Source organism: Staphylococcus pseudoxylosus (genome assembly GCF_003697915.1).
GTDB lineage: Bacteria > Bacillota > Bacilli > Staphylococcales > Staphylococcaceae > Staphylococcus > Staphylococcus pseudoxylosus.
On record NZ_RCVN01000004.1, the window covers coordinates 173,015 to 227,148 of the forward strand.

Consider the following 54,134-nt stretch of genomic DNA (forward strand, 5'->3'; position numbering starts at 1 on the left):
ATTGTTAACTTCATCTATAGTTCCCCTCCTTCGTTTTATAAAAATGATTTAATTATTAAATATATACCCATAATTAACATTACTGTACGCAATAATATGACAACGGTCTCTGATTTTACCGAGTGATTAATTTTCACACCGATCTTTGCACCAAAATAACTTGCAAACACTAGGACAATTGCATATAACCAGGCCACATGTCCTTGTGCAATATGGCCTACTGAACTCATAACACTAGAAAAGAATATCATCATCATACTTGTACCGACAGCCACATGTGGTGGGAATCTAAATACAATTAACATCAGTGGTGTCATTAATGCACCACCACCTATACCTAGTAATCCGGTTAATATACCAATAAATAATGTTGCAATGAAGGAAATTAAAGGTGGCACATGATAAAAATATTGCTTACCATAACCATCAATATAACTCCGTTCGTACTTTGCTTTAGCAAATATTTTTAATGGTTTTATTTTCTTTCGTATTACAAGCAAACTCGCTACTAATATTAAAAACAAACCAAAATACAAGTTAAAAGATGTTAATGTTAAGTAACGACTTATTACAGAGCCAATGAGCGCCCCTGGTAGCAAACCAAATAAAAATATCGAGCCATTTTTCACATCAACTTGTTTAGTTTTCAAATACCCCAACGTCGAAGACAATCCAGTTACTATTAATATAACTGATGAGGTACCTATAGCGATTTGAGGCGTCATACCTTCAAGTAAATCATGATCAACACCTAAATAAACTAGTGTAGGTACAATGATTATACCTCCACCAATACCAACTAATGATCCTAAAATTGCTGATAAACCACCAATTAAAATCAATAATATTACAGTTAACATCCAATCGCTCCTAAAATAATTTTAATTGTTGTGGCGCTAATCCCTGATAATCTATGCCCAATAAGCGTTGATAGGTTTTAGCATTTTGGGCTGCATGTCCACCAGAATTATTATTAAAAACGACGTAAATATCTTTTGCTTTATGTTCTAGTACTTTCACTTTATCAATTAATGCTTTTAATTCTTGTTCACTATAATCATATAAATACCTTACTTCTCTCCAAGCATCATCCGTCATATCTTTTTTAGTCCATCCATGTACATTTCTTCCATGGTACCGTACAAATGCGGTTTCATTTGTAATGCGGTTAACCATGGGTATAGAACCTTGACCAACTTGAGGTTCATCACAAACCGCATGTATGATATCTTGTTGTGTTAAGAACGATAACGTTTCTTCTTTAAAAGACTCGTTAAACCAAGATTGATGTCTAAATTCTACACATACAGGAAAAGCTTCCAATTGTGCTCGAATATAACGAATATACGTTATATTTTGAACAGTACAATCAAACCAAGGAGGAAATTGTACCAACACCATCGCAAGCTTATTTTCATCTTTTAATGGTTGAAGCATCATTTTGAACTGATCTACTAAAGTTTGTCTTGTCTCAGCAAAGTCATGGTAGTCTGCATGTAAAGTTAATGCTTGATGTATTTTCACTATAAATTTAAATCTTTCAGGTGTTTCTTTTATCCATTTTCTAATATTTCTCTCAGGTTGAATTGCATAATACGTTGCGTCCAATTCTACAATTGGAAAATGACTTGCATATGTAGCTAATTTATCCGTCTTACGCTGCAAGTCTTCATACAATGAATCATGGTCTCCCCAACCTGTTAACCCTATATTTATCATAGTATCACCAAGTTAATGATACCACATATGTTTTAATGGATTCACTTGATTAAATTCAATTTACTATAACTTAAAAAAGTAAATCTTGATACTTTATGATTTATCGAATGTATTTAAAAATCTGATAATGACGTGATCATTTTAGTCAGTGTTAATTTTCAATAATAAAAAAGAGAAATAGTATTGAAATCAAAAGTTTAAAGTTGATTTCAATACTACTCCTCATTGCTTAAAAACACTATTTTCAAATTTTTTTAGCTATGCTATAGCTTAATAAGCAATTTACATATTGTGCTTATCATATATTTATAGTTATTCACTGATTCAATAGTTGGTTTGCTTGTTGTACAATACGTTCCATCAATGCTGATGCCGACGAACATTGCGCCAATCTAGGACTTTGTCCACTCCATAAATGTGTCCACTGCGCATTACCTTCTCTAGCCGCTTCTTTACGAATTGCGCTAGTTAATTGATTTTGTATAGGGTAATCTGGGATATCTTCATTATATTCACCCATTTCATGGATAAACTCATTATCTATACCTCTCGCAGGTTTACCAGTAAAGACATTTGTAACTACAGTATCTGTTTCTTTACTATGTTGGATTGCATTTTTATAAAGTTGGCTTGCACCACTTTCCTCGGATGTTAAAAATGCCGTACCCATTTGTATGCCTTCAGCGCCTAAAACCATACTAGCGACCATACCTCTGCCATCCATAATACCACCTGCTGCAACGACAGGTATACTCACCTGGTCGACAATTTGAGGTATGAGTGACATCGTACCTATGAGAGGAGTGAGATTGCTGGATGTTTCTGTAAAAGCGCCCCTATGGCCACCTGCCTCACTGCCCTGGGCTATGATAGCATCCATACCTGCACTTTCATTAGCAATCGCTTCCTCCACACTTGTAGCCGTTCCTATGACTTTAATATTTCTTTCTTTTAATCTGGTAAGTATTGATTGTTCAGGAATGCCAAATGTAAACGAAACTACAGGCACGCCTTTTTCAATCACGATATCAATCGTATCTTCAAACTGCTGTTTCTCACTTATATTAACAATAGGTTCATCTATATTTAATGCTCTGCGATATGGTTTTAACCAAGCATTCATGTGCTCTACTTTTTCAGGAATAAATAACTTCTCACTAGGCACAAACAAGTTCACTGAATAAGGTAAATCAGTTAATTGTTGCACATTAGTGATTTCTTTTTCCAGTCGCTCTGCACTAAAATAGCCTGCGCCAATCGTTCCTAATCCACCACTATTACTCACTGTCGCAACTAATTCAGGCGTGGTCGATCCTGCCATGCCAGCTTGTATAATTGGATATTTAATATTTAATAATTTAGTAACTCTAGACGATAATTCCATTTAATCTGCCCCTTTGTCTTTTTAACAAAATAACATCATTAAATCATGATTAAAATCACATATTATTTTTATTGTACGCCTTCATTTGTTCCTCTAGTTTTTCATTTTCTTCTTCATCCATCTCATCTTCTATTTCCATACCTAACATTTCTTCAATTAGGTCTTCGTGAGAAACAATAGCTTCTGTACCACCATACTCATCTAATACAATGGCTAAATGTTTACGTGAAACTGTCATTTTCCTCAACACCCATTCAGCACGATTATGCTCATTCACAAATAAAGGCTCGGATGTATATTTTAAAATATCATTCTCAGGTTCACGGCTCCATGCTAATAAATATTTAGAATGAAAAATACCTATAACTTGATCAATATCTTTACCATATACAGGATAACGTGTATATGGATTAGAAACTACAGTATCATAAGCTTCTTCATACGATATATCTGAAGGAAATGCAGTAACATTTATGCGTGGCGTTGTATCAATGTCTGTAATCTTTAATTGCTCAAAATCCATAACCCCTTGAATACGATTACGCTCCATTTCATTAAATGCGCCTTCGCTACCTGCAATGGTAACCATCTGTCTAATCTCTTCTTTTGAATAACGTTGTTGCTCTTCCTGTCCTTTAGATAAAAATCGGTTAATTGCATCTGTCATACCATTAAGAATTTTAGTGATTGGTTTAAATATTAAGACGAAAAACGATATAGGTGTATACACTAAACGTGAAATTCTATCTGGATATGTAGCTGCAATTGACTTAGGAATTACTTCTGAAATAACAATGATGACTACCGTTGTTACTGCCGTTGCAATACCAACATTTAAACCCAAGTCTACTGCTAATATTGTAACTAACGTAGGTAAAATAATATTCGCGATATTATTTCCAATGAGTATCGCCGTGATAAATTCACTTGGTTTTGTTAATAATTTTGATAATTTCCCCGCTTTTTTATTTCCCTCTTGAGCATCTGTTTGTATTTTCATCCTGTTTGCAGCAGTTAATGCAGTTTCACTTCCCGAAAAGAAAAATGAAGCAAACAAAAGTATGATTATACCAATAACCATAAATTCATGACTCCTTTAATAAGCTTTATTAATAAATTCACTTTCATATTATTTCCCATTTTAATAACTTTATAAACGCATTGTTCTTGTAATTTAACATATCGTTTCCCAGTAAAAAGCACTCACATTTGATAGCTAATTGTTACAGGTAAATATGTTATGATAAGGAAAATAATACAGGATAGGAGTTGTTCATATGGCTAAGGTAACGCAGTGCCAAAGTTGTGGGATGCCTATAGATAAAAAAACGTCTGCAGGAACAGAAAGTGATGGTACAGCATCAGAAAAATACTGTCATCATTGTTATCAAAATGGTTCATTTACTTTGGATCTTGGATTTGATGATATGTACGAGTATAATCTAAAAAGATTTCAAGAATCAGACATGAATAAAATACAAAAATTCTTTTTAAACAAAATGTATACTAAAAAATTTATGGCCAAGTTAGATCGCTGGAAATAACACACGCTAGCAGCATGTTAAAAACACGTAATCAATCGAATTATTTAAGCCACTTTTAAACAATTCGACTTAAGTTTAAAAAAGTATGAGCATACACATAGTTGAGTCAGTCTTATTTAATATTATTTTTCTAAAATGCTCTTACTCATGGACCTGTTGTTTTAAACAGTCACAATGTAAATAACATTATATTCCAAAATATACAAAGGAGTGAACATATGAAATCATAACAGTTACCTTGATTTCATATGTTCACTCCTCTTTATAGCTGAATAATAGTCTTAATAAACATTTCCTTATATTGATAGCTCATGCATACATCAATCACAATCTAAGAATATACAATTTTCAATAACTTAAATCATAACTTTTTCAAATTTAAAAAACTCAAATTCTTTTTCTACTCCATTCACATCAAACATTTCTTTATAAAATCCTGTAATGTGAAAATTGCATTTATTTACGTAGAAATGGATATTACGCTTTTCAAAATAAGGTGTATGTAATTCCCAAACTTTAGTTTCTGGAAAATGATTTTCAATCGCTTTCCAAACTTTAGTTCCAATCCCTTTTCCGTGTACATTGTCATTAATATATAATGTATCGACATGGTTTCTGTTATTTTCTTTATCTATTTCAAAGATAGCACCACCAATATTCTCACCATTTAAATAAAAATAATAAATATGGGCGTTATCTGAATAAAAAGATTCATTATAATCTTGTTCTGATGGAACTGGTGCAAAATTTTCTGGATGTGCTTGTTCAGGGAATGTTTCTTTAAGCCCTTTCAAAAATGACAATGAAGATTGTTTTTTGAAAGCTTCGAATTCATCCTTTTTAACGCGTGCTAATTGTATTTCGCTAAGTCTCTGCTCTGTCACGTATATTACTCCCCTCAAAAAAGTAAAAGCTATGAGTTCATTAATATTTTGTTATTTTCAAAATAAAAAACACGAAATGATACGTAATTTTAACAACATTTAAAGATAAATGCTATCAATTTAGTATCACTTCGTGCTTTTAATATTATCCAACGGTGATTTCAATGGTTAAATTTAACCGATTGAACCTTCCATTTCAAATTTAATTAAACGGTTCATCTCTACCGCATATTCCATCGGTAATTCTTTTGTAAATGGTTCAATGAAGCCCATTACAATCATTTCAGTCGCTTCTTCTTCAGAAATACCACGACTCATCAAGTAGAATAATTGTTCTTCAGATACTTTTGAAACTTTCGCTTCATGTTCTAAAGAAATATTATCATTGAATACTTCGTTGTAAGGAATTGTATCTGAAGTAGATTCATTATCTAAGATTAAAGTATCACATTCGATGTTTGAACGTGCACCCTTAGCTTTACGTCCAAAGTGAACGATACCACGATAAACAACTTTACCGCCATCTTTAGAAATTGATTTAGAAACAATTGTTGAAGAAGTATTTGGCGCTTTATGAATCATCTTAGCACCAGCATCTTGTACTTGTCCTTTACCTGCAAATGCAATAGATAAAGTACTTCCTTTGGCACCTTCACCCATCAATACACAGTTAGGGTATTTCATCGTTAATTTAGAACCTAAGTTACCGTCAACCCATTCCATGTTACCATTCTCATGAACTAACGTACGTTTTGTAACTAAGTTATAAACGTTGTTTGCCCAGTTTTGGATTGTTGTGTAACGAACATGTGCGTCTTTATGAACGATGATTTCAACTACTGCTGAGTGAAGAGAGCTTGTTGAGTAAACAGGAGCTGTACAACCTTCAACATAGTTAACAGATGCGCCTTCATCAGCGATGATTAATGTACGTTCAAATTGTCCCATATTTTCAGAGTTAATACGGAAATATGCTTGTAATGGTGTATCTAATTTAATGTTTTTAGGTACATAAATAAATGAACCACCAGACCAAACAGCTGAGTTTAATGCTGAGAACTTGTTGTCAGCAGCAGGCACAACTGTTGAGAAATATTGTCTGAATAACTCTTCGTTTTCTCTTAATGCACTATCTGTATCTTTAAAGATAATTCCTTTATCTTCAAGTTCTTTTTCCATATTATGGTAAACAACTTCAGATTCATATTGTGCAGAAACACCAGCAAGGTATTTTTGTTCTGCTTCAGGAATACCTAATTTATCAAACGTACGTTTGATTTCTTCAGGTACTTCATCCCATGAACGTTCTGTATTTTCAGATGGTTTAACATAGTAAGTGATATCATCGAAGTCCAATTCAGATAAATCTCCACCCCATTGTGGCATCGGCATTTTGTAGAATTGTTTTAATGATTTCAATCTATAGTTAAGCATCCATTCTGGTTCATCTTTCATGCTTGAGATTTCACGGACAATATTTTCCGTCAAACCACGTTCTGATCTAAAAATGGAAACATCTTCATCATGGAAACCATATTGATAATCCCCAACATCAGGTGCTTTTTTAGCCATTTAAATCACTCCTTTTATATATTAAAAACGACTTACGTGCAAAATCATTTGTGTATTACTTTTTATATGCTGTTAAATAGGCAATGTATTAAACCTTTAACTACATTAGATATCATGTTGTAATCCCTAGTTTGAATGGAATTTTACACATTGTCAATGCATCAACTTCAGTTTAATCCTACTCTTCAGTATTGCCTTCTTTTTCAACTGTACCCTTTTCGAGTGCTTTCCATGCTAATGTGGCACATTTAATACGCGCAGGGAATTGAGCGACGCCTTGTAGGGCTTCAATATCGCCCATATCTTCGCTAATTTCATAATCTTCACCAAGCATCATTTTGGAAAATTCTTGACTCATTTTCATAGCATCTGCTAATGAATGACCTTTTACCGCTTCAGTCATCATTGAAGCGCTAGACATGGAAATGGAACAGCCTTCCCCATCAAATTTAGCATCTTTTATGAAACCATCTTCAATATCAAACGTAAGATGAATGCGGTCCCCACACGTTGGATTGTTCATGTCGACGGTCATGGAACCATTATCTAAAGTGCCTTTATTTCTTGGGCTTTTATAATGGTCCATAATCACTGAGCGATACAATTGATTTAAATTATTAAAATTCATATGAGAAAAACTCCTTCGTCTGTTTCAACGCTTCGACGAGTTGGTCAATATCTTCTTGCGTGTTATAAATATAAAAACTTGCGCGTGCTGTAGAAGATTGATTCAACCACTTCATAAGTGGTTGTGCACAGTGATGTCCGGCTCTTACGGCCACACCTTCAGTATCTACCGCAGTTGCTACATCATGCGCATGAACATCAGTCATATTGAATGTAATAACACCAGCGCGTCTTTCTTTCGCAGGTCCATAAATTTCAATACCATCTATCTCTGACATCTTGTCGTAAGCGTACTGTGTTAATGCTGTTTCATGTTGTTGGATCTCTTCGAAACCTAAGTTTTCAATATATCTTACGGCTTCAGCTAAGCCAATTGCTTGAGCTATTAATGGTGTACCAGCTTCAAATTTAGTAGGTAAGTCAGCCCATGAAGCTTCATATTTACCTACAAAATCAATCATATCTCCGCCAAATTCAATTGGTTCCATTTTATTAAGTAACTCGCGTTTACCATATAAAACACCAATACCTGTTGGACCAAGCATTTTATGACCACTAAAGCTGTAAAAATCAACATCTAATTCTTGCATATCCAATGCCATGTGAGGCGCTGCTTGTGCACCATCCACGCTAATGATTGCGCCATGTTCATGTGCAACTTCTGTTATTGCTTTTATATCATTAATTGTGCCAAGTACGTTGGATACATGTGCTATAGCTACAATTTTTGTATTATCATTAATTGTAGCTTTCACATCTTCAATCGCTAACTCCCCATCTTCAGTCATTGGGATAAATTTTAATGATGCATTTTTACGCTTAGCCAATTGTTGCCATGGCACGATATTAGCATGATGTTCCATTTCAGTGACTACAATTTCATCACCTTCTGCAATGTTAGCATCACCATAACTGTGAGCGACAATATTTATCGATGCTGTTGTACCTCTAGTGAAAATGACTTCTTCAAAGTATTTTGCATTAATAAAACGTCTCACTGTCTCACGAGCACTTTCATAACCATCTGTCGCTAATGACCCTAATGTGTGTACACCACGATGTACGTTTGAATTATAACGTTTATAATAATCAGCCATTGCATCAATAACTTGCACGGGTGTCTGACTAGTAGCGGTTGTATCTAAATAAGCCAAGCGATTGCCATTAACTTGTTGATTGAGAATTGGAAAATCTTTTATAATTTCAGTAACATTTAAAGTATCAGTCAAATTACTCACAGGCCTTCCTTTATTAAAAATCAATATGCAGACCTTAGCAAAGGTTCAGTCACAATTGATAGATCGTTATACTATCTTTGTCGCTACGGTCAAAATTGGACTTCCCGCTTTAATTACTATTGTCTTAACTTCAATTTTAAGTCTATTTATTTACTTTTAATTCAATTACTTCACGTAATTGACGTTTAACATCTTCAATTGGTAGTTCACGAACTACTGGATCTAAGAAACCATGAATAACTAGGCGCTCTGCTTCTTGACGAGAAATACCACGACTCATTAAGTAGTATAATTGCTCTGGGTCAACGCGACCAACTGAAGCTGCGTGTCCTGCTTCTACATCATCTTCATCAATTAATAAAATTGGATTAGCATCCCCACGAGCATTTTCAGATAACATCAATACACGAGATTCTTGGTTAGCATTTGATTTAGCGCCACCATGTTTGATGTAACCAATACCATTAAATACTGTTGAGGCACCTTCAAGCATAACACCATGTTTTAAAATATAGCCATTTGTTTCTTTACCATATTGTACAATTTTTGATGTTAAATTAACTTTTTGGCTACCTGTACCAACAACAACAGATTTTAATTCACTTTCTGAACGGTCACCAATTAAATTAGTTGTATTATCAATAATCTGGCTACCTTCATTCATAAGTCCAAGTGCCCAATTAATTGTAGCATCTGCTTGAGTAACACCACGGCGGATAATATGACCAGTAAAGCCTTTATCTAAATAATCTACAGAACCATAAGTGATTTTTGAGTTTGCTCCTGCATTTACTTCTGAAATGATATTCAATTGGTTGCCTTCGCCACTAGCATTTGATAGATAGTTTTCAACATATGTCACTTCTGCACTTTCCTCTGTGCTAATAATGACATGATTGTAGAAACTTGCTTGTTCATCGTCATGTAAGACAACATACTGAATTGGGTGTTCTACAACTACATTTTTAGGCACATATACAAATACGCCACCGTTTAATAATGCTGTGTGTAATGCTGTTAATCTGTGTTCATCAACAGTAACAGTTTCATTCATGAAATATTGTTTTACTAAATCTGGATGATTAATTAATGCCTCAGATAAACCTTCAACAATAACGCCATCATTTTTTGCAGAATCAGAAACTTTAGTAAAAGCCAATGTATTATTATGTTGAATAACCAAATTCTCAGAGTTATCTATATCGATAATATCTTTTACTGCTTCTGGTAATTCTTCTAACGTATGGTATACGCTACCTGTTGTTTCGTGTTGCTTAAATGAGTCAAAATCCCATCTGTTAATTTTTGTTTTATCTGGTTTTGGCATTTCTAAAGTTTCAGTTAATTTTAACGCTTCTTTACGTAATTCTGTTAGCCAAGTAGGTTCATTATGGGCTTGTGAATATTCAACTAGTTGCGCTTCAGAAATGTTCAAAGTTTCAGTCGTCATACTTTTTTCCTCCCATTTGATGATTGTATGATTTAATTCATCGGTATAAATCAAGACCTTAAATCTTCATCTAAATTAATATGTTTAATATGAATTGAGACTTATTCTGTAGCACCATACTCTTCTTTAACCCATTCGTAACCTTCTTCTTCAAGACGCTTAGCTAATTCTGGACCACCAGAAGTAACTACTTTGCCGCCATACATAACGTGAACATGATCAGGCGTAATGTAATTTAATAGACGTTGATAGTGCGTGATAATTAATGAGCCAAATTCGTCTCCACGCATTTGGTTGATCCCTTTAGAAACAACTTTTAATGCATCAATATCTAAACCTGAGTCAATTTCATCTAAAATAGCGAATTTTGGTTCTAACATCATTAATTGAAGAATTTCATTACGTTTCTTCTCACCGCCAGAGAAACCTTCATTTAAGTAACGTTGTGCCATATCTTGATCGATATCTAAGTAATCCATTTCTTTATCAAGTTTTTTGATAAATTGCATTAAATTAATTTCTTCACCTTCTTCACGTTTAGCATTTATTGCTGAACGCATGAAGTCTGCATTTGTTACACCAGTGATTTCTGATGGATACTGCATTGCTAAGAAAAGACCAGCTTTTGCACGTTCGTCAACTTCTAATTCTAAGATATTAACGCCGTCTAAGATTACTTCCCCTTTTGTTACTTCAAAGCTTGGGTGACCCATGATTGCTGATGATAATGTTGATTTACCAGTACCATTTGGTCCCATAACTGCGTGTATTTCACCTGTGTTAATTGTTAAATTAACACCCTTTAGAATCTCTTTATCTTCTATAGACACATGTAGGTCTTTAATTTCTAATGTTGATGGCATACATATTCCCTCCGTATTATATGATATGTTTTTCCTATCTAGTTTATAATAATTTTAATCTGCAGTCAAAAGACTGAGCACTTGTTACATCATCTAATTATAACGTAGTTATATATGAATATAAACCTTTTCTAGTGCTAAATTAAAATCGTTATTAAAACACAATAATTTTCGATAATAATACTATGATTTCTGTAAATGATAAAAGCATCCTTAATGTTCTCAATACATTAAATACTCTTTTTCATATTAATTCGCATTATAAATATGGTATCTACATCATTTAGTTTCTTTGTGTTTATAATATTGTATTTCACTTTTTTATGCTAATATCATTACTACATTATTAAAAAAGGAGAAAGATATGTCAAAAATTAAATGGTCTAATTTACGGAAAGGTTTTGCAATGGGTACGACTGATTTAGTCCCCGGAGTAAGTGGCGGAACAATTGCACTGTTGCTAGGTATCTATGATGATTTCATACGTTCCGTTAGTGGGATTTTTTCAAAACGGTTTTGGGAAAGTCTGAAATTCTTAATTCCTATTGGTCTAGGTATGGTTATCGCAATTGGAGTATTAAGTAAACTCATTAATTACTTACTCAGTACACACACAGTACCAACAATGTTCTTTTTTGTTGGGCTTATCGGGGGAATTATTCCTTACCTATTGAAAACGTCTAAATTCAAGCAAACGTTTAGTATACAGCATTATATATTATTGTTATTAGGTATCGTTATTATTGTAGTTATTACATTACTCAATAACGGAGATAAGCACGCTGGTGAAACTTTAACATTAAATTCTTGTTTAATAATCAAATATTTTATAGCAGGTATGTGTGCTTCTAGTGCCATGTTATTACCTGGCATTTCAGGTTCATTCATGTTACTCGTCTTTGGCGTTTATGGCACAGTAATGTTTGCTATTTCAGAATTCATGTCTTTAAACTTTGCGGCAATACCTGTTTTATTAACTGTAGGTTTGGGTGTGATTTGCGGATTTTTATTCTCAAGTAAATTAATTCAGTATCTACTATCCTATTATACCTTTCTCACATACGCGCTTATTATAGGTTTTGTAGTTGGCTCACTTTACGCCGTGTTCCCAGGACTACCTGGTACATTTATAACTTGGATAATTTCAATCATCACACTTATATTAGGATTTGTTATTAGTTTTAAACTAGGAAAAATTACAGCAAATGACTAATGATTTTTAATTTGTATCCTATTTGACTACAAATTAAACTCATAGTCATTCAATTTATCGTTCAACTACGTTATTTCACATAAAGTAATTCTTTACACTAGCTATGAACTCGTACTTTTTATATAATAGAATACCAATCAGAAATGATTGAATAACAACATATCGGAGGAATTAATTAATTTTTGGGGACCTTTATTAGTTTAATTATATTTATTTTATTATTGGTGTTAACCGCATTCTTTGTGGCGACAGAATTCGCAATCGTTAAAGTTCGAACATCTAGGATTAACTCACTTGCGAATGGAAACAATAAAAAAGCAGTTGCCGCACAAAAAGTAGTTTCACACTTAGATGAATATTTAGCTGCTTGTCAACTTGGCATTACAATTACAGCTTTAGGTATTGGTATGGTCGGTGAATCTACCTTTGAGTTTTTATTACATCCTATTTTTAGTAGTTTAGGCCTTTCAGAAACAATGATTCACATATTCACATTAATTAGTGCGTTTGTAATTGCAACTTATTTACACGTGGTTGTCGGTGAAATGGCACCTAAAACAATTGCAATTCAAAAAGCTGAACAAATCACATTGCTAATCGCTAAGCCAATTATCATGTTTTACAAATTATTTTATCCATTTATTTACATTCTTAACGGCTCGGCAAGATTAATTTTAAAAATGTTTGGCATGCAACCTGCTAAAGAAAGTGAATTATATCATTCAGAAGAAGAATTAAAACTATTAATTAAAGAAAGTCATGAAGGTGGAGAAATTTCAGAAAATGAGTTAACACACATTAATCGTGCTTTCGCGTTTGATGAAATGAAAATTGCAGACGGATACTTGCCACTTGAAAAAGTCTCAGTTGTTGATATCAATAGTAATATTGACGAAACTAAAGCATATGTAAGTAATGCAAACTACACAAGATTTCCTGTAATTAAAGACAACTCTACACAAATTGTAGGTTATATACATGCAAAAGATCTATTAAGTAATGATATCAACTCGCTTAAGGATATTACTCATAAGATTCTTAAGATCAAATTAAATTCAAAATATCATCAAGTCTTAGAGCAAATGAAATCACACCAAATTCATATCGCTCTAGTGGAAGACGAACAACAAAACCCACTTGGCATAATCACAATGGAAAACATCTTAGAAAATATTGTCGGTGATATTAAAGACGAATACGATCAATCTTAATAATCAAAATAAGTACAAATGATTCCGAGGCATAAATGAATGTCTCGGTTTTTTTATGTATTTAACTATCAATTCTTGTTGTTAAAATTTCAAAAAGAAATACTAAAGTTACTGCTAAATATCTTTGTGACTATTAAATTTTTATACTGGAATTATTATTGTAAAAAATTGATTTCCGTAACTATAGCTCATGAGAATTTTTATTCAATTTTTATCAAGTGAAGTATCACAAATAAAACCCGACACATAACTTATATACGTTTTCACCTATGATTGAAATGAAAATGCATATAACATAATTGTCGGGTTTAATAATGATCAATATCAATAGCGAAAATGATATTTCATTCATATAATATATCCATAAATAGAGCTCTAAGAAGATTCCTGTCTCTAATTATTTTAAGCTCTCCCATTACAGTTAAAATTAACAATTTGAAACTAATAACATTAAATATTCAAAGTAACCGTATTATCTTTTGCATTTAACTTAGCAAATATATTAATTAAAACTTAATTGTATTTTACACCTTAGAATTGTTCAATTCAAACTTAACTGCTAGGAAATACTTTATTACGCTTTCTATTAGTATTAAATCTAAACACTAATTAGTTTCAACCTATTTTTTGAAATTCTTATCAAACCAAAGTAAATAGACGATAGCACCAACTGGTACACCGACCAATGGCGTTGTAACCAAACTTACAACAAACATACAGGCTATAATCGTTAATACATCATTAGTACGCCACTTTTTATTTAATAAGTAATTCCACATTTCTTTTAGACTCATTTAAATCCACTCCTTAATATTTAAAAGTCATTTATTAATCAGATGCGTTTTAATAAAATCACTCGTTTAACTTTAAAATTTTTATTTCAAGATATTTGTAGTTATCATTTAAAATTCAATACATTGATTCATTCATATTTTAATTTAGATAACTGTGCTAATTGTAAAATTAAGCTATTTTAAAAAATATCTATCATCCGAAAATAGCTCAAGTATCAAAACGGCATCAATTCAATATTGTTGATAATTTAATGATAACACGTAATAAAGTAGATAAAACTAACATTGTTGTCACTTTTTAAATAGTTTAATTAATTAGGAATATGACTTATACGCCTCTACTAAATACTCAAAATCTTAAAAAACACTAACTACCCAACCTAATGAATAGTTTGTGCTTTTTATTTTTATAGGTTCTTTAACAAAGTTAACACAATATTACTCTTTAGCCATTACGGTATAGAGGATAATAAATATTCCACTATTATTTAGTTGGAATAATTGAGTAGTTTATCAAGGAAGTTCATGAATAATCAAAACACTGTTAAATAGGTGATTATGAGGGGATTCTATAAATTTCATCTCATACCCTTGCCCTTATTATCAAAATCACACCCTTTTTTACCCCCCTGGAATTACCCATCTATTAATGTAGATGTGCTTTTGCGTATTCATATAAATTAACCTATAATGACATTAATACATTTTGTTGAAAGTTGAATTTGTAAAAGAGGTGCTTTATGAGATTTAAAAAGAGCTTAAAATATTCAATTGTTTTTTTCTTGATAATAACATTTTTAACAATTCTTTTTAGACCGACAGAAACTGGAATTAATCAATTTGTGAATGTCCCTTTTTTTAAAACAATAATTTTGATTTGTAGCGAATTTATAAAAACCTTAGCTATAAGCTTGCCACCAACAATCATAATATTTTTTGTTTATTACTTTTATATTTTAAAACCGAAAGAAGATTAATGCTTTAAAATAAACTCCACCTTAATTGGTGGAGTTTTTTCTACACAATATCTTCCCAATCAACAAAACCCCATAAAAGACAATTTAGACTTATACGATAAATACTCTAAGTGATTAATTCAGTCATTATTATCACTTAGATATAAAAATAACCACCCAGTGACTGTGTGAGCGGTTAGAATAGTCTTATAAAGTATTGCGTTTAATATCTTATTCCTTTTTTTCATCCATAAAATACAATGACAACAAAGCAAAGAAAGCACTAACAATCCATAATCCAGAAATATAAAATAAAATTGCTGCTAACCCAGAGAAAGTAATTTTTAAAATTTTCAAATCTTTTTTCTTCATTGCCTTCCACCTTCTTTTTATTCTAATCTCTCTGACAAACCATATTAACCCATTAATCAATTACTGTTTTTAATTACTTCTGTTATCCTTCATTTTCATGGACTTAACAACTAAATATATTGCATTGGCACCTATTATAAGAACATAAGGTATTAATATAAACAAATTATCTAGGCGCATAATGAATATAAGTCCAAGCATGAAGAATACATTTAGCACAGTTGATAAAATAAATCCTTGATCTAGTTCGTCATTATTTTTCAAAATACCCACACTCCTTTTATAATCAATTCACTTCAGTTTTATGCCCTTTTTCTAATTAAACTCAAACAAAAAGAACCCTAAAACCACCGTGGTTAAAGGGTTCTTTGCATAATATACTATTATTTAGCTGGTACTACGGCACCATCATATTTTTTATTGATTTCATCTTTAATTTCTTTAGATTGTAATACTTCCATTAATGCTTTTACTTTTTTATCATCTTTATGTCCTTCTTTAACAGCAATTAAATTGGCATAAGGATTGTCTTTAGCTTTCTCTAACACAATAGAATCATCTTTAGGACTTAATTTTTGATCGATTGCAAAATTAGAGTTGATAATGACAGCATCAGCATCTTCATTTTGATAAATTTTCGGTAAGTATTCTGCAGATTGTTTATTATTAAATTTGATATCTTTTTTGTTTTCTACGATATCATCAAATTTAGCATCTTCAATCTTCACGCCATCTTTTATTTTAATTAATCCTGCATCTTGGAAGAATTTTAAGAAACGGCCTTCTTCAGCTGGATTATTAGAAACATAAACTGTGGCACCTTTTGGTAAATCTTTTAGACTCTTATACTTTTTAGAATAAACAGCCATTGGTTCTAAATGAACATTACCTGCTGATTCTACTTTATATCCTTTATCTTTTTTCTCAGTTTTTAAGTAAGGTGTATGTTGGAAAAAGTTTGCGTCTAATTCACCTTTATCTAATAATTTATTCGGTGTTGTATAATCATTGATTGTTTTAATTTTCAAATCATAGCCTTTATCTTTTAATAATGGCTTGGCTTTTTCTAAAATTTCAGCATGAGGGGCTGGAGAAGCGCCTACTGTAATTTTTTTATCTTCACTACCTCCACTATTCCCACAGGCTGCTAAAACAAGCGCTAATACAAGTACAGAAGCTAAACTAAATAATTTTTTCATATAAAAAGTCCCCCTTTTTAAGATTATCTCTTATCAATTTTATTAGTAGCCCAATCACCAATAAATTGAATGATGAACACTATAATAAGGATTAAAATTGTTGAAACAAAAATAACGTCATTTTGATTTCTAGTGAAACCTGTTAAATAAGCTAGGTTACCTAAACCACCTGCACCAATAACACCAGCCACTGCAGTAGAACCTACTAAAGCAATCGCTGTAACAGTAATACCTGAAATTAACGCTGGCATCGCTTCAGGTAAAAGTACTTTTTTGACTACAGTCCAAGTAGTAGCACCCATTGACCAAGCCGCTTCAATAACACCTTTATCAATCTCTTTAAATGCAATTTCTACAAGTCTTGCATAGAATGGCGCCGCACTAATAATTAAAGCTGGCAATGCTCCAGTTGGACCACTAATTGTGCCTAAGACTAAACTTGTAAATGGAATTAACAATAAGATCAAAATAATAAATGGTATCGCTCTAAACAAGTTAACTATAAATGAAACAACCGTATAGAAAACCCTCGCTATAGGTGATTTACTTTTTGCTGATAAAAAGAGCAATACACCTAATATTAAGCCTAATACAAAGGCAAAAATTGTCGAAATAACTGTCATATAAATTGTTTCGTATGTCGCTAACCAAACTTCGTCCCAGCTGACGTTTGGCATTGTAAACATCTCGCGGAGGATGTCACTCAATGAATTACCCATGTCTTAACACCTCCACTGACACATGTTGCGCTTCTAAATCATTTTTGAACTTTTCGAATTTTTCTGAATTTACATCGCTCAATTGAATCACTAAAAATCCAAGCGAACCATCTTTTGTATGTTTAATATTAGCTTCTAATATGTTCACATCGATATTATGCGTTTTGGTTATGTATGACACGAGAGGTTGCGTGGCATTATTCCCTGTGAAATTCAAACGTACAACATAATCATCTTTATTAAGTGAGACTAAGTCACTAATAGATTCGTCAAAATCATCATTTAAATCATCTTTAACAAAACGTTTTGTAACTGCATGTTGTGGATTTTCAAAGACTGTGGAAACTTGACCTTGTTCAATCACACGACCGTTTTCCATAACAGCCACTTCATCACATATGCGTCTAATAACATGCATTTCATGCGTAATAATCACGATTGTTAAATTTCTTTCTTCTTTAATTTTCAATAATAATTCTAAAATTTCATCTGTTGTTTGAGGATCCAATGCACTTGTCGCTTCATCACAAAGCAATACAGTTGGTTCGTTTGCTAACGCTCGCGCAATGCCGACACGTTGTTTTTGACCACCTGATAGCTCTGAAGGATATGCACTTTCTCTACCTTTCAGTCCAACAAGTTCTACTAATTCTTTTGCCCGTTGTTTTGCTTCGCGGCGAGGCACGCCCGCTATTTCCAATGGAAATGTAATATTATTTAATACAGTACGAGACCATAGTAAATTAAAATGTTGAAATATCATGCTCACTTTTTGACGCTTTTTTCTTAACTGTGATTTTGATAGCTTACCAATTGTATCTCCATCGATAATGACGTCTCCTGAAGTCGGTTGTTCGAGGTTATTTAGAAGTCTAATTAAAGTACTTTTCCCCGCACCTGAAAAACCAACTACTCCAAAAATCGAGCCTGATTGAATACTTAAATCAACATGATCTACAGCCAGTACGTCCTGTTTTTTCGTTTTGTACTTTTTGACTATTTGATTTAACTCAATCATTCTGTTTCCTCCTTGTGTTGCTAATCCTTCAATTAAAAAATGCTTCCTCTATGTTCACCGAAGTATAGAGAAAGCAAAATCGCTTCTCTCATCTTCTAAAGTTTTAAAACTTTATGTGAATTGGCACCATTTCTTTTAAAGACGGTTGCCGGGCTTCATAGGGCACATCCCTCCACCTCTCGTGATAAGAGTTTCATTATTTAATTATTTTTAATCCTACCATTGCACTAATATTTCGTCAATAACTATTTTAAATTTTCTAACAAATAAGGCACCGATTGAAATGCATAAATCCTTTTTTGCTCTTCACCTTTTGACATTACTAACAAAACTGGTACAGATTGGATTTCATACGATTGGCTAAAATCAGGATGAAAATTTAAGTCCATTTTTATTGTAGGTAATTGCAAAATATCATTAGCAATATCTAGCATTCGTTCAGAAACCTTACATGTTCCACATGTCGGTGTGTATCCAAAGATAAGATACTTATCTTCATTTATATATTTATTGACGTCAACGCGTTGTTCACTTGTTACATTCATGTTAATAAACTTACCCTCTCAGCTATATAATCCAATCTTGCTTTCGCCACCTTTTCCTCATCCTTTACTATAAAACCATGTTTTTCTAGTACTCTAGATAAATATGGTTTAGGACAACGAGCAACTTCACAATATTGTTTATCTACTCTTATATGTCTACTTTCACTTAAATAGCGTTTGAACCATTTTCGTATTCTTTCACCTTCATCATCCGAATCCACAAGAATATACACTTGTTTGTCATATAAAGTATCGATCATTTCATCTAATTTATCTACACCCATTGTACCATTCGTGCAGATAATTTCTATAGGTTGATCAATCACTTGTTTGACACGCTTCTTGTCTGACTTTCCTTCGACAACAATTACTTGGTTCAGTATCGTCATGACATCCACCCTCTAAATGTTGATAGTAAATCTTTTCTACTTAGTTCTTCACAATCCGTGGTGACAATAAACATAATTTACATAGTTAAAATATTTCTTATTATTACAAACATAATTTATCATTTTTCAAAGTTGAGGTGAACTCGTTAGACTTATAAAATTACTAACGCTCCAATAGTCCTCAATGATACGAAAAAACTCCAAGATAGTTATATCATGGAGTTCAATGTTATATTATTCGCCAATCATTTCTGAATATTGCTCAGCAGTTAATAATTCATCTAATTGACTTTCGTCACTTAGTTCAACTTTAACCATCCAAGCTTTTTCGTATGGTGATTCATTTACGAATTCTGGGCTATCTTCTAACTCATCGTTAGATTCAACTACTTTACCTGATACAGGTGCATATAGTTCTGAAACTGTTTTTACGGATTCAACACTACCAAAAGTGTCGCCTTCATTAATTTCATCATCAACTTCTGGTAATTCAACGAATACGATATCGCCAAGTTCACCTTGAGCATATTCAGTGATACCAATTGTTACTGTATTACCTTCAACTTTTACCCATTCATGTTCTTTAGAATATTTTAATTCACTCGGTACTGCCACGAGAATCCCCTCCTAAATGATTTTACATATTAATGATGCCATATGCATACCATACAATCAACTATTTCTTAGCATATTAATATTATTATAATGTTTTCATAACAATAGATGAAGCGTTTACAAACACAACTTATCATTCCAACTTACAGAGATTGCTCTATTTCCATGAGAGGAATTAAGATAACCATGTTGCTTTATATTGATCTTCTTTAAAACCAACTGTAACTTTGTCCCCAGAAATAGCTAATGGTCTTTTGACCAACATACCATTTGTTGCTAATAAATCTAACTTTTCATCATCAGTAAGGTCACTCATTTTGTCTTTAAGACCTAATTCACGATATTTAGCGCCGTGTGTATTAAAGAGTTTATTTATATCGATATCTGTCGTCTCTAAAATTTCTTTAAACTCGTTTTTAGTGGGCGTATGCTGCACTATATCGATTGGTTCAAAGCTCACACCGTAGTCTTGTAAAAATTTCGCTGCTTTTTTACAAGTAGTACAATTAGGATATTGGTAAAATTTTATCATTATTCTGTACCTCCTATAACTAGTTAACATTAATATATCAAATTTATTGCCAAAACGCTCTAATAAATAAGCTGATTTTTTTTATAACTTTAAAATGTCCGTTATAATAAGCTTAATTATATTTTTAAAAAGGAGAAAATTATGAAACCTATTAATACAAATGATGCATTTAAAGAAACTGTACAAAGTGATAACCCTGTTATTGTAAAATTCGAAGCTGGCTGGTGCCCTGACTGTAAAGCAATGGATATGTGGATTGACCCTATCCAAGAAAAATACAATGATTACGACTGGTTTACAGTTAATCGTGACGAACTTGAGGACGTTGCAGCAGACAACGACGTGATGGGTATACCAAGTTTACTAGTATTTAAAAACGGAGAAAAATTAGCTCACTTACACTCAGCTAATGCGAAATCACCAGAACAAGTAGAATCATTTTTAGCTGAAACATTTAAATAATTGAGATTAATAAAATGAGATATTTCATCTCATTTTGAAGGGCTGGGACAAATGAATTGTCCCAGCCTTAATCATTGTAATGTAGCATTTTTAAAATACCTCTACTTTATAGTGCTACTTCTTTAAAGAGCCATTTCTTTAAAGAGCCATTTCTCAATTTATTGAGTTAGTGGCTCTTATGCATGAGCTTTAGCTCAGGTAAACAGTTTTAAGTTAGTGAGATTTATGCATGAACATCAACTTTAACTCAGAAAAGTCCTCCAATTAGCCTTAATCATCTTGCCAGGAAACACCAACGCAACTTTTTAATATTTGCGTATATCATGATAAAAATTAAGAATGAGCATTCGAAGTCAAATTTTACTTTTGATTTCGAACGCCCATTCTTAAAATCGCTTTAAAACTTTTCTATCACTTGATCCGTATGACGCTTTCTATGTGGCATTTCATCCTGTAAATCTGTGAGATACAAGAAACCTACAAGTTGTTCATCATCTTTCACATTAAATATTGATCTTATTTCAGGGGTGAATATATATGCCGGTGATTTCCAACATGTACCAATACCCGCTTCATGTAATAATAGCATTAAGTTTTGAGCGAAAGCCCCAAATGCCATATTATTCTCTAAATCCTCTCGTTGTCTTGGATCTCTTTTTAGAATTAAGGCAAGCATGCCACCAAGATTTGTAACAGTATTATAATGATTTTCTTGTTTTTTATCTAAGTTAGGGAACGCAACCTCTGAGAGTTGTTTACTCATAGGACCTAAGCGATCTTTAGCAATATGAACCACTCTCCACGGCTCTCTCATGCCATGATTAGGAGCATCTGTCGCTTGCTGTATCGCTTGATATAGAGCGTTATCATCTATAGTCATATTTCTTTTAAAAACTTTAATACTTCTACGATGTGCAATTGCATCTTGTAGTTCCATTGATTATCGCCCTTTCGTTAGTGATAATTATTTTCAATTATAAATCAGGCGACCACTATTTTCAAACTACTCGTATAATTTAATTTGTTGTTTTAATTTTTCAACATGAATTTGACCAGGTGCTTTTGGATCGTCTAGGCAGCCGTACGAAACCGAGCCTCCAAACAATCCCTGAGCAGTTCTTGAAATTAATCCAAGCTGAGACATCGCTATACCAACAACTTGTTGTGAAACTGTGTCTGCAGTCTCAGACATTGCATTTAATAAATTTAGAACATCTTGTTTATCATGAGGCATAACTGCTACTTTTAAATAATCCGGTTCAAGCTGATGCATTTTATAATATAAACGTTTTAATATTTCCAATTTAGGTGTTTTCTTAAAGTTATGTTGCGATAATACAACTTCTAAATTTTCACGATGAGCTGATGCTATCAAGGTTTGATATTTTTCTATAGGTGTCCCTTCTTCATATTCAATATCTATCATATCAACATAATCTAATGGGATTATTGTCTCTAGCACATTCAAGTAGTTATCATTTGCTAATCGACCTTCTCCACCTTGAGTCTTTGTTCGATAGGTTACTAACAATTTTTTATTTAAGTTTAGATTGTATATATCTTCAGCAATTTTTGCTACAGATGCTTCATCAAAATCTGACCACTGATCTATTCTTAGTTCTATAATATCTATGGCGTCTTGATATTGTTTTAAATCCTCAATTGTATGTTGTGCGAGTTCATGTTTAGGTGCAATTGTAACAGCTATATCAACTTTGGCCATGTTTAAACTTCCTTTTATTAGTAATATTTAAATTATTGTATAACAATTTCTAAAAATAATACAATTAAAAAACATATAAATTACTCTGTGAAATGATTTAAAACATTTTTCTTGGGTAAACATGAATTAGAAGTTTTTAAGGAGGTCATAAAATGGCAGTAAATTATGAAACGAAAGCAACAAATACAGGCGGACGTAATGGTCACGTTCAAACTGACGATAAAGCAATTAATGTAGCAGTTGTACCACCAGCTCAAGCTGATGCTGAAAAAGGTACAAACCCTGAGCAATTGTTTGCAGCAGGTTATGCTTCATGTTTTAATGGCGCATTTGATTTAATCTTAAAACAAAACAAAGTGAGAGGCGCTGAGCCAGAAGTTACTTTAACAGTACGTTTAGAAGATGACCCAGAAGCTGAAAGTCCTAAATTAAGTGTCTCAATTGACGCAAAAGTTAAAAATGTATTATCTCAAGAAGAAGCTGAGAAATATTTACAAGATGCACACGAATTTTGTCCATACTCAAAAGCTACACGCGGCAACATCGATGTTGACTTAAATGTAGCAGTTGTTGACTAATATACTCCCCCGAAAAATTCTTAATTGAAACTTTTCGGGGGGATTTTTTTGTCTTTTAATTCCTGGTGTGCAATCTAGATGTTTTAATACTTAATGAATGTTTAATTAATTGTTCCCTTCATCTTTACTGTGAAATAAGATGTAAACAACCAACACTGTAAAAGAAATCAGGATTAGCACTACCAGTGAAACTATAATAGTTATTAAAGCTCCCACAATTTATGCCTCCATTCACATTTATGCGTCTTACTATATTATACCATAATTATCATATCTCTATTATTTACTTAAAATATATATTAAGATGAATTTTAAAGTTTATAAAAATTCATTCTTTTACATACTGAATTGAAAATGTCCACATATTTTTGCAAAAAATTAAAGATGGTATTGCTCAAATAAATTATTTCCTTTAATATTATAATTAAATTGGTAAACGAGAACTATTCATCCATTATAAAAAATACTTTGCAGAGGTTAGGAGGCATTGAATGACGCAAATTCGCTATTTAACAACTGAAGATTTTTCTATTTATAAATCCTTGTTACTGCAAGGCATTAATAAAGAACTCGAAGTATTAGCCTGGAAATTACAAAATGAGAAATGCTTAAATGATACAGATTTACAAAAGGTACTATCCACAGACTCAACAGATTGTATCGTTCTTGGTGCTTTTGAACAGGATATACTTCTTGGCGCTGTTACACTAATTCATCATCAAACCTATAGCTTGTCTCATAAAGCAACCTTAGAAAATATGTGCATTAAAGATGTAGATCAAAATTCTAAAGAACAAATTTCAAAAATGCTTATGCGCCAGATATTTGAAATTTGTAACGAAAAAGAAATTGAAATATTGATGACTTCACTTATTTCAAATAACATTAGTGGTAAAGTTTTTTTTAGTAACTTAAATTTTGAAACACTTGTGCTAGAACAGCATGCTAGAAAATACGATGATTATTATGTAGATGAACACTGGCTTATTTATCGTTTCGACGGTAATGACAGTGACTTATTTGCTTAATAGCAGTAATTGCTAAATTGTTGACATTGGGTAACTAACTGCTTCTAATTCATATTTAATTTTAAATGCAAGGTGATAAATTGTGTTTTATTTCAAAGTGCTTAATTAATATGAAACTGATTCACTAATCTTAAAAATGACTTGCAATTATATTGCTAAACAAATATTATTTTTGTTAAGTGCTATTTTATTAATAAATATTCTATTCACCTTATTATTTAAGAGAGGGCTGAACATTTTGAAATATGCTACAACGTTACTATCACTGTTCTTGTCATTAATTACACTTGCTACCCCACTATTAGTAGTGAATAAAGTTTTAGAGGGTAACCTGCCAATATTAGCAGGTGGACTATTTATCTTAGGCGTTATATTAATTAATATTTATGCAGCAATACGTGGCGACCGTATTGTGAATTTATTTGCATTATGTGTCTCCGTCTTTTCATTTATTTTATTAAGCTATCCATTATGGAAACCTTTTGTAATTGGTTTTTTATAATACTAATAAATATCCCTATTTATTTATAAAAGCTTTATGATTACTTTGTTTGTAATCATAAAGCTTTTTATAGTTTGTTAATGTGATAAATATAAATTTACACATTTTTAATTTTACAAATTTTCTGAAAACGCTATAATATAAAAAATAAGGGGGAGAACACTATGAATTTAGCACTATTAGGTTTTATCATGATTATTATTTTTATGATATTAATCATGACACGCAAGATGTCTGCATTAACAGCTTTAATTGTTTTACCAACTATTTTCGCTTTGCTTGGCGGCTTCTATGCTGGATTAGGTAAATTTATGCTCGAAGGAATAGAAACAGTTGCACCGACTGGGATTATGCTTACATTCGCTATTCTCTACTTCGGTGTCATGATAGATGCAGGTTTATTTGAGCCTGTAATCAACCAAATCATTAAAGTGGTCAAAGGGGATCCAGTTAAAATTGCATTTGGTACTGTAATCTTAGCTTCAATGGTAGCATTAGATGGAGATGGCACGACTACATTTATCATCACAGTTACTGCAATGATGCCACTTTATAAGAAAATTGGTATGAGCTTGTATACACTATCAACACTCGCATTATTGTCCATTGGCGTTATGAATATGTTACCTTGGGGCGGACCGACAGCACGAGCTATTTCCTCATTGCAGGTAACAACTGAAGAGGTATTTATTCCTATCATACCTGCAATGGTGGCAGGTATTGTTTTTGCTTTCGGTGTTGCATTCATACTAGGAAAGCGTGCCAAAAAACATATTACTTCTTACACGGATATAGATTTAAATGACATTAAACCAGAAGTTTCAACTGAAGACTCATTGTTAAAAAGACCCAAGATGCTTATACCAAACGCAATACTTACAATTTCACTTATTGTCTGTTTGGTAATTGGTATATTACCCATACCAGTAATGTTCATGCTTTGGTTTGGAGTAGCGATTTTATTAAATTATCCAAATCTTAGTATTCAAAATTCAGTGGTAAAAAAACATGCAGGAGACGTTCTATCAGTTATCAGTTTAGTATTTGCCTCGGGTGTTTTTACAGGCGTAATGAACGGTACTAAAATGGTTAACGAAATGGCAAATACCTTAGTTAACATCATTCCTGATGCTATGGGGGATCACTTTGCATTAATAACCGCCATATTAAGTGGACCATTTACATACTTCATGGCAAACGATCCATTTTATTACGGTGTGCTACCTATTCTTGCCGAGTCTGCACAACAATTTGGTATTTCAAAAGTTGATATGGCAAGAGCATCCGTATTAGGCCAACCATTACATGTGCTCAGTCCTTTATATGCTGCTGGTTATTTACTAGTCGGCATGCTTGATATAGAATACGGACAAAATCAAAGAATCGTTATAAAATGGGCAGTAGGATCTAGTTTATTCATGATACTTGTGGCGTGTATTTTAGGAATTATACCGTGGTAACAATATATTAAATTTTTAAAATAAATTATAACATGAGGGCTATGTTACCTATCTAAAAAAGATAGATGACATAGCCCCATTTTTGGTAATAGTATCATTATGGAAGAGCGCAATTTTTGTCATTCTATATTCATGTTCGTTTATCCTGTATATCCCATTGCAACTTTTTAAAATATAATATTCTATTACAAACTTAGATAACAAATAAAATACTTTAGAAGAAATAAATTTATATTATGCAAACCGTTTGATTTATGTTTTACATGGGTAAAAGTTAACGTCGGATTTACAATATTGAGGAGTGTTTTTATGAATCAAATTAATGAATGTAATTATATCAATCCTTCTAAAGTTTCACTTGATTGGGAATGCTTTGTACTAAGCAAAAGTGACATGGAATTAGATGGATTGCCAAAGGAACTCATTAATTCTTGGATGGCACAAAATATCATTGAACCTTTTTCTATTAGAAACAACGAGATTAATTTTAAAACAACAGATATAAAAGCTGCTTTAGAAAAACAAAATTGGTATTATGACAATTAACGTATTAGTTAGCTAACTCTATATTATTTCGATATAAACTTAATGCTCGTTTTGCAGAAGCTAAAACTTCATGATCAAAATAATTACTATAGAAATACGAATTTAATGCAATAAAACTTGTTTCATTTTTCGGAAAATTTTTGTCGCCTATAATATTATGCGCAAGTTGCCCGAGCGGTGTATCATCTTCTATAAAACCGATTACAAAATCATAAAATGTCATAAGCATTACCTCGATTATCTATATTTTAATCGTTACAGTCTTTTCGATATGTGAGCGTTTGTTTAATCATAACAAATAATAATGTTTTGTCTATCACGATACATTTATAAATTTAAATGTTTTCAAATTAAATACTGCCATGACAATATTTAATTTGAATTGTAAAATTTACAAAGTTTTTTTAATTTTAATGTTAATTCCATAATTTCAACTAAAGGTAGGGGCATTTATATTATGTAACCGTATAACCCCCCTACCTTTTCAACGTGTCTAATAAAATAAATGAACTAACTATAACATTGCAAAAAGTAATAAAATTTCTAATCACTATTCCCTTTATATAATTTAACTGTTGCTTCAACTATCCAATTTTTCTGTATGTATAAATGAATTAATACAAATATTTTTTTAATTAATATTTTCTTTTTGTACTATTTTATGGCTTACCAAAACTACTCGCTATGAATATATACATTACCATTCAAACAAAAAGAGCTGTAAAGTAATCTAAAACGATAGATTACTTTACAGCTCACATGCATATACTTCTTAATTGTGCTTATACTAACACGTTACCATTTTGATCTGCTGGTTTAAATAATGTTAATATTGCACCTATAATAGCTAATATTTGTGGAATTCCGGTCCAACAAAAGACCAAGAATAATAAGCCCATTCCTGTTTTTCTAGCATAAAATTTATGAATTCCAAAGCTACCTAAAAAAACAGCTAAAACAATGTAAATAACTTTATTTACTTCATTCATATTTTCGTCTCCTTACTTCATTTATATTGACTTCATTATACATCAAACTATTTAATAAATTAAATAATATTACATATTATCATAATATACTTTGAAATATGTTTGTTCTAACTCCAAAATATTTGAATAACTATTAGGCATAATTTCAATGCTTAATTCGATAAACTTGTCTAAAACTAAAATTATCAATTGTACGTTATCCTTATCATCTTTAAACTTGTGTTTAATTTGTTCAATTATTGTATTTTCTTCTAAGAGTACCAATGCACGGCCATAAGTTTTATCTACTTTGCCTCTTTGAAAAGCCGGCTCTAAATAATTAAGCATGTCATCTATACTTTTATAAGTTTCAAGTCCAGTTTGGATATGCAAATGAATTTTGTCAGCGATTTCTCTAATTCTCTCATCTTCTTGTTTATTTTTGGGCATTAATTCTTCGCGAATCATGTTTTTTTGTTCAACCATATCATTTTCTACTTGATTATATAACTCAACAAAATCACTAACACTTTTCGACTTTAATGTTTCTATCTTTTGTTCAATCTGTGTAAAGTTACTGTTATATTCTTCCATTGTTATTCCTCTTTTCATACTTTAAATAATTAAAGCCTATTATTTATTATCCATTCTTTAAATAAGTGAAACTTTAAAATTCATCCTATATGAGATTGTAAATTAGTGATAAGATGATAATGCTATAAGATTAAATGTAACTACAGTTAAATTTTTTAAGATTCATATAAATTTTGCACAAATTTAACAGTTTCATAAGTGCATACACATAAAAAGGAGGTGTAGTATTTTGAATCTACATTTCATGGTCGTTTTTTGGTTATCGGTAATTTTCTTAATTTGTGGTATAGGCGCACTTATCGTATACAAAGTAAGAGGGTCACAACAAGCTAAAGAATCTTTACTAGGTGTTACAGTCATGCTTATTGTTTTTGGTGTTGTTGGTATACTATTCTCATTAATATTTAGTTAAAAAATAAATTTTAAGTTTAGTTATTAGAAGCATTTATAAAACTATACATCGGCAAACAACCTATATTATTTCTTAACACAAATTAACCGGCGCAAAATACTAAACACAGGTCTATTGGTCATTTCAGAAAATAAATCCATATTGTTTAAAATGAGGAACAAGGCAGAAATCAATTTTGATTATTGTCCTGTTCTTTTTTTACTAAAATCAAGCTACGTTTTCTATTTATTTTTTAAACTTCACCTTTTAATCTTGAAGAAAAGTGTAAATGACTAATATTACTATTGCTAAAACAAAATAATAAATAAAACGCTGGAAAGTACGTTTCTTTTCATGACGTATTTCATCTTTGGCATAATTTTTATTTTCATGTAATCTAGTATTAATAAATAAAAACGGCATTGTTGCTAAAAATGCGAAAATAAGACTTAATATTACAATAATAACTATGTTCATAGGTTCACCTCTATAAAAACATTGTTTACTTAATTCTTATTCCCTGTATTTTGTACTTTAATGGAAATTTGATTAAATATATTAGATGTAGTGTTATAGTGTTATAGTTTTATGATTTATAATGAAATTAATGTCGATTTAACTCGATAAAAATTAAAAAGGAGGCACCATTTTGAATTTAACTTACTTGCCACAATGGACAGTTATTAATCAAAGTCAAAAACAGTTTGTTATACAAGAGGATGAAACGTCCATTTCAATAGTTAGCCCTATAAACGACTACGCCATGGGTATTTTAAGCCAGGTATCTTTTGATATCGAACAAGGAGCTGTTACAAATTATAAAGTAGAAAATAACAGCAAATCGTTACTCATTGAAATCGACGAATCAAAGAAACACTTAATAATTAAAGATATTTAAAATACGGTGTGATGAACATAAATCAAAGTGAAGTATTAGATTTATATTTTCACTTATTAACGTAATTAACGGGTATAATATTTATAGCATGAGTTATTTATTTTATCTAATATAAGATGGGTGAGTGATTTGAATGAAATTCTTCAGAAATTTATTGTTACTCGTATCTGGTGTATTAGTCGTCCGTGCACTATTATTAAGTGTTGATAATTCAACTAATGAAAAAGTAGAAAACAAAGTTAGCGTTCAAGATAAGCAAAAATAATAAATTAATAGCAATTTAACTAACAATCATTAAAATTCTATATAATGATTGTTAGTATTATATTCGAGGATTTATTTTTATATTTTAAAGAGAGGTAACTATGCAACATTTAAAAACTAAAATTGAAAATTACCAAATCTACATATATTTTACCGTTATATTACTTGCTATAATTACAGGATTAACATCAGATCATATAACTCAATTACTTGAATCAGTCATACCTTTCTTTATTGGAATTTTAATGTTTAGTATGTTTTCACAGATTCCTTTTTTTGAATTACGCAAAAACATGCTAAATGGCAAATTTATGACAGCCCTCATTTTATCAAATTTCATACTTATCCCTATCTTCGTATATGGTTTAATTCAGTTATTCAATATTACTTCCCCTGCTATATTGATAGGTTTAATGCTCGTATTGTTAACACCCTGTATTGATTATGTAATTGTCTTCACCTCGCTAGGCAAAGGCAACACACAATATATGTTGATTTCTACACCTATTTTATTTATTTTACAAATCATCTTATTGCCCTTGTACTTTGTTATCTTTAATAGCGAAAACGCCTTTTCTTTCAGAGATTTAGCACCATTTATTCAATCATTTATCATTTTTATCGTTCTTCCCTTTATGATTGCTGCATTACTACAATATTTTAGCAAACATGCTTTGACTTTTGAAAAAACGTTAAAATTTACTGGATGGCTTCCAGAAATTTTTATGTCTTTTGTACTTTTTGCAGTCATTGGATCTCAAATACATAAAATCACTCATGATTTAAGCATCGTCGTTACTGTTATCCCAATCTATATCATATTTATGATTATCGCTCCTTTTATTGGATATCTATCAGGAAAACTATTCGCATTAGAAACTGCGACTTTAAGAACATTAGCCTTTAGTTCAAGTACAAGAAACGCTTTGGTTGTATTACCTTTAGCCCTTTCCTTACCAGATAGCTGGGTAACGATTACAACCACTGTGATTATCACACAAACGTTGGTTGAATTAGTAGGAGAGATCTTTTATATAAAAATCATACCTAGATTAATCAAATGAAGTTTTCTGTAGAATCTTTAAACCTATACATCCCAGGGTAGGTATAAAAAAAGTTTTTTATTTATTAACAATTACATATCATGCAACTAAAACATTTGCTATAATAGATATCAATCGTAAAATATTACCTTTTGGTTTAAAATCTTCGTATAAGTTAATATTTTGATACGTTTGGATATGAATTCATTATGTTTTATATTGAAATTAAACTAAGGAGTGGATGTTTTGAAGAAATTTATTTTAGTTTTATTAGGGGTATTAGGCACAGCATTTTTAATCAAACCATTATTAACAGTTGTAGTCGATGACGAAGACGAAAGTGTTGATGAGGACCGAACAAACGAACAATTTTAAACTCAACGATTTATAAATTACAATAAGTAAATTATGAATATATTCAAAAGCGCCGACAAACTCTTAAGATTTTGTTGGTTTTTTTATTTTGCTTATTTTAAACACAATTCAAATATTGTTATTTTGTGTAATTTTACTATAAAATAGATATATAGTTTTCTTTCCTAATGATTTTGTATTCCATTAATTCACTAAACCTTTAAGCGCTCTATACATGAGAAATTTCTAAATTTGAGGTGATTTTATGCAAATACTAAGAAAAGTGACTGACAATGACAATCTGTTATATTATGTAAAAACTGACCTAGGTTTAATTATTAAAATTAAAGCCAATCCCTCTTTAAATAAAGCCGAAACAAAACAAATGCTAATTGATGTAGCAAATGAAATGGATGATAAATTGAGGAGTAATATTGAATAAATAACAGACTTCATATGCGAGCATTTAATGACTGCTTATGTCTAATACTTCCCCCATTATCTAATTTTATTTCTATAAACGATTCACTTCTTAAAGAATTAATATCATAAGATACTCAGATTAACTGTGGAAGCAACTATCATTAACGATGCTTTCACAGTTTTTATAATGTTATTAAAGCATCACTTCAAAATTTCTTAGATATTAAATTACATAAAAAAGCGCCACCCTTAAGAATGGCGCAAATCTCGAAAATATAATCCACACTAGAGTTTGGAGGACTTCTTGTGCTTATTAATATCTACCCCATAGTAATTTAATAAAAACATAAATAACTAAATTAATATTAAATTTCTTAGATTTATTTATTATTGATATACATTCATTTCCATCTCTTTAATAATATATAATTTGCTGTTTAAGAAAAAAATTAAATGAATTCAATCATACTGTTGGAAAACAAATTAATAAAAAGTTATCCTATATATAAAGCATTAAATGAAATGAGTGATTAAATAAGCGTTATTCGTAGTAATAATTTACAACGCATTTTTATTTAGTTAGGTAGTAGATTAAATAGAAATGTTTCAATAAAAAGGGTGATGAAATGGAAGTACTACGTAAAGTTTATAAGGACGATGAACCAGTCTATCATGTAAAGACTGACAAAGGATCAGTTATAAGAATTAAAGGTTCTGATGAATTAACTGACCAAGAAACTGAAGAACTATTAACACTAGTGTCTCAAGATATTGATAAAATGAAAAAATAAACAACTACATTTTATAAACTACTACAAAATGTATAGTGTAGAAACTTATTAGGTGCATGTTTAAAGAAAGGGGCAATTAAACAATCAACACCTGCATAAGTTAAAAATTCATTAACAGTAATTATATACTGAGATAAACACTTAATAATATGTTTCGAATATATAATTTTGAGCGTATTAACACATACGAAATGCGTGAATATGAAACCTAAACATTGTTTTAGATTTCGACTTCACGCATTTTCATTTTATATTATCAGGTTATTAACGATCTAAATACATTTGAAAGGTTATATGAGGAATATTGTCTTCTAAGTAAACATCTGAGACACTTTCAAAGCCAAATGACTCGTAAAATGCTTTAAGGTATGCTTGACCAGATATTCGAACCTGCGTTTGCTTATAGCTTTCTTTAATCTTATTTAACGTTGCTTTCACAATTTTTCTACCATAATTAGATTTTCTATATTTTTCTACTACTAGCACTCTACCAAAAGTAATATAAGACGGATGTTCTATAATACGACTATATGCAACGATTTCTTCTCCGTTTTTAAGCATTACATGTAAAGTATTTAAATCAAATTCATCTACTTCTTGATACGTACAATTTTGCTCAACTATGAATACATTGATTCTAGTTTGGAAAACTTTAACCAATTCTATATTCGACATTTCTTTTGTGTGCTTAACAACTAATTCCATCCTATATTCCTCCAATAAATAAAAAAGTACCAGATTTATCCCATCCTCTTAAAACGAGCGCACATAGCATAAATCTAGCACTGTCGACAAAATTAATCCATCTAATAACAAACAATATATTTAATTCTTATTCGGGCTGAAATCATATAGCATAAGATTATTTGCACTTTTCATGATGACTTTAATTAAAAGTTTATATTTTATTGTTCAACAATTTGAATTAAATTACCACATGTATCATCAAATATAGCATATTTCACACCTTCAACCTCTTTAGGTCTTGTATGAAATTTGACTCCTTTATTTAACAATACTTCATGTTCTTTCTCCAAGTTATCTACACCAAACATGGTTACTGGTATACCCGCTTCATATAAACCGTCTTGATAGTTTTTGGCTATCGGACTTTCATTAGGTTCCAAAACGATTTCAACTGGGTTATTGGAATTATCTTCAGTAACTGTTAACCATCTAAATCCGCCCCCCATTTCAATATTATGCTTTAATTTAAATCCTAATTTTTCGGTATAAAATTGTTGTGCTTCATCTTGATTATTAACAAAAATACTCATAGCAATTATTTTCATTATAAATCTCCTTCTTCTTAATTTATTTATTTTATACATATTCCCAAACCAGATAATTTTGACACATCGCTACAATTAACTATTTAATTTACACATTTCTATACCAAGATAAAAATACATGTAAACATACAATTTTTTATTTAATTTACTTAAATAAAAAAACATAAATTTTGTAATAATAGTACCCATATATTACAATTGAAAGTGGTATTCGTATTATCTATTTATAGGAGTGAACGATTGTGAAAATTCTTAACGAATTACGCGAGAAATCTAATTTAAGTATATCCAAACTAGCTATTAATTTGAATCATGGCTATGGGACAGATATCAGAAATTGCCAAATATGGGACTGGGAAAATGGCTATCGCACAATTTCAGAAAAAGATGCAGCAATGCTAGCAGACTATTTTAATGTTTCAGGAGAAACATTTACTTCATAATTGCATTAAACGGAATGTAATATAAATTAAGGGACAATAAATTGTTAATAAGGCTATGACATAGCAAATGTCATAGCCTTTCATCATGTAAGTGATATTATCAAACAACTTTAATAACAGGCTCTAATTACTAAAAGTAACTATATCTATCAATTACACTTAAATTCATATCATTACAATTTTTTAACTATTTATTTTTTATAGACAATCGTAATAAAGTAATCAACGCCTTCAATACTATTTGTTACAGATGGTGTGACACTCACTAATTCCCAGTGTTGCTTCTCATCTACATATTGTAAGAATTCGTTAACACGTTCATCAAATTCTTCAAAACTTTCTTCATATTGCATGTGTAATGTTTTTATCTTCATTATTATCTTTCCTTTCAACCATTTTTCCTTAACCAATTGTAAATCTTTATTTTTTTCATAACAAACATGACGATGCTTGCTTAGTTTGGTTAAACACTTTTATTGTAAGGATACTTTTTAAATTTTAGAAATACGTATTTCATTATCTAGCCAATCAACAATTTCTTTGAAAATACTTAAATTATAAGACGGTTCATTAAATATCTCATGTTGTAATCTATCATAAATATGAATAGATTTATGTTCAGATTCTATTTCTTGGTACAATTGTAGTGAATCATGGTAACTTACTAATCCATCTTCTTTACCATGTAATATCAATATATTGTTAGTAAAGCGCTCCGCGTTATTTTTCAAATATGTGATGCCATCTAATAATGTACGAATCAGACCCATAGATATCTGTTTGGCGTTTAATTGGTCAATTTGATATTTTCTAATAACTTCAGTATCAGAACATACACCATCCCCTAATTCATTTTTAATATAAGTGTCTGATGAAATGCTTGGATCAGGATTACCAAATAACTTATTATTATACCTTGTTAATGCACCCGATGTAACTACACCATCTACAGTACCAGGATAAATCGTTTCAAATAAAGTTACTGTATAACCGCCCATGCTATGTCCAATTAGATATACTTTCCCTTCGAAAGTAGTTTTTACGTATTCAATTATAGCTGTTAAACCTTCTACAATTTCATACATATTACTGTAATAAGTTTGTGCGCCTCCAGACCTACCATGTCCTCTTTGGTCGTATCTTATGACATTAAAGTTATTTTCATTTAAATATGCCGTTAAAATATCGTAACGATCTAAATGTTCGGCTAATCCATGTACTATAATAATGTTTGCCTTCGCTCCTGGAGCATCATTAATTTTAGTATACAATTTCGTATTATCTAATGAATTTAAATATTTAATATAATGCATCTTGTTCACCCCTTGATTTATAAATTCTTATACTCGCCATTATGTCTACCCTTATTGTATCAATTTACACTTATCTTTTTACGTAATGACTTTCTTGTTTATTGTAAATATTAATTGAATTTCACTCCTGAAAATAGTTATACAGTAATGAATTTGGTATACTCAAAATAATCAAAACTCAATGAAGAAGGTACATTATGTATAAATCAATAGACTTTATAAGCTCCATATTTAAATCTGCGAATACTATTAATCTTAAAAATTAGGAAACAGAATTTTTTAACGAGGCGTATGAGAGTTGCACTTTTCAAGCTAACAATCAAAATTTCAGAAGTAGAATTGCTAAAAAAACACCAAATAAACCAGGCTATTTTGTAGTATTTTGGACTAAAGATAACAATAATAAAAACAGGCCTTTTACATATAATGAATCATGTGACAAATTAATTATTACAGTAATTGATGGCAGTCACAAAGGGTTATTTATATTTCCAAGAGACGTGTTAGCTAAACAGAATATTATAGCTAACGGAGCAAAAAAAGGAAAAATGGCAATGAGACTTTATCCAACTTGGGAACACAAATTAAATCAAACTGCAATTAAAACCCAAAGGTGGCAATCAAATCATTTTATTGATTTAACTGATAATATTGACAAACCTTTATTATATAAATTGTTAAGTTGAAAATTTAACTAGCCTATTTAGAAACTATTGAATACTATAAAAATATAACTTCCTAGATTCTCTATGCTTCATCTTTTGGATGACAAAAACTTAACTATAACCTGTACATTACGTCAGTTTAATTTTTGTATTATTGTTGAATTTTTAATGTAGTTTACATCATAATAATTTGCCATGCTTTTTAAAAATTGTAATAGATATATTTCATCAACTTCTTCTTTTTTAAATGCTTCTTTTAAATAGTTATGTAAACTTTTTTCTGATGAACTACACTTTCTTTTAAAATAACCCCACATATGATCATATGCGTTAATTATTGACCCAGTACTTGGTGTAGTACTTAGTGCTTCATTAATTAAAGTTTCAATTTCTTCTATCGTTGGATCATATTTCAACTGTTCTCTAATCATTTTATATTTATTTTGATCGTGCCATAAAACCTCATATTTATGTTGTTTCCATAACTGCTCGATTTGATATTGTCCACTCATTGTAATGTATCCTTTTTAACTCTCCTACTAAAAATATATTTTAATTGGAGAACCTATTTTTAATGAAATATATTGCTATTATCTGTATAGATATTATTACCTTAATTTCATTTTTACAAACCAGAACAACATCTATATTGTTGAAATTACAGGTAGAGGTATAAAAACTAAAAATATAGTTAATACTAGGCTCCTACAACTTTTAAATTACAGTTAATGATATGCTTGTATGGGAGCGTGATATAAATGTCAAAATATATATTATCTTATAATTTAAATTCCATTTCATACGGATATGAAAAATTACCTGCACAATTAAACTCTTTAGGTAATGCACTATATATTTATAGTGGTTTGTGGTTTTTGCAAAGCGACTTAGACAAAAACACAATCTGTGAAAGCATCAAAACATCTTTTAATGCAACTGATGATTTTCTAATTTTTGAAATTGAACAAAGCCCTTTAGGTACATTAAACGCACAAAAATATTCTGAAATTCAAAAAATACTAGATGCATAAAATCATAATTTATTTAGATAATATCTAATATTTCTCAATAATACATCTTATACAGTTTTACTACTCAAAAATGCGTTTATAGCACATATTGAATGATTGTCACTCTCTTGCTTAGGAGGAATACTTTTTAATTCATAATCTCCTTTTCCACAGCGAACAATGAATTTTCCATTAAAGTAACATATGATTGCTCACCATCACTTTTTCTCAATCTTATAAAATTTGTTAGTACTGCCATACGCAATCCCTTTTAAATATAGCAAGTTATATACATTTTGATTGTTTTAAATTATATTATTTTATATATTATTTATAGAATCATCTAAAATATTTTTGAGGTGAATAACATGGCAGACGAAAGTAAATTTGAACAAGTTAAGGGAAACATAAAAGAGACAGCAGGCAATGTTATGGATAATAAAGCATTAGAAAAAGAAGGTAAAGAAGATAAAGCTTCTGGTAAAGCTAAAGAAGTAACCGAAAACGTTAAAGACAAAATCAATGGCGTTATCGATAAATTAAATAAGTAATAATAATTTTTGTAAGATCACAATTCTAATTATTGTGGTCTTCTTTATGGCTACATTTACAACAATTCATTACATAGGTCTAAACAGATTTCTTTAAAATTAAACCTTATCAGTCTACATATAAACATAGTACACTTTATAGTTGCAAAAGCGTTTATATGTAGTACAATTAAACAAAACATACTATTTCTATAGGAATATTAGTTTTATAGTTAAATAGTGGCTTTATTTAAACGTATATACTCAAACTAAATTTTTAAAAGCTATTTTAAGGGGACATTATGAAAATTATTAAATATGAAATTGGTAGTATAGACATTAGTTACACAGTCAAGACATATAAAGGTCATGTATTTACGCATGCTTTTCCTAAAGATACACCGTCAGATAATGTTCAACGTTATTTGATGCTATTATCAAATACTGTGGATGAAAGAAAAATTAAATAAACACTTTTAACTTGTATAATAAAGGAGTGAATCGACCACTTATTAAAACAATTCGTTGGCTGGCACACTCCTTTATGCTTATTCATGGTACTTTCTAATTTATTAGTTACCTAACATTATAAATTATCCATAAAAAATGTTTTTATTTGTTCATCTTTTATAAAGTAATAAGACATTTTTCCTTCTTTGTATTTATCAAGTACCCCTTTTTTATATAATAATCTTAAATGATGTGATGTAGTTGCAATACTCATATTTAATAATACAGATATATCACATACACACATTTCACTTTCTTTTAATAACCCAAGTATAATTTTAACTTTAGTCTCATCAGAAATCTTGCTAAAAATACTTAATAGCGACTGAGGTGCAGCTTCTTCAATGAAATTCTGTGCGTTTTCAATTTTCTGTTCATGCACACACTGCACTTCACAAATATAATCATTAGCCATCTCTTCCACTTCCTTAATTTATAATTAAATTATAAATAGTTTGTATTGTCTCATTTTCAATTATAATGAATAATCCTAACCCTATGTATATGACAGCCATAATCCAACGGTTAAATCGTTCAATTACTTCACCTATACCTGGGATTTTTGATAAAAGTTGTGCTGAAAATACTAATACCAAAATTAAAATAATAAATATGATTAATGTAGTTATCAGCTCTACTGTATTTAAAGTTACAAAGTATGGCACAAATAAACCAACATTGTCTGCGCCACAACTAGCTATGGTAACAATTGCAACCATACCAACCAACTTACTTAGGCCTTTTTCATCTAATTCTCTTTTAGCTCTCTCCTCACCTTCACAATCACCAGAAATAGCTACACGAACCCCTAAATAAATGGGGATTATACCTAATAATCCTAAAATCCATTTTTCAGGAACATAGTTTAATACAAATGCTAAAAATAAACTTATTAAAATTAATGCTAATGAACCTACATATTGGCCAATATAAATATCTCGATATTCTTTTTTTGTATTAGCTCTAGCAAAAAATATTAATAAAATAACTAATAAATCTACCGCTGTAGCTGTGTACAAAATAATTGCTGTCATAATAGTTTGTAGCATAACACACCTCATTCAAAAATACTTTTGAATGTATTGTATAATATTCAACATCATAATTAAATAGAAAATCCACAAACTACTATATAATTTGTTTTTTTATACTCCAACAATAACGCCACAATATTCAGTTAAGAATCAAAAAATACGGGACATCAATCTAATTTAAAAAATAAGATTTTAATGCCCCGTCAAAATAAAAATCACATCTCATTCTGTAAAATTATAGAATTTACAGTAAAATGCTTACGTATTTAAAAACTGAAATTGAAGATGATGTTTCAGTTTTTGACTTATTATTAATTTTTAATTATTCATTTATTTACTGTAATGTGGTCGAATAAATACCAATTCTGATTCATAATCATGAACAACCTTATGCGCAACCTCGGTTTTATCCTCACCGCCGCCTTCCCAATTTTGGTCTAAGGACTGAAATTGAAGATAATTACCATCATAGTTGCCGTTAGTTACAATCGCAGTATGACCCGCACCTTCACCATAATTTTCATTAAACACCACAATATCGCCTGCAGTTGCTTTGAAATCAGGCGTATTTTCATAAACTGTCGCTTCACCTATAAAATTATTTTCTTTTGGGATATCTTTTGCATAATCACCCTTTAATCCATGACCATATAAATAGTCCCACTGTTCATTTACAAGATCAAAGCATTGCCATCCATATTCCGAATCATAATCCCAACCTTGACCGTTTAAAGTTTCAACATGATTAATTGCATCTTGTTGTGTTGCATTTGTAGCAGCTGAAGCATTACTAGATTGATTTATTACAAATATGTATAATGTTGCCATCATTAAAAACGTACTGATTTTTAAAATATACTTAAACATACAAAGCCCCTTTGTTTATTATAATTATGATGTACCTTTAATTTTCACTATAACTTATTTCATTAATTCTTTATACTAAAACTATTGTCACAAAACATAAACGGAGGTAACAAAATGGCATATTTTGCTACATTATATTTTTTCACTGGTAAAATGGGTGCTGGTAAATCAACAACTGCTAAAAAAATAGCTAAAGATAAAAATGCCGTACTATTATCAGAAGATGAAATACTTGAACAATTTTATCCAAAACAAATAAAGACATTTGATGATTACTTAACTTATTCAAATCGTATTAAACCTTTTATTAAAAATCACGTTCAAAATTTATTAAGCGTTGGTACAAATGTGGTTATGGATTTTCCAGGAAACACTCAAAAACAACGCAAGTGGCTTAGCAATATTCCTTCAGAAATCCATGTTAGCCACAAACTCATTTATCTAAATATATCAGTCGAAACATGTTTAGAAAGGTTAAAACAGCGAAATATTGAAAATCCTGAAAGAGCTCATTTTGACACACAAGAAACGTTTAATTATGTAAACCAGTTTTTTGAAGTACCTAAAGAATCTGAAGGACTAAATATATTAGAAATAACGCAATAATCATTCACAAACATTTTCACATAAAATTAAAGAGCACTTCTTATGATTTTAAAACTTCATAAATAGTGCTCTTTTTTCTATCACTTTGTACAACTCTATTTAGTCACTCACTGCGAAATAATTGCCTTGACCATCTTGAAAATTAAACACCCTTGTACCTGACATTTCAATTATGTCATGACCAGTTAACCCTTTTTCTTTTAATTTTTCATACAAAGCATCAAGATCCTTTTCTTTGAACATTAGAGAGGGTGTTGTAACACTTACTTCAGGACTATATTTTTCCATAAACTCTTTTTCAATAATTGAAATAGATGTTTCAACATTATGATTTGGTGCCACCTCTATTGCTTTAAAACCTTCTGCCATTTCTTCTTCGGAAACTACAACAAACCCTAAAATATCGGTCCAAAATTCAACTGATTTCGCTTGATCATCCACATATAACATCACTTGATTTAACTTTTCCATTTAAAAATCCCCTCACTTGTTTTATGTATACTTACCCTTTATATTATCGTTAAGAAACATCATTAATAAATATTACTTCAAATGACTGATATATCAAAAAATATTAAGTAGTTAACATCTAGTTTCTATTTAATTATAAGTAATTATATTGTAAAATATAAGATTTCGTTATCACAAAACTTATTTATATATAGTGCAATTAACTAATATAATTATTTTACGTATGTATGCAGAATAATCCATATGAGTGTTATTAATAAATTTTAGCATTTGGGGGTATATAAAAATTTATTAGCACAAAATTAAGGAAATTCGAAAGATCCTTAAAATTTTATTTAAAGGAGCATATTTATGGAGATTGTAGATTTTAGTTATGATCACGAAAATTATACTTACATTGTAAAGACGATGTCAGGTGTCTTATTTTCTCATTCAGTACACAAAGATATGCCACCTAACAAAGTTACTTCTGAATTACTTCAAAGAGAAAGACAAATTGAACAACAATAACTAACTTATTACATTTAGCAAAAACGGGAAATCAAACTTAAGGGAGTTAATATGAAAATATTAAATTATAGTATAGAACACGATGTTTTTAGCGAACTTGTTACTATTGTGGCAGAAACAGCAAAAGGGAAACAATTTAGTTTTACTTTTGCAGATAGTCACACACTTAAAGAAGTCAAAGTTAAATTGGAAGAACTTGCTGATGCATTAGACAACAATAAATAATTTAAAACACTTGAAGCATAACGATACTATCAATTATTTAACTTATGAGAGATAGCATATTAATCACTGCCATAAACAAGGCAGTGATTTTTTTATGTAATTCTAGCAAATACTTATATAATTTCTTTAGACAGAAATATCCTATCCATACTTATATTTACAATTGATAAGTGAAAAATCCAGCACGTATCCTTTTTATGAAATGAATACCTAGTTTTTCGTTACATAACCATCATTTCACGCTTCTAATCAAAATCATTAACATACAAAAATGTTAAAAACCTCACCAATAATGATGAGGTTTAGACATTATAGTTTAATTTTTGCTTTCCTAGGTATATCTTTTTCTTTCACTTCAGTATAGCCTTTAACTTCTCCAACTTTATAATCTAATTCTAAATAATGATTGGTCTTTAATTTTTTAATAGCTGTGTAAGTAATCTCTTTTTCATTACCGTCCTTATCATATGCTTTATTTGTATATTCATATTGTTTAGTACCTTTACCAGAATCTTTTACACTTCTAGGCTCATTAGTCTGTATATAATATTTTTCACTTGTAATTAAAGGATTTAAATTAGCAAGATTTCTAACGTTTTTACTATCTGTATGTGATTCAGCATATAGCTTCCAAAAGAATAATGCCAAAATTATTACCACTATAAATATAAATATCTTAAAAATTATTTTCATTATTTAAACCTCCTAAATTTTAATTCAATACTAACATTTCATTATGATTGAATCGTTCGAAAATCCTTACAAAATATCACTCACATGTGACAATATTGAAAGAAATGCACTATTGAATTGCTAATAGTAGTTTCTTTAGTTATAGATTCTCTTTACTAACAATTCAAATGGCAATTTTTAAAATTTAAAACTTTAATAATTTTGACCATAATATTTTAATTTTAGAGAATCAACAACTAATAATTAATACATGGATTTCTTCCATAGACTATAATTAACAAACCGCCCATATACATAATTGGGTGGTTTATTTAATAATGAATATTTATTTTAAAAGCTTATCTTTTAAATGTATTGCTGCAACAATAATTATTCCATTTGAGATTCCTACCAATATACCGCCTAGTGGATTATCTAAATAATTGAAGATAACGTATGAAATACTAAACATTAAAATTAGAGATATTACTACAATTAAAAAGTTCTCATAGAGCTCCCTTCATAAACGAAAATTAATTGAAATCCTATTACTAAATTATTGAACTTTCTTGACTTAACTAAAGTACATTTATTATTTTGTAATATCCTCATGAATAGTATACTGCATTTCAATAGTTGAATATCCAAGATACTTTGCACTTTAATTATATAGTAACATTGATTTAATTTATTAAATATTCTTAAACCAGTGGGAGGCTTTTTATGATAAAAGTAATTTTATTTGATTTAGATGGAACAATTTTAGATAGAGAAAGCTCATTAAATAATTTTATTGATGACCAGTATGACAAATTCATTAATTACTTAAAACATATTGAAATGATTACTTTCAAAAATAAATTCATAGAATTAGATAAAAATGGATACGTTTGGAAAGATAAAGTTTATGCACAATTAATAGACTATTTTAATATTAATCACTTAACACCTGATGTTTTTCTTAATGACTATACAACTAACTTCTGGAAAAATTGTTTACCTTATCCCAATTTATATAAAACTTTAAAGATACTTACCGCAAATAATTACAAGTTAGGTATCGTAACTAATGGTAAATTCCCATTCCAATATAATAATATTAAATCTTTAAAATCGAAGAATATATGGACATAATTTTAGTATCTGAAAAAAAAAGTTAAAAAACCTAACCCCGTTATTTTTGAAAGAGCTGCTAAGCAATTAGGAGTAAAATTAAATGAATGTATTTTTATAGGTGATAGTTTAGAAAATGATTATACAGCATCTAAGTCAGCTGGAATGTATCCGATATATAAAGCAAACAATGATCAAAATTCAATTAATACAATACCAACAATCCAAGATTTATCTGAAATACCTAGTATTATTAACACCTACAACTAACTAGTTGATAATTAAAAATACTTAGTTCTAGCTTCCAACAATAAAATATTTATACAAATGAATATCTTTACTTTTATTTATTATTTGATCTATAAATATAAGATATACTCTCGATGTTTTATTCAAAAGAAAAAGCCTATGATAATTTAATCGTAGGCTTTTCTTATATTTACATTTTCTGTTTCTCTTAGCTATTATTTTAGAAGTTAATTTCCATATGGTTCAATTAATGTAACATAATTTAAATTAACAGCTTTTTCAAATGGCTCTATAATTACTAGAATATTCTCATTAGATAATGTTTCGTCTATTTCACTTACAGTAATACTTCCACTCTTGTTATTATCATGTATATAGAGGAATACACCATTGTTTTTATCATTATTCAAATAATGTTTAATGACATCTAGGCCCATAATTCGTCTCCTATTCTTTATCGTAATTTTACAGAATATTAATTTCAGTATAACTACGCATTTTTTATAAATTTCAAATACTTAAATGCTTAAACGTAATACATCTGTATTGTTAGGCGTATAACCAAGCATACGAAGCATTGTAACAATTTGTCCTTTGTGATGATATTCGTGTGTAATTGAATGGAATAATAGCTGACGTATTGTTTTTTCGATGAACTGATCGTCCTGCTTCCATAATGCCTTTTTATGAATACGATTATCCAATATGTTACTTTCTCTATCCAAAATTTCTTCAACATATTTATCCGCTTCTAAAAAGTATTGCTTTATATCATTTATATCTAACGTTGTGATTTCTTCATTTGTAAATAGTGGCCTTTTAGTTTTCTCAAGAACGAATGAACCTAACCATGCATGGTAACATCCAGCTATATGAACTAATGACTTTTTAATACTTTGAAAGCCAAAGTCAAATTCTTTAGAAACTTCATATTCATTTAAATTACTGCATTGTTCTAATAAAATCTCCCTATTTTGTCTAACCCATTTATACTCAGCATACTCCATTGACTTCCCCCCATTTTCTTATTCACTGAATATTCTAACATATACAAGTTGAGCAAACATTACTCTCACTTTAACCTTAAGTTACATAAAACATATTACCTGTGTAACATTATAATTGCTAATCGCTCAAAAATTAAAACTCAGTACCTATTCGTCTAATTGAAGAAATAACTTAATTTTGTGCACTTTAACTCAATATATAATATACATTCGAATAACTATATCCTCTTAATGATGTATCTAGAATTTATTTATGTATAGCTATTTTCCTGTTCAACAAACTATTTTATCTATAACTAAAATGAAATTTCAAATTTTTCCATGTGATAAGTATTCAGACACATAAATTATTTGACTATAACTTTTTGTTATCACTTTTACCATTTAAGTGTAGTACAATTAAGTTATAAATTTATTTTTCAAGGGGGATGTATACATGAAAAAAGTCTTATTTTTATTATTAGCTAGTTTTCTAGCATTAGCAGCATGTGGTAGCAGTGAAGAAAGTAACTCTGATGACAAGAAGGAAACAAAATCATCAAATGAAGAGACTAAGAAAGATGATAAGAAGTCTAATGATGATAAAAAAACTGATGACATAAAAGTTAAACCTGAAGAACAAGTAGCAACACAAGATGCAACTACACAAACACAGGAACAAATAAACAACGAGGAACAACAACTTATTCAATCACAGGAACAAACACCTACACAACAAGAACCTACTGAACAAGAGAAGATGGAAACTAGCGCAAAAGTAGCTAAAGAACATGGGTTTACTGGTATTCCTAATGGGGATGCTGGCATGTTAGATGAAAATTACTCCCCCGAAGATGATTCAGAACAAACTTATGATTATGACAATAACGGAGTAGAACGTACGCCTAGTGAACAAAAAGCACATGAAGATTGGGTTAATGGACAAGATGAGTGGATGAATGCTAGCGAATCTGAAAGAGAAGAAATCAGAAAAGCTGATGCAGAAAAATATGGATATGAATATGATCCAAGTGATTATGAACATTAATCTTCAAGGGAACTCTTATGTGTCCTTTTTATTTTATCTCCACAATATCTTTCAAATGACTTTATTCAAATCCAATTTCTTCATATAAATGTAGTGTTTGTGTGTGAACATCTACTTTATGAATGTAACTTCTTTAGTTTTAATATATTCATCTACAAAATAACGTAATTCAATTGGTGGTGGCTTAATGACAGTTTATCAATCTTACTTAGGTCTTGTATGTATAGTTCTAGTTGTTTATATTGTTCGAGCAGTGTTTTAACCGCTTGCCACTTAACCATACCCCGACCTTGTGGTATACGTGTATTAAGATACACTCTAGGTGTTTTACGATAATCAGCTTCATATTTATATTCATCTGGTGAGTCTGAATTTATTACTTTTATATCTGCACCTCACGAATATAACAGATCATTTGTTCTTGTATGTAAATAAAAAAATAACCACCCAGTGATATGTGTGGGTGGTTTAAAGAGCCCCACATATACTTATTGGTATACTAGGACTCTTATAATGATCATTATGTATGGCGGTTTCGAGCGCTACCCGTCAGCAACAGTCACGCCAACCAATATCCGCAGAACATGGCGACCTCCGATGTGGAATTTTGATGAGCGCTAAGGTTCTTCGTACACACCTTATATCATGATTTTAATAATTAAGTTGAACTACGAATCACCGATTTATTACCTATTTTCTTAGTATGTGCTTTATTAGAATAAAAAGTATAGTTTACCTTATATGTAGGTCTTAGTTTGGGGCTTTTCTTATCTTTATAGGCTTGAGCGCTATAATAAACTTTTTTTGAACCCGTCTGATAAAATAAATTTGCTATATTTGTTATCCATTTAGCTGCCGTAGGAACTTTAGTTATAGCACCTATTGTTATAGCAAGTGACCCTACAGTCAGTTTTTTAGCAGTATTATTCCCACTGTACGAACTCCCGTATTTTACCCAGTTTCTCTTCTTGCTAGCTTCTTGCACTATTTCTCCGTTTTCAGGCTCAGGTTCAGTATTTTTAATAATTTCTTTAATTGTACTAGGGTTGCCCTTATCAATTACTTCTTTTGCCTCAATAGCTTGAGGGGTAAAGGTAGCTATTAAAAAACCTAACACTAAACTACATACAAACATTTTTCTTTTCATAAACTATCTCCTCTCCTTTTTCTTTTTAACTACTAAGTCTAAATATATTATTCCTATTATAAAAATTAAATAAATTATTATAAATGCATTTAGACCTATCTTATCAAAAATAAATAATCCTAAAGTTACTATGGCAACAAGCCATAGTATAACCCTTAATAAGTTGTTTGTTCTCATATACAACCCTCCATGATTGTTCATTCATTATATTTTCTCCCGAAATTAATAATAACAAAATATTATATATTTTCAATTAATATTTAAATTAACTACAAAAGTCCCTCTTAAAAACGCTTATTTTTTGTAGCATATTCTCAATAATATAAACTAAAATAGGGCAAGCACATAAGTGCCTGTCCATAATATAATCACGTGATGTACTTATTGTAACTCTTTTATTATATTTAATTTTACCGAATAATTCTTTCATATTTAATACGTTCTTGTTTTATCGGTGATTCTAGCAATTGCACAGTATAATGAAACTCTTCACTAAATATAGAAGGTAACCACGTATAATACAGATAAATTCTATTACCTACTACTTAAGATAGTTTACTCAACAATCCGTCAAATATTTGTTTCACTCTACCATCAGTTACATAAAGCACATCCCCAATTTCTTTGTATGAATAACCTTCACTTAACAACCAAAATATATAATGCTCTTTATCTGACCCAACTTGTTATACAATCGACTCTAATTTATTATAAAGTATCACGTCTTCTATATTATTATCGTCATAAAAGTCTGTATCCACTTGATTATTAAGTTCAAAGAAATTACCTAAATCATTATTACATTCATTTACATCATCATTTTTTTGTACACTATGATAGTTAAGTATAAATCTCTTTAATGTAGCTTTATCATAATTCATATATTTATCACAATCCTCACACTACAGTTGCTTTTCTATGCTTCTTAGCACTATTATTACGGTCAGAATACTTTAATTCATATAAATCTTTTTGTAGTTTGTCAATCGTCTCATAAGCCTTTATACGTCCATTAGAATGCATAAAATCCATTACTTCATTTTGCTTCTGTTTTGTATCAAATCAATGTGCACTCAAAAATAAAAAGCCTATGACCAATTCAGTCATAGGCTTTCCTTATATGGAGACGGCGGGATTCGAACCCGCGTCCAGAGGTTCTGATACTAGCACTTCTACGTGCGTAGTCTATCAATAGGTTTCGCATAATGGGAGGTGATAGACATCCGTCATTATGCTAGTTTGATTCATCTCTTCTAGGCAGACTTCAAACGGCAGTGCCTAGCGTATCCTACTATAGGTTGAATCGCGTTAACGGTACATAGGAGATACCGTTAGGCGATGCAGAGTGCTATTACGCAGCTACTGCGAAATTATTGTTTTCTTTGCCAGTTATTATAACTGTGTGTGTTGGTGACGGAGACAACCCTCCGACACGCTTAACTAGCTCATGGAACCCCTGTCGAATCCAAAAACGCCCCCAGAATAATATTAAATGTACTTTCTGCTGACTTCATAATTACTTTATAACAACTATATAGTAACTACTAAGCTTTTTCAGAAAGCACATATTATATTACCAAAGATTATCATCTTTGGCAATATATCCGCTTAATAACGGGCTTTCATCTCTCTAGCTACATCACGTTGTACTGCTTTTTCTTTTAAAGCTTGGCGTTTGTCATATTTCTTCTTACCTCGAGCAACACCTAATAAGACTTTGCAGTGACCGTGTTTGAGATAGAGCTTCAATGGAACAATTGAATAACCAACTTCACGTGTACGTTCACCTAGTTTTATAATTTCACGTTTGTGCAATAATAGCTTACGTGAACGACGTGGGTCATGGTTAAATCGGTTACCTTCTTCATATGGTGCAATATGCATATTATTTAAATACATTTCACCACGATTGACTTGTGCGTAACTATCTTTAAGATTGGCACTTCCCCGGCGAATCGATTTAATTTCTGTTCCTTGTAACACAATGCCCGCTTCAATCGTATCTTCAATATTATAATCATGTCTTGCTTTACGATTTTCTGCTAGTGTTCCTGGTGATTTTTTCTTTGGCATTGAGTTTCACCTCTTTGTTGAGTTATTTTTTCTTCTTGCGCGCTTTATTTTTCACTTTTTTATCTTTGTAAAATGGTTTATGTTTCGTATTACCTTGTTCTTGTTTCCCATTATTGCGTTTGTTTTTACCTTTACGTTGTTTCTGTTTCGTGCGATTACCTTTACTGTTTCCATCATCTTTTGATTTGTCTGATGATTTACCACGCGGATTAGCTTGAATCGTCTTACCACGAGAAGGTCTTTGGCCACGTTCATTTTTAGGTAATGGCATACCTACAATTTGGAAATCAATCATACGTTCGTCGACGTCAACATTGATTACTTTGATTTCTACAGGATCACCTATACGGAATACTTTAGCTTGGCGTTCACCAATCATAGCCATTTGACGTTCATCAAAATGATAATAGTCATCTGTCATGTTAGATACATGTACCATACCTTCAATTGTATTTGGCAATTCAATAAACATACCAAAGTTCGCAACTGAACTAATGATACCTTCGAACGTTTCACCAATATGTTGTACCATATATTCGGCTTTCTTCAGTTCATCCGTGTCACGTTCAGCTTCTATCGCTCTACGTTCTCTTTGTGACGTATGTTCAGCAATTTCAGGCAGCGCTTCTTCCCATTTATTTTTTTCTTTTCTATCCATAGACTGTTCTACAATGTACTTGCGAATTAATCTATGCACAATTAAATCAGGATATCTACGTATCGGTGATGTGAAATGGGTATAATACTCTGCTGATAAACCAAAGTGACCCAAGTTCACATCATCATAACGTGCTTGTTGCATTGAACGTAACATCATCGTTGAAATAACCATTTGTTCTGGTTGCCCTTCAACTTCTTGTTGGATCTTCTGTAAAGTGGATGGGTGAATATCTTCGCCTGTCCCTTTGATCATTAAACCAAAATTAGTTACAAAGTCAAAGAATTGACGTAGACGTTCTGATTTAGGTTGCTCATGGACACGATAAATAAATGGTACTTCTAAGCGATCAAAATGTTCAGCAATTGTTTCATTAGCAGCTAACATAAATGATTCGATGAGGCGTTCGCCTTCGCCACGTTTTCTTAATTGAACGTCAGTTGGGATACCTTCCTCATTGACAAGTACTTTGGCTTCATCAATATCAAAGTCAATTTCACCACGGCGTTTTCTCATATTAATTAAACGTTGCGACAAGTCTTGTGCTAAGTCAAGCATCGGTGTAACTTCGCTATATTTATTACGAGTTTCTGCATTTTGATCCGTTATAATTTCATTTACTTCATCATAAGTCATACGATAATTTGAATGAATTACACTATCAAAAATTTCATGTCTAACAACTTCACCACGCTCGTTAAGTTCCATTTGACAACTTAAGGTCAATCTATCTACTTTAGGATTTAATGAACAGATACCGTTACTTAAACGGTGTGGAATCATTGGAATTACACGGTCAACTAAATACACACTTGTTGCACGGCTATAGGCTTCTTCATTTAACGCTGAACCTTCAGTTACATAGTAACTTACATCTGCAATGCTTACTGTTAGTTGTGTATTACCGTTACTTAATCTTTTAACACTAATGGCATCATCTAAATCTTTCGCATCTGCGCCATCGATAGTAATTGTCAATTCATCACGTAAGTCGTGGCGACCTGCAATTTCTGATGGTTCGATATGATCTGGCACTGCCTCAGCCTCTGCTAAAACATTATCAGGAAATTCAATCTCGATTCCATGTTGATAAATGATTGATAGGATATCTACACCTGGATCATTCTTGTGTCCTAAAATTGCTGAAACGATACCTTCTGGATTATCTGTACCATCAGCATATTTCGTAATTTGTACGAGCACTTTGTGACCGTCAACAGCTCCAAGGTTTTGACCTTTTGGAATAAAGATATCTTGCATAATTCGTTTATCGTCTGGTAACACAAAACCGAAATGACGTGCTTCACTATAGGTACCTACCACTTGAGTGACCGAATGTGTTTCTATAGTTTTAACTTCGCCTTCAACTTTCCCTTTATGATCCCCTTTAGATTGATGTACTTCAACTAGGACTGTATCACCGTCCATAGCTCTGTTTATCTTCGTAGGTGGGATAAAGATATCATCCATGTCCTCTACTTCTGGACGTAAGAATGCAAAGCCTTTTTTATTTTGGCTAAGTTTACCTTTTATCAATTTTGGTTGTTTTGACTTTTGTGATTCCTTGCGCTGATATCTATCTGTTTTTGTACGTTGAATTAAACCTGTTTGTTCTAATTCAACAAGCACCTTAATTAAGTCTCTAAATGAGTCGGCACTATTTAAACCTAATGCATCTTGAAAATCAGACACAGACATTGGTTCATAATCTGGTTGTTTTATAATTTCTTCAATGGATTGCTTTAAATTCATTATGCCCCTCCTTTCTATTTTTAAATATTTATATTTTAATTAGACCAATCTAATGATTCTAAGAAATTATAGACATCTTCGAATACTAATTCTTTCTCTTTGTCTATCGTAATGACATGTCCTGAATTTGCATACCATTTAATATCTTTATCATCAGATTCGCTCTCATTGTATATAATGTTTGCAGAATCTGTATTGATCATTTGATCTTGCTCTGCTTGAATAACCAATAACGGATCCATCACTTCATCAATGTGTTCTCTTACATCTTCAATTTGACCTTGCAATTCTTTTAAAGTATCTGTTGGTTTGAAATGATCCATTTCTTTTTGAATTGTGGCTTCATCTTTTCCTTCATACTTTTTAAAATTACGGGCATATTCTAAAACCCCTTCAAACATAGCGCCCTCAGTCTTAATATACATAGGAGAGCACATAGTTACAATACCCTTTACATCTCTGTTTAAGCTTAATTTTAAAGCATAGCAGCCACCAAGTGACAAACCAGCTACAACAATTTCATCATAACCTTTATCTACTAAAAAGTCATAACCATCTAAGGCATCTTTAAACCATACAAAAGGGCTAGATTTTAAAATCTCTTCAGGTGGTGCTGCATGTCCTTCATATTGTGGTGCGTAAGATGTATAACCTTTTTTCTGTAAGAATCGACCTAATTGTCTTACATCTGAGGAATTTCCTGTAAAACCATGCAATAACAACACTGCTCTATTCCCTTCTTCAAAAAAGAATGGCTCTGGAAGTTTCATCTGCATTGTATTCAATCCTTTCGTTTATGCTTTTAATTACAATATCACTATATTTATCTATACTTGAATATTTCACTATACATTTAAACTCAACATATCTATTATAAATAAAAAAGCCCGACTTTAACATTGTCGGACCTTATAAACCAAAATAACTTATGCCTAACATTAACAAGAAGAAAATGATAGACAATACAATTGTTAATCTATGCAAGAATAAATCAATACCGCGTTGCTTTTGTTTACCAAATAACTGTTCGGCGCCACCACTGATTGCACCTGATAGTCCATTACTTTTACCTTCTTGGAGTAACACAACAGTTACTAATGCAATACAATCTAAAATCAAAAGTACTATTATTAATGTATGCATGAAAATTGTCCTCCATTCATCATATACGAAACGCATTATATCATACGTTCGTTACCTTTAGCAAACTTCTATCTATTGAACGTACTCTTACGTACTATTGAAACGATTAACATGTATACGCCGAGTACAAATGATATTACTAATACTAATGTTAGTGGTAATAAGTTTAAACTTGATTTCACATCTAATATTGCGTGATAAACTGCACCAATATTAATTATATTATACAAAATTTGTGATGCGAATACCGCAAACATGAACCACCATAAATAGCTATGTCTATTCCAAATTGCAAAGATACCTGCTAAGTTCGCTAAGATATACATAATCCCAGTAAACTGAAAACTATTTTTAATTGTGCCAACAGCATTTTTTGATGTTTTTTGTCCACTATTAGATAGCAATTGTTTTATTACACTATCATCTAACACTAAAAATAAATGTACGGCATAAAGTATAGCAATAATTAATGAACTATATGCAATCAAATGTGCTGTCTTAATTTCTTTTGACTTTGGTTTTACATCCATAATGAGTTGATACTCCTTCTATAATTTACACTTACAATTATATCAGTTTCATAGTGAAAGATGAACAATTTAAGTAAATAAGTAAACTAAAGTCATATGCTCTAGTAATACTTTTTATTTTTGATATTAACTATAAACTAGGGAGTGGGACAGAAATCTAATTTGTTTTTAAATGATTTCGTCGTCCCACCCCGGCAAGGATGACTAGGATTGAAATGAATAATGATTTTATTGGAACTCAAGCTCATACTTTAAAAGCATTTACTCAATACACTATTAAAGATCATTTTTATTTTCAATCCAGTCAGCTACTGCCCTTTTAACAATTACGACTTGAATCAAGTACACGCTTCCACTGTTTACAATAGCTTTGCTATTGCATAAGTCCTACTAAGCTCAATTTTCAATTGAGCAAGTA

At 30.8% G+C, this 54,134-nt stretch carries 73 protein-coding genes, 1 other RNA gene, 2 pseudogenes and 1 riboswitch (1 of these 77 cut by a window edge); of the genes and pseudogenes, 26 read left to right on the forward strand and 50 right to left on the reverse strand.

Features of this window, described 5'->3' with window-relative positions; all coding sequences use genetic code 11:
* The 5 genes from D9V42_RS05035 to D9V42_RS05055 all read right to left on the reverse strand — a co-directional run.
* Positions 1 to 14, reverse strand: partial view of a bifunctional metallophosphatase/5'-nucleotidase gene (locus D9V42_RS05035; protein WP_122063508.1) — the 5' portion only. 1,306 nt of this gene lie to the left of the window's left edge; 14 of the gene's 1,320 nt are visible here — the first part of the coding sequence; it begins with the start codon at positions 12 to 14; its stop codon lies off the left edge, out of view.
* A gap of 21 nt (positions 15 to 35) precedes the next feature.
* A complete protein-coding gene (locus D9V42_RS05040) occupies positions 36 to 860 on the reverse strand; it encodes a sulfite exporter TauE/SafE family protein (RefSeq protein ID WP_107555934.1) in 825 nt (274 codons plus the stop codon).
* 10 nt (positions 861 to 870) lie between these two features.
* Positions 871 to 1,719, reverse strand: coding sequence for a DUF72 domain-containing protein (locus D9V42_RS05045; protein WP_107530143.1), 849 nt, complete (start codon positions 1,717 to 1,719; stop codon positions 871 to 873).
* A gap of 316 nt (positions 1,720 to 2,035) precedes the next feature.
* Positions 2,036 to 3,103 (reverse strand): NAD(P)H-dependent flavin oxidoreductase, encoded by a 1,068-nt coding sequence (locus tag D9V42_RS05050; RefSeq protein WP_122063511.1) that lies wholly within the window; start codon positions 3,101 to 3,103, stop codon positions 2,036 to 2,038.
* A 55-nt stretch (positions 3,104 to 3,158) separates the two neighbouring features.
* A complete protein-coding gene (locus D9V42_RS05055; protein ID WP_107555932.1) occupies positions 3,159 to 4,184 on the reverse strand; it encodes a hemolysin family protein in 1,026 nt (341 codons plus the stop codon).
* Positions 4,185 to 4,380: 196 nt separating this feature from the next.
* Here D9V42_RS05055 and D9V42_RS05060 point away from each other — a divergent pair, with 196 nt between their 5' ends.
* Entirely contained in the window at positions 4,381 to 4,647 is a 267-nt protein-coding gene (locus tag D9V42_RS05060; RefSeq protein ID WP_122063514.1) for a zinc ribbon domain-containing protein, read from the forward strand.
* Positions 4,648 to 5,003: 356 nt separating this feature from the next.
* Here D9V42_RS05060 and D9V42_RS05065 read toward each other — a convergent pair whose 3' ends face one another.
* The 6 genes from D9V42_RS05065 to sufC all read right to left on the reverse strand — a co-directional run bounded on the left by D9V42_RS05065 (position 5,004) and on the right by sufC (position 11,281).
* Positions 5,004 to 5,531 carry a GNAT family N-acetyltransferase gene (locus tag D9V42_RS05065; RefSeq protein ID WP_233665188.1) on the reverse strand — a complete coding sequence of 176 codons (528 nt, stop codon included), beginning with the start codon at positions 5,529 to 5,531 and terminating at the stop codon, positions 5,004 to 5,006.
* A 174-nt stretch (positions 5,532 to 5,705) separates the two neighbouring features.
* Positions 5,706 to 7,103, reverse strand: a complete 1,398-nt coding sequence (sufB, locus tag D9V42_RS05070) for a Fe-S cluster assembly protein SufB (RefSeq protein WP_017722380.1) — start codon at positions 7,101 to 7,103, stop codon at positions 5,706 to 5,708.
* A gap of 178 nt (positions 7,104 to 7,281) precedes the next feature.
* Entirely contained in the window at positions 7,282 to 7,731 is a 450-nt protein-coding gene (gene sufU / locus D9V42_RS05075) for a Fe-S cluster assembly sulfur transfer protein SufU (protein ID WP_017722381.1), read from the reverse strand.
* Complete coding sequence (locus D9V42_RS05080; RefSeq protein ID WP_122063599.1) at positions 7,721 to 8,959, reverse strand: cysteine desulfurase; 1,239 nt, start codon at positions 8,957 to 8,959, stop codon at positions 7,721 to 7,723. Before D9V42_RS05080 ends, sufU begins: the two co-directional genes overlap by 11 nt.
* 151 nt (positions 8,960 to 9,110) lie before the next feature.
* Positions 9,111 to 10,418: a Fe-S cluster assembly protein SufD gene (gene sufD / locus D9V42_RS05085; RefSeq protein WP_107556123.1), complete on the reverse strand. Its 1,308-nt coding sequence runs from the start codon at positions 10,416 to 10,418 to the stop codon at positions 9,111 to 9,113.
* Positions 10,419 to 10,519: 101 nt separating this feature from the next.
* Complete coding sequence (gene sufC, locus D9V42_RS05090) at positions 10,520 to 11,281, reverse strand: Fe-S cluster assembly ATPase SufC (protein WP_017722384.1); 762 nt, start codon at positions 11,279 to 11,281, stop codon at positions 10,520 to 10,522.
* Positions 11,282 to 11,645: 364 nt separating this feature from the next.
* On the opposite strand from sufC, the gene popT reads away from it, so the two are divergent.
* Entirely contained in the window at positions 11,646 to 12,494 is an 849-nt protein-coding gene (gene popT, locus D9V42_RS05095) for a polyprenyl-phosphate transporter PopT (protein WP_122063520.1), read from the forward strand.
* 182 nt (positions 12,495 to 12,676) lie between these two features.
* Positions 12,677 to 13,705, forward strand: a complete 1,029-nt coding sequence (locus D9V42_RS05100; protein ID WP_122063523.1) for a hemolysin family protein — start codon at positions 12,677 to 12,679, stop codon at positions 13,703 to 13,705.
* A gap of 620 nt (positions 13,706 to 14,325) precedes the next feature.
* On the opposite strand, the gene D9V42_RS15075 is transcribed toward D9V42_RS05100, so the two are convergent.
* The 10 genes from D9V42_RS15075 to D9V42_RS05145 all read right to left on the reverse strand — a co-directional run bounded on the left by D9V42_RS15075 (position 14,326) and on the right by D9V42_RS05145 (position 20,844).
* The gene (locus D9V42_RS15075; protein ID WP_017722387.1) at positions 14,326 to 14,499 is read right to left on the reverse strand and encodes a VraH family peptide resistance protein; all 174 of its coding nucleotides are present in this window, start codon (positions 14,497 to 14,499) and stop codon (positions 14,326 to 14,328) included.
* 1,187 nt (positions 14,500 to 15,686) lie between these two features.
* Positions 15,687 to 15,827 carry a hypothetical protein gene (locus tag D9V42_RS15255; RefSeq protein ID WP_167456084.1) on the reverse strand — a complete coding sequence of 47 codons (141 nt, stop codon included), beginning with the start codon at positions 15,825 to 15,827 and terminating at the stop codon, positions 15,687 to 15,689.
* A gap of 69 nt (positions 15,828 to 15,896) precedes the next feature.
* Complete coding sequence (locus D9V42_RS05110) at positions 15,897 to 16,091, reverse strand: hypothetical protein (RefSeq protein ID WP_122063531.1); 195 nt, start codon at positions 16,089 to 16,091, stop codon at positions 15,897 to 15,899.
* A 119-nt stretch (positions 16,092 to 16,210) separates the two neighbouring features.
* Entirely contained in the window at positions 16,211 to 17,026 is an 816-nt protein-coding gene (locus tag D9V42_RS05115) for a MetQ/NlpA family ABC transporter substrate-binding protein (protein ID WP_107556156.1), read from the reverse strand.
* A 23-nt stretch (positions 17,027 to 17,049) separates the two neighbouring features.
* Entirely contained in the window at positions 17,050 to 17,745 is a 696-nt protein-coding gene (locus D9V42_RS05120; protein ID WP_107556155.1) for a methionine ABC transporter permease, read from the reverse strand.
* Complete coding sequence (locus tag D9V42_RS05125; protein ID WP_122063534.1) at positions 17,738 to 18,763, reverse strand: methionine ABC transporter ATP-binding protein; 1,026 nt, start codon at positions 18,761 to 18,763, stop codon at positions 17,738 to 17,740. The genes D9V42_RS05120 and D9V42_RS05125 overlap by 8 nt, the downstream gene beginning before the upstream one ends.
* An 85-nt stretch (positions 18,764 to 18,848) precedes the next feature.
* A riboswitch (SAM riboswitch) is annotated at positions 18,849 to 18,954 on the reverse strand.
* Between the two features lie 54 nt (positions 18,955 to 19,008).
* Complete coding sequence (locus D9V42_RS05130; RefSeq protein ID WP_107531683.1) at positions 19,009 to 19,308, reverse strand: thioredoxin family protein; 300 nt, start codon at positions 19,306 to 19,308, stop codon at positions 19,009 to 19,011.
* The gene (locus tag D9V42_RS05135; RefSeq protein WP_029377597.1) at positions 19,305 to 19,697 is read right to left on the reverse strand and encodes a toprim domain-containing protein; all 393 of its coding nucleotides are present in this window, start codon (positions 19,695 to 19,697) and stop codon (positions 19,305 to 19,307) included. Before D9V42_RS05135 ends, D9V42_RS05130 begins: the two co-directional genes overlap by 4 nt.
* A gap of 234 nt (positions 19,698 to 19,931) precedes the next feature.
* Positions 19,932 to 20,312, reverse strand: a complete 381-nt coding sequence (gene gcvH / locus D9V42_RS05140; RefSeq protein WP_017722393.1) for a glycine cleavage system protein GcvH — start codon at positions 20,310 to 20,312, stop codon at positions 19,932 to 19,934.
* 175 nt (positions 20,313 to 20,487) lie between these two features.
* On the reverse strand, positions 20,488 to 20,844 hold the full coding sequence (locus D9V42_RS05145) for an arsenate reductase family protein (RefSeq protein ID WP_107556153.1): 357 nt from the start codon (positions 20,842 to 20,844) through the stop codon (positions 20,488 to 20,490).
* Positions 20,845 to 20,985: 141 nt separating this feature from the next.
* Here D9V42_RS05145 and D9V42_RS05150 point away from each other — a divergent pair, with 141 nt between their 5' ends.
* Positions 20,986 to 21,306, forward strand: coding sequence for a thioredoxin family protein (locus tag D9V42_RS05150; RefSeq protein ID WP_070051648.1), 321 nt, complete (start codon positions 20,986 to 20,988; stop codon positions 21,304 to 21,306).
* A 397-nt stretch (positions 21,307 to 21,703) separates the two neighbouring features.
* Here D9V42_RS05150 and D9V42_RS05155 read toward each other — a convergent pair whose 3' ends face one another.
* Both D9V42_RS05155 and aroD read right to left on the reverse strand, forming a co-directional pair.
* Positions 21,704 to 22,243, reverse strand: a complete 540-nt coding sequence (locus tag D9V42_RS05155) for a nitroreductase family protein (protein WP_122063537.1) — start codon at positions 22,241 to 22,243, stop codon at positions 21,704 to 21,706.
* Positions 22,244 to 22,309: 66 nt separating this feature from the next.
* A complete protein-coding gene (aroD, locus tag D9V42_RS05160; RefSeq protein ID WP_122063540.1) occupies positions 22,310 to 23,029 on the reverse strand; it encodes a type I 3-dehydroquinate dehydratase in 720 nt (239 codons plus the stop codon).
* A 152-nt stretch (positions 23,030 to 23,181) separates the two neighbouring features.
* On the opposite strand from aroD, the gene D9V42_RS05165 reads away from it, so the two are divergent.
* The 5 genes from D9V42_RS05165 to D9V42_RS05185 all read left to right on the forward strand — a co-directional run bounded on the left by D9V42_RS05165 (position 23,182) and on the right by D9V42_RS05185 (position 27,143).
* Entirely contained in the window at positions 23,182 to 23,607 is a 426-nt protein-coding gene (locus D9V42_RS05165) for an organic hydroperoxide resistance protein (RefSeq protein ID WP_122063542.1), read from the forward strand.
* A 491-nt stretch (positions 23,608 to 24,098) separates the two neighbouring features.
* Entirely contained in the window at positions 24,099 to 24,635 is a 537-nt protein-coding gene (locus D9V42_RS05170; protein ID WP_122063545.1) for a GNAT family N-acetyltransferase, read from the forward strand.
* A 238-nt stretch (positions 24,636 to 24,873) separates the two neighbouring features.
* A complete protein-coding gene (locus tag D9V42_RS05175; protein ID WP_122063548.1) occupies positions 24,874 to 25,137 on the forward strand; it encodes a hypothetical protein in 264 nt (87 codons plus the stop codon).
* A 164-nt stretch (positions 25,138 to 25,301) separates the two neighbouring features.
* The gene (locus D9V42_RS05180) at positions 25,302 to 26,597 is read left to right on the forward strand and encodes a CitMHS family transporter (protein WP_122063551.1); all 1,296 of its coding nucleotides are present in this window, start codon (positions 25,302 to 25,304) and stop codon (positions 26,595 to 26,597) included.
* Positions 26,598 to 26,906: 309 nt separating this feature from the next.
* Positions 26,907 to 27,143 carry a hypothetical protein gene (locus tag D9V42_RS05185; RefSeq protein ID WP_017722402.1) on the forward strand — a complete coding sequence of 79 codons (237 nt, stop codon included), beginning with the start codon at positions 26,907 to 26,909 and terminating at the stop codon, positions 27,141 to 27,143.
* Between the two features lie 4 nt (positions 27,144 to 27,147).
* On the opposite strand, the gene D9V42_RS05190 is transcribed toward D9V42_RS05185, so the two are convergent.
* From D9V42_RS05190 to D9V42_RS05200, 3 genes are all read right to left on the reverse strand, one after another.
* Complete coding sequence (locus D9V42_RS05190; protein ID WP_107531674.1) at positions 27,148 to 27,366, reverse strand: YozE family protein; 219 nt, start codon at positions 27,364 to 27,366, stop codon at positions 27,148 to 27,150.
* 559 nt (positions 27,367 to 27,925) lie between these two features.
* Positions 27,926 to 28,132, reverse strand: coding sequence for a TM2 domain-containing protein (locus tag D9V42_RS05195; RefSeq protein ID WP_017722404.1), 207 nt, complete (start codon positions 28,130 to 28,132; stop codon positions 27,926 to 27,928).
* Positions 28,133 to 28,201: 69 nt separating this feature from the next.
* Positions 28,202 to 28,705 (reverse strand): hypothetical protein, encoded by a 504-nt coding sequence (locus D9V42_RS05200; protein WP_107556408.1) that lies wholly within the window; start codon positions 28,703 to 28,705, stop codon positions 28,202 to 28,204.
* A gap of 229 nt (positions 28,706 to 28,934) precedes the next feature.
* On the opposite strand from D9V42_RS05200, the gene tsaT reads away from it, so the two are divergent.
* Positions 28,935 to 29,117, forward strand: a complete 183-nt coding sequence (tsaT, locus tag D9V42_RS05205) for a type II toxin-antitoxin system toxin TsaT (RefSeq protein WP_107556407.1) — start codon at positions 28,935 to 28,937, stop codon at positions 29,115 to 29,117.
* A gap of 246 nt (positions 29,118 to 29,363) precedes the next feature.
* On the opposite strand, the gene D9V42_RS05210 is transcribed toward tsaT, so the two are convergent.
* Positions 29,364 to 29,573, reverse strand: a complete 210-nt coding sequence (locus tag D9V42_RS05210; RefSeq protein ID WP_122063554.1) for a hypothetical protein — start codon at positions 29,571 to 29,573, stop codon at positions 29,364 to 29,366.
* A 172-nt stretch (positions 29,574 to 29,745) separates the two neighbouring features.
* Between D9V42_RS05210 and D9V42_RS05215 the strand changes: the two genes are divergently transcribed.
* The 6 genes from D9V42_RS05215 (at position 29,746) to vraX (ending at position 32,869) form a co-directional block, all read left to right on the forward strand.
* Entirely contained in the window at positions 29,746 to 29,994 is a 249-nt protein-coding gene (locus D9V42_RS05215) for a hypothetical protein (protein ID WP_107531763.1), read from the forward strand.
* 133 nt (positions 29,995 to 30,127) lie between these two features.
* Positions 30,128 to 30,259, forward strand: a complete 132-nt coding sequence (locus D9V42_RS15550) for a hypothetical protein (protein ID WP_267920591.1) — start codon at positions 30,128 to 30,130, stop codon at positions 30,257 to 30,259.
* Positions 30,260 to 30,359: 100 nt separating this feature from the next.
* Positions 30,360 to 31,322 carry an arsenic resistance protein gene (locus D9V42_RS05220; RefSeq protein ID WP_122063556.1) on the forward strand — a complete coding sequence of 321 codons (963 nt, stop codon included), beginning with the start codon at positions 30,360 to 30,362 and terminating at the stop codon, positions 31,320 to 31,322.
* Between the two features lie 225 nt (positions 31,323 to 31,547).
* Positions 31,548 to 31,676 carry a hypothetical protein gene (locus tag D9V42_RS15555; RefSeq protein ID WP_017722411.1) on the forward strand — a complete coding sequence of 43 codons (129 nt, stop codon included), beginning with the start codon at positions 31,548 to 31,550 and terminating at the stop codon, positions 31,674 to 31,676.
* A gap of 244 nt (positions 31,677 to 31,920) precedes the next feature.
* A complete protein-coding gene (locus D9V42_RS15260; RefSeq protein ID WP_167456085.1) occupies positions 31,921 to 32,097 on the forward strand; it encodes a hypothetical protein in 177 nt (58 codons plus the stop codon).
* Between the two features lie 607 nt (positions 32,098 to 32,704).
* A complete protein-coding gene (gene vraX / locus D9V42_RS15105; protein WP_017722413.1) occupies positions 32,705 to 32,869 on the forward strand; it encodes a C1q-binding complement inhibitor VraX in 165 nt (54 codons plus the stop codon).
* A 264-nt stretch (positions 32,870 to 33,133) separates the two neighbouring features.
* Here the strand turns inward: vraX and D9V42_RS05225 are convergent, their stop codons facing one another.
* Positions 33,134 to 33,574, reverse strand: a complete 441-nt coding sequence (locus D9V42_RS05225; protein ID WP_107556319.1) for a GNAT family N-acetyltransferase — start codon at positions 33,572 to 33,574, stop codon at positions 33,134 to 33,136.
* Positions 33,575 to 33,774: 200 nt separating this feature from the next.
* On the reverse strand, positions 33,775 to 34,161 hold the full coding sequence (locus D9V42_RS05230) for a VOC family protein (RefSeq protein WP_107556320.1): 387 nt from the start codon (positions 34,159 to 34,161) through the stop codon (positions 33,775 to 33,777).
* Between the two features lie 242 nt (positions 34,162 to 34,403).
* On the opposite strand from D9V42_RS05230, the gene D9V42_RS05235 reads away from it, so the two are divergent.
* On the forward strand, positions 34,404 to 34,604 hold the full coding sequence (locus tag D9V42_RS05235) for a helix-turn-helix domain-containing protein (RefSeq protein WP_107556321.1): 201 nt from the start codon (positions 34,404 to 34,406) through the stop codon (positions 34,602 to 34,604).
* A 191-nt stretch (positions 34,605 to 34,795) separates the two neighbouring features.
* On the opposite strand, the gene D9V42_RS05240 is transcribed toward D9V42_RS05235, so the two are convergent.
* Both D9V42_RS05240 and D9V42_RS05245 read right to left on the reverse strand, forming a co-directional pair.
* Positions 34,796 to 34,978, reverse strand: a complete 183-nt coding sequence (locus D9V42_RS05240) for a hypothetical protein (protein ID WP_107531758.1) — start codon at positions 34,976 to 34,978, stop codon at positions 34,796 to 34,798.
* A 117-nt stretch (positions 34,979 to 35,095) separates the two neighbouring features.
* On the reverse strand, positions 35,096 to 35,917 hold the full coding sequence (locus tag D9V42_RS05245) for an alpha/beta hydrolase (protein WP_122063559.1): 822 nt from the start codon (positions 35,915 to 35,917) through the stop codon (positions 35,096 to 35,098).
* A 293-nt stretch (positions 35,918 to 36,210) separates the two neighbouring features.
* Here D9V42_RS05245 and D9V42_RS05250 point away from each other — a divergent pair.
* A pseudogene (locus D9V42_RS05250) lies at positions 36,211 to 36,603 on the forward strand (MepB family protein); the annotation flags it as partial.
* A 113-nt stretch (positions 36,604 to 36,716) separates the two neighbouring features.
* Here the strand turns inward: D9V42_RS05250 and D9V42_RS05255 are convergent.
* Positions 36,717 to 37,094 (reverse strand): DUF1722 domain-containing protein, encoded by a 378-nt coding sequence (locus D9V42_RS05255; protein ID WP_122063562.1) that lies wholly within the window; start codon positions 37,092 to 37,094, stop codon positions 36,717 to 36,719.
* Positions 37,095 to 37,340: 246 nt separating this feature from the next.
* On the opposite strand from D9V42_RS05255, the gene D9V42_RS05260 reads away from it, so the two are divergent.
* From D9V42_RS05260 to D9V42_RS15265, 3 genes are all read left to right on the forward strand, one after another.
* Positions 37,341 to 37,613, forward strand: a complete 273-nt coding sequence (locus tag D9V42_RS05260) for a hypothetical protein (protein ID WP_107556325.1) — start codon at positions 37,341 to 37,343, stop codon at positions 37,611 to 37,613.
* A 347-nt stretch (positions 37,614 to 37,960) separates the two neighbouring features.
* Entirely contained in the window at positions 37,961 to 38,143 is a 183-nt protein-coding gene (locus D9V42_RS05265; protein WP_122063565.1) for a CsbD family protein, read from the forward strand.
* Positions 38,144 to 38,424: 281 nt separating this feature from the next.
* Positions 38,425 to 38,592: a hypothetical protein gene (locus D9V42_RS15265; RefSeq protein ID WP_167456086.1), complete on the forward strand. Its 168-nt coding sequence runs from the start codon at positions 38,425 to 38,427 to the stop codon at positions 38,590 to 38,592.
* 116 nt (positions 38,593 to 38,708) lie between these two features.
* On the opposite strand, the gene D9V42_RS05270 is transcribed toward D9V42_RS15265, so the two are convergent.
* From D9V42_RS05270 to D9V42_RS05280, 3 genes are all read right to left on the reverse strand, one after another.
* Positions 38,709 to 39,047: an ArsR/SmtB family transcription factor gene (locus D9V42_RS05270; protein WP_107556417.1), complete on the reverse strand. Its 339-nt coding sequence runs from the start codon at positions 39,045 to 39,047 to the stop codon at positions 38,709 to 38,711.
* 13 nt (positions 39,048 to 39,060) lie between these two features.
* Complete coding sequence (locus tag D9V42_RS05275; RefSeq protein WP_197715147.1) at positions 39,061 to 39,681, reverse strand: CadD family cadmium resistance transporter; 621 nt, start codon at positions 39,679 to 39,681, stop codon at positions 39,061 to 39,063.
* A 315-nt stretch (positions 39,682 to 39,996) separates the two neighbouring features.
* A complete protein-coding gene (locus tag D9V42_RS05280; protein ID WP_122063571.1) occupies positions 39,997 to 40,533 on the reverse strand; it encodes a CHAP domain-containing protein in 537 nt (178 codons plus the stop codon).
* A 114-nt stretch (positions 40,534 to 40,647) separates the two neighbouring features.
* On the opposite strand from D9V42_RS05280, the gene D9V42_RS05285 reads away from it, so the two are divergent.
* Positions 40,648 to 41,139 (forward strand): P-loop nucleotide/nucleoside kinase family protein, encoded by a 492-nt coding sequence (locus D9V42_RS05285; protein ID WP_107556401.1) that lies wholly within the window; start codon positions 40,648 to 40,650, stop codon positions 41,137 to 41,139.
* A gap of 99 nt (positions 41,140 to 41,238) precedes the next feature.
* Here the strand turns inward: D9V42_RS05285 and D9V42_RS05290 are convergent, their stop codons facing one another.
* Complete coding sequence (locus D9V42_RS05290) at positions 41,239 to 41,610, reverse strand: VOC family protein (RefSeq protein ID WP_107556400.1); 372 nt, start codon at positions 41,608 to 41,610, stop codon at positions 41,239 to 41,241.
* Between the two features lie 351 nt (positions 41,611 to 41,961).
* Between D9V42_RS05290 and D9V42_RS15110 the strand changes: the two genes are divergently transcribed.
* Together D9V42_RS15110 and D9V42_RS15270 are read left to right on the forward strand one after the other, a co-directional pair.
* Positions 41,962 to 42,120, forward strand: a complete 159-nt coding sequence (locus tag D9V42_RS15110; protein ID WP_158593178.1) for a hypothetical protein — start codon at positions 41,962 to 41,964, stop codon at positions 42,118 to 42,120.
* A 51-nt stretch (positions 42,121 to 42,171) separates the two neighbouring features.
* Entirely contained in the window at positions 42,172 to 42,345 is a 174-nt protein-coding gene (locus tag D9V42_RS15270; RefSeq protein WP_167456087.1) for a hypothetical protein, read from the forward strand.
* Positions 42,346 to 42,654: 309 nt separating this feature from the next.
* Here the strand turns inward: D9V42_RS15270 and D9V42_RS05295 are convergent, their stop codons facing one another.
* A complete protein-coding gene (locus tag D9V42_RS05295; RefSeq protein ID WP_107556421.1) occupies positions 42,655 to 43,038 on the reverse strand; it encodes a YxeA family protein in 384 nt (127 codons plus the stop codon).
* 702 nt (positions 43,039 to 43,740) lie between these two features.
* Between D9V42_RS05295 and D9V42_RS05300 the strand changes: the two are divergent.
* A pseudogene (locus D9V42_RS05300) lies at positions 43,741 to 44,400 on the forward strand (HAD family hydrolase).
* A 206-nt stretch (positions 44,401 to 44,606) separates the two neighbouring features.
* Here D9V42_RS05300 and D9V42_RS05305 read toward each other — a convergent pair.
* Positions 44,607 to 44,816 carry a hypothetical protein gene (locus D9V42_RS05305; protein WP_107555820.1) on the reverse strand — a complete coding sequence of 70 codons (210 nt, stop codon included), beginning with the start codon at positions 44,814 to 44,816 and terminating at the stop codon, positions 44,607 to 44,609.
* Between the two features lie 81 nt (positions 44,817 to 44,897).
* Entirely contained in the window at positions 44,898 to 45,386 is a 489-nt protein-coding gene (locus D9V42_RS05310; protein WP_107555819.1) for a DinB family protein, read from the reverse strand.
* 436 nt (positions 45,387 to 45,822) lie between these two features.
* On the opposite strand from D9V42_RS05310, the gene D9V42_RS05315 reads away from it, so the two are divergent.
* Positions 45,823 to 46,413 carry a hypothetical protein gene (locus tag D9V42_RS05315; RefSeq protein ID WP_122063573.1) on the forward strand — a complete coding sequence of 197 codons (591 nt, stop codon included), beginning with the start codon at positions 45,823 to 45,825 and terminating at the stop codon, positions 46,411 to 46,413.
* Between the two features lie 658 nt (positions 46,414 to 47,071).
* On the opposite strand, the gene D9V42_RS05325 is transcribed toward D9V42_RS05315, so the two are convergent.
* The 11 genes from D9V42_RS05325 to D9V42_RS05360 form a co-directional block, all read right to left on the reverse strand.
* On the reverse strand, positions 47,072 to 47,560 hold the full coding sequence (locus tag D9V42_RS05325; protein WP_122063576.1) for a hypothetical protein: 489 nt from the start codon (positions 47,558 to 47,560) through the stop codon (positions 47,072 to 47,074).
* A 3-nt stretch (positions 47,561 to 47,563) separates the two neighbouring features.
* Positions 47,564 to 47,737: a hypothetical protein gene (locus tag D9V42_RS15115; protein ID WP_158593179.1), complete on the reverse strand. Its 174-nt coding sequence runs from the start codon at positions 47,735 to 47,737 to the stop codon at positions 47,564 to 47,566.
* A 368-nt stretch (positions 47,738 to 48,105) separates the two neighbouring features.
* Positions 48,106 to 48,210 carry a sigma factor-like helix-turn-helix DNA-binding protein gene (locus D9V42_RS15735; protein WP_483009891.1) on the reverse strand — a complete coding sequence of 35 codons (105 nt, stop codon included), beginning with the start codon at positions 48,208 to 48,210 and terminating at the stop codon, positions 48,106 to 48,108.
* A 36-nt stretch (positions 48,211 to 48,246) separates the two neighbouring features.
* Positions 48,247 to 48,441 carry a hypothetical protein gene (locus D9V42_RS15425; protein ID WP_233665183.1) on the reverse strand — a complete coding sequence of 65 codons (195 nt, stop codon included), beginning with the start codon at positions 48,439 to 48,441 and terminating at the stop codon, positions 48,247 to 48,249.
* 16 nt (positions 48,442 to 48,457) lie between these two features.
* Positions 48,458 to 48,592 carry a hypothetical protein gene (locus D9V42_RS15560; RefSeq protein WP_267920585.1) on the reverse strand — a complete coding sequence of 45 codons (135 nt, stop codon included), beginning with the start codon at positions 48,590 to 48,592 and terminating at the stop codon, positions 48,458 to 48,460.
* 86 nt (positions 48,593 to 48,678) lie between these two features.
* Positions 48,679 to 49,039: a transfer-messenger RNA gene (ssrA, locus tag D9V42_RS05335) on the reverse strand.
* 129 nt (positions 49,040 to 49,168) lie between these two features.
* Positions 49,169 to 49,633, reverse strand: coding sequence for an SsrA-binding protein SmpB (gene smpB / locus D9V42_RS05340; RefSeq protein WP_017722470.1), 465 nt, complete (start codon positions 49,631 to 49,633; stop codon positions 49,169 to 49,171).
* Between the two features lie 22 nt (positions 49,634 to 49,655).
* Complete coding sequence (gene rnr / locus D9V42_RS05345; RefSeq protein ID WP_122063579.1) at positions 49,656 to 52,043, reverse strand: ribonuclease R; 2,388 nt, start codon at positions 52,041 to 52,043, stop codon at positions 49,656 to 49,658.
* A gap of 35 nt (positions 52,044 to 52,078) precedes the next feature.
* Positions 52,079 to 52,819 carry an alpha/beta hydrolase gene (locus D9V42_RS05350; protein ID WP_107555814.1) on the reverse strand — a complete coding sequence of 247 codons (741 nt, stop codon included), beginning with the start codon at positions 52,817 to 52,819 and terminating at the stop codon, positions 52,079 to 52,081.
* A gap of 133 nt (positions 52,820 to 52,952) precedes the next feature.
* A complete protein-coding gene (gene secG, locus D9V42_RS05355; RefSeq protein ID WP_017722473.1) occupies positions 52,953 to 53,186 on the reverse strand; it encodes a preprotein translocase subunit SecG in 234 nt (77 codons plus the stop codon).
* A 68-nt stretch (positions 53,187 to 53,254) separates the two neighbouring features.
* Complete coding sequence (locus D9V42_RS05360; protein ID WP_122063581.1) at positions 53,255 to 53,716, reverse strand: hypothetical protein; 462 nt, start codon at positions 53,714 to 53,716, stop codon at positions 53,255 to 53,257.
* Positions 53,717 to 54,134 lie beyond the last annotated feature (418 nt).

What these genes read in the sequence shown, in the direction of transcription:
- aroD (WP_122063540.1), bottom strand. Translation starts at nt 23,029, where the DNA reads ATGGCCAAAGTTGATATAGCTGTTACAATTGCACCTAAACATGAACTC.
- popT (WP_122063520.1), top strand. Translation starts at nt 11,646, where the DNA reads ATGTCAAAAATTAAATGGTCTAATTTACGGAAAGGTTTTGCAATGGGT.
- D9V42_RS05290 (WP_107556400.1), bottom strand. Translation starts at nt 41,610, where the DNA reads ATGGAAAAGTTAAATCAAGTGATGTTATATGTGGATGATCAAGCGAAA.
- D9V42_RS05135 (WP_029377597.1), bottom strand. Translation starts at nt 19,697, where the DNA reads ATGACGATACTGAACCAAGTAATTGTTGTCGAAGGAAAGTCAGACAAG.
- D9V42_RS05310 (WP_107555819.1), bottom strand. Translation starts at nt 45,386, where the DNA reads ATGGAGTATGCTGAGTATAAATGGGTTAGACAAAATAGGGAGATTTTA.
- D9V42_RS15260 (WP_167456085.1), top strand. Translation starts at nt 31,921, where the DNA reads ATGCAAATACTAAGAAAAGTGACTGACAATGACAATCTGTTATATTAT.
- D9V42_RS05270 (WP_107556417.1), bottom strand. Translation starts at nt 39,047, where the DNA reads ATGGCTAATGATTATATTTGTGAAGTGCAGTGTGTGCATGAACAGAAA.
- D9V42_RS05225 (WP_107556319.1), bottom strand. Translation starts at nt 33,574, where the DNA reads ATGGAATTAGTTGTTAAGCACACAAAAGAAATGTCGAATATAGAATTG.
- D9V42_RS05350 (WP_107555814.1), bottom strand. Translation starts at nt 52,819, where the DNA reads ATGCAGATGAAACTTCCAGAGCCATTCTTTTTTGAAGAAGGGAATAGA.
- D9V42_RS05275 (WP_197715147.1), bottom strand. Translation starts at nt 39,681, where the DNA reads ATGCTACAAACTATTATGACAGCAATTATTTTGTACACAGCTACAGCG.
- D9V42_RS15265 (WP_167456086.1), top strand. Translation starts at nt 38,425, where the DNA reads ATGAAAATTATTAAATATGAAATTGGTAGTATAGACATTAGTTACACA.
- D9V42_RS05265 (WP_122063565.1), top strand. Translation starts at nt 37,961, where the DNA reads ATGGCAGACGAAAGTAAATTTGAACAAGTTAAGGGAAACATAAAAGAG.
- sufU (WP_017722381.1), bottom strand. Translation starts at nt 7,731, where the DNA reads ATGAATTTTAATAATTTAAATCAATTGTATCGCTCAGTGATTATGGAC.
- D9V42_RS15115 (WP_158593179.1), bottom strand. Translation starts at nt 47,737, where the DNA reads ATGAGAACAAACAACTTATTAAGGGTTATACTATGGCTTGTTGCCATA.
- D9V42_RS05315 (WP_122063573.1), top strand. Translation starts at nt 45,823, where the DNA reads ATGAAAAAAGTCTTATTTTTATTATTAGCTAGTTTTCTAGCATTAGCA.
- D9V42_RS05115 (WP_107556156.1), bottom strand. Translation starts at nt 17,026, where the DNA reads ATGAAAAAATTATTTAGTTTAGCTTCTGTACTTGTATTAGCGCTTGTT.
- D9V42_RS05260 (WP_107556325.1), top strand. Translation starts at nt 37,341, where the DNA reads ATGTCAAAATATATATTATCTTATAATTTAAATTCCATTTCATACGGA.
- vraX (WP_017722413.1), top strand. Translation starts at nt 32,705, where the DNA reads ATGGAAGTACTACGTAAAGTTTATAAGGACGATGAACCAGTCTATCAT.
- D9V42_RS15425 (WP_233665183.1), bottom strand. Translation starts at nt 48,441, where the DNA reads ATGAATTATGATAAAGCTACATTAAAGAGATTTATACTTAACTATCAT.
- D9V42_RS05325 (WP_122063576.1), bottom strand. Translation starts at nt 47,560, where the DNA reads ATGAAAAGAAAAATGTTTGTATGTAGTTTAGTGTTAGGTTTTTTAATA.
- D9V42_RS05190 (WP_107531674.1), bottom strand. Translation starts at nt 27,366, where the DNA reads ATGACATTTTATGATTTTGTAATCGGTTTTATAGAAGATGATACACCG.
- secG (WP_017722473.1), bottom strand. Translation starts at nt 53,186, where the DNA reads ATGCATACATTAATAATAGTACTTTTGATTTTAGATTGTATTGCATTA.
- D9V42_RS05150 (WP_070051648.1), top strand. Translation starts at nt 20,986, where the DNA reads ATGAAACCTATTAATACAAATGATGCATTTAAAGAAACTGTACAAAGT.
- D9V42_RS05295 (WP_107556421.1), bottom strand. Translation starts at nt 43,038, where the DNA reads ATGAAAATAATTTTTAAGATATTTATATTTATAGTGGTAATAATTTTG.
- D9V42_RS15255 (WP_167456084.1), bottom strand. Translation starts at nt 15,827, where the DNA reads ATGAAGAAAAAAGATTTGAAAATTTTAAAAATTACTTTCTCTGGGTTA.
- D9V42_RS15560 (WP_267920585.1), bottom strand. Translation starts at nt 48,592, where the DNA reads ATGGATTTTATGCATTCTAATGGACGTATAAAGGCTTATGAGACGATT.
- D9V42_RS05120 (WP_107556155.1), bottom strand. Translation starts at nt 17,745, where the DNA reads ATGGGTAATTCATTGAGTGACATCCTCCGCGAGATGTTTACAATGCCA.
- D9V42_RS05195 (WP_017722404.1), bottom strand. Translation starts at nt 28,132, where the DNA reads ATGAATGAAGTAAATAAAGTTATTTACATTGTTTTAGCTGTTTTTTTA.
- D9V42_RS05145 (WP_107556153.1), bottom strand. Translation starts at nt 20,844, where the DNA reads ATGATAAAATTTTACCAATATCCTAATTGTACTACTTGTAAAAAAGCA.
- D9V42_RS05245 (WP_122063559.1), bottom strand. Translation starts at nt 35,917, where the DNA reads ATGCATTATATTAAATATTTAAATTCATTAGATAATACGAAATTGTAT.
- D9V42_RS05050 (WP_122063511.1), bottom strand. Translation starts at nt 3,103, where the DNA reads ATGGAATTATCGTCTAGAGTTACTAAATTATTAAATATTAAATATCCA.
- D9V42_RS15270 (WP_167456087.1), top strand. Translation starts at nt 42,172, where the DNA reads ATGAAAATATTAAATTATAGTATAGAACACGATGTTTTTAGCGAACTT.
- smpB (WP_017722470.1), bottom strand. Translation starts at nt 49,633, where the DNA reads ATGCCAAAGAAAAAATCACCAGGAACACTAGCAGAAAATCGTAAAGCA.
- D9V42_RS05240 (WP_107531758.1), bottom strand. Translation starts at nt 34,978, where the DNA reads ATGAAGATAAAAACATTACACATGCAATATGAAGAAAGTTTTGAAGAA.
- D9V42_RS05125 (WP_122063534.1), bottom strand. Translation starts at nt 18,763, where the DNA reads ATGATTGAGTTAAATCAAATAGTCAAAAAGTACAAAACGAAAAAACAG.
- D9V42_RS05170 (WP_122063545.1), top strand. Translation starts at nt 24,099, where the DNA reads ATGACGCAAATTCGCTATTTAACAACTGAAGATTTTTCTATTTATAAA.
- D9V42_RS05280 (WP_122063571.1), bottom strand. Translation starts at nt 40,533, where the DNA reads ATGTTTAAGTATATTTTAAAAATCAGTACGTTTTTAATGATGGCAACA.
- D9V42_RS05185 (WP_017722402.1), top strand. Translation starts at nt 26,907, where the DNA reads ATGAATCAAATTAATGAATGTAATTATATCAATCCTTCTAAAGTTTCA.
- D9V42_RS05040 (WP_107555934.1), bottom strand. Translation starts at nt 860, where the DNA reads ATGTTAACTGTAATATTATTGATTTTAATTGGTGGTTTATCAGCAATT.
- sufD (WP_107556123.1), bottom strand. Translation starts at nt 10,418, where the DNA reads ATGACGACTGAAACTTTGAACATTTCTGAAGCGCAACTAGTTGAATAT.
- D9V42_RS05055 (WP_107555932.1), bottom strand. Translation starts at nt 4,184, where the DNA reads ATGGTTATTGGTATAATCATACTTTTGTTTGCTTCATTTTTCTTTTCG.
- D9V42_RS15550 (WP_267920591.1), top strand. Translation starts at nt 30,128, where the DNA reads ATGAAATTCTTCAGAAATTTATTGTTACTCGTATCTGGTGTATTAGTC.
- D9V42_RS05045 (WP_107530143.1), bottom strand. Translation starts at nt 1,719, where the DNA reads ATGATAAATATAGGGTTAACAGGTTGGGGAGACCATGATTCATTGTAT.
- D9V42_RS05305 (WP_107555820.1), bottom strand. Translation starts at nt 44,816, where the DNA reads ATGGGCCTAGATGTCATTAAACATTATTTGAATAATGATAAAAACAAT.
- D9V42_RS15110 (WP_158593178.1), top strand. Translation starts at nt 41,962, where the DNA reads ATGGAGATTGTAGATTTTAGTTATGATCACGAAAATTATACTTACATT.
- D9V42_RS05210 (WP_122063554.1), bottom strand. Translation starts at nt 29,573, where the DNA reads ATGAACATAGTTATTATTGTAATATTAAGTCTTATTTTCGCATTTTTA.
- sufC (WP_017722384.1), bottom strand. Translation starts at nt 11,281, where the DNA reads ATGCCATCAACATTAGAAATTAAAGACCTACATGTGTCTATAGAAGAT.
- D9V42_RS05360 (WP_122063581.1), bottom strand. Translation starts at nt 53,716, where the DNA reads ATGGATGTAAAACCAAAGTCAAAAGAAATTAAGACAGCACATTTGATT.
- D9V42_RS05200 (WP_107556408.1), bottom strand. Translation starts at nt 28,705, where the DNA reads ATGGAAGAATATAACAGTAACTTTACACAGATTGAACAAAAGATAGAA.
- sufB (WP_017722380.1), bottom strand. Translation starts at nt 7,103, where the DNA reads ATGGCTAAAAAAGCACCTGATGTTGGGGATTATCAATATGGTTTCCAT.
- D9V42_RS05130 (WP_107531683.1), bottom strand. Translation starts at nt 19,308, where the DNA reads ATGAATGTAACAAGTGAACAACGCGTTGACGTCAATAAATATATAAAT.
- D9V42_RS05165 (WP_122063542.1), top strand. Translation starts at nt 23,182, where the DNA reads ATGGCAGTAAATTATGAAACGAAAGCAACAAATACAGGCGGACGTAAT.
- D9V42_RS05255 (WP_122063562.1), bottom strand. Translation starts at nt 37,094, where the DNA reads ATGAGTGGACAATATCAAATCGAGCAGTTATGGAAACAACATAAATAT.
- D9V42_RS05285 (WP_107556401.1), top strand. Translation starts at nt 40,648, where the DNA reads ATGGCATATTTTGCTACATTATATTTTTTCACTGGTAAAATGGGTGCT.
- rnr (WP_122063579.1), bottom strand. Translation starts at nt 52,043, where the DNA reads ATGAATTTAAAGCAATCCATTGAAGAAATTATAAAACAACCAGATTAT.
- D9V42_RS05060 (WP_122063514.1), top strand. Translation starts at nt 4,381, where the DNA reads ATGGCTAAGGTAACGCAGTGCCAAAGTTGTGGGATGCCTATAGATAAA.
- D9V42_RS15075 (WP_017722387.1), bottom strand. Translation starts at nt 14,499, where the DNA reads ATGAGTCTAAAAGAAATGTGGAATTACTTATTAAATAAAAAGTGGCGT.
- D9V42_RS05220 (WP_122063556.1), top strand. Translation starts at nt 30,360, where the DNA reads ATGCAACATTTAAAAACTAAAATTGAAAATTACCAAATCTACATATAT.
- D9V42_RS05155 (WP_122063537.1), bottom strand. Translation starts at nt 22,243, where the DNA reads ATGGAACTACAAGATGCAATTGCACATCGTAGAAGTATTAAAGTTTTT.
- D9V42_RS05230 (WP_107556320.1), bottom strand. Translation starts at nt 34,161, where the DNA reads ATGAAAATAATTGCTATGAGTATTTTTGTTAATAATCAAGATGAAGCA.
- D9V42_RS05180 (WP_122063551.1), top strand. Translation starts at nt 25,302, where the DNA reads ATGAATTTAGCACTATTAGGTTTTATCATGATTATTATTTTTATGATA.